This window comes from Leptospira bourretii (assembly GCF_004770145.1).
GTDB classification, from domain to species: domain Bacteria; phylum Spirochaetota; class Leptospiria; order Leptospirales; family Leptospiraceae; genus Leptospira_A; species Leptospira_A bourretii.
This window is the reverse complement of record NZ_RQFW01000026.1, coordinates 1-52742: the sequence shown is the minus strand read 5'-3', so window position 1 is coordinate 52742 and position 52742 is coordinate 1. Positions and strand designations below refer to the sequence as shown.

Sequence of the window (52742 nt, the reverse complement as noted above, 5' to 3'; positions counted from 1 at the left end):
CCGATAGACACCTAACATTACTTAAAATTCGACAGACATTGTCTGGAGTGGGTTCTTTTAGCCATTGGAGTTTGGCTTCTTTTTCACCAGCATTCATTCCTCCATCCACATGTTCGGCTTCACAAAGCAGTGGATGAGGGTCTTCTTCTTTTTCTTGATACGCCGCGATCACATTGGCAAACATTTCGGCAATGAGTTTGGAACTCACTTTGTGGGTTTTGGCACCTTTTTGGATTTCGATCACCTGACAAAAGGCAACGGCTCGTTTCATGGGAGATTCCAAACCAGGGATAGTTTCCCTTGAGCCTTGTTTGCTAAGAGCCTTCCAACATCCGATGATTTTTGCGGCATCATCTACTTTGATTTGGTTGTTCTCATCTGCTAAAAGTTTTTGTAGTCTTGCATTGACATGGTTTTCATCTACGGCAAGAACGATCACCTTGTAGTCTACAAGAAGACCCCGACTCACTGCCGTAGAGAAGTTGATGACATAGAGTTCTTTTCCAAACAGTTTCTCATCATCCATCGAACAAAGTGTCACATTGTCCTTTTCCGCACTGACTTTAGCTGTATCTCCATAAATCCTGGGAGTTGCCGTCATATACAGACGTTTGGTGGCTTTTAAAAAAGAATTGTCATGCACTTTGACAAAATGACTTTCGTCTTCACTTTCAAAGGTGGCTCCTGTCGTACGATGTGCTTCATCACAGATCACCAAATCAAAGGCTTCCATTTTGTGCTTTTTTTGTGCATCACTAATAACTTGTATCGAGTGATAGGTGGAGAAAACGACAGTCATATGACTTTGGTCATGTCTCTTTCCAACTTCCTCCGCTAGGCGCTTTGCATCAGTAGTGGCAGGATATTTCAAATTAGTTTCGATGGTTTCAACTACGTCTTCGTTTTTGTCTCGTTTTTTACCCACCTCACTATCAGAGCACACTGCATACGAATGAAGCTCAATCGCACTTTCCTGTGTCCATTCTGTTAAGGATTGCGAAAGCAGTGATAAACTCGGAACGAGAAATAAAACCCGTTTGCCTTTGCCCGCCATCTCTTCTGCAATTTTTAAGCTGGTAAATGTTTTTCCCGTTCCGCAAGCCATGATGAGTTTTCCTCGGTCGGCTGTTTGGAGTCCTCTAGTCACACCAAGAAGAGCTTCTTTTTGGTGGTCACGTAATTTCTTCTGCTCTCTTAATGGAACAACTTCTTTAGATTTGAATTTGTTCCAATCAATCACACTATTTTCTAAATCAGAGAGATCAATTTTGGTCACGGGAGGAGTTTGGTTGTGAAGTGCACCGTCTGCATGTTCCGACCAAAGGTTGGTTGTAGAAATAATGATCCGCTTTACAAATGGCTTTTGTCCCGAAGCTGTAAAAAAACTATCGATATCTGCTTTCTGAATTTTATAATTGGCATCATAAAATTTAGATTGGATCGCATGAATTTCATTGGTCGTGCGAGTTTTGGCAACAAGGTCAATTCCAACATCTCTTGCATCCTTTCCCTCTAACTTCGCCCAATCGGAATACATCCAAACATCGGAATAATAGTCTTTATAATATGGTTCATTTCTAAAATACAAGAGAACCAATTCTTCAAAATAAGTTCCCTTTTCTCGTTCTGATTTAGCGGCTTCGCGAAACTTATATAAAATAGATAATAGCGGAGTGTGAATGTCTGTTTTTAAAGATTCTTTCATTGAGATAATTTACCTTTCAGGTAGGACAAAACAAAGTCTAACGAGGATTCGATTAGTGAAAAGTAGAAAAAATATTTTGAGTTGCACCATTCATTTTTAATTTCTTTTCAAAATTCAATTTGTATAGTCTCGCCTTCCGATTCGAGATGGGACATTTAATTCTATTAAAACCATCTTCGCATACCTAAAATATTTATATTGCATATTCTTTTTTCGACCACTCTATCATCTCATCAATTGAGAAGATGTCACTATTCAAATCCTCTCCTGTAACTCATGGGGCGAAGCTATACCCTCAGAGCTTTACTACTTCCCCTCTCACTCACCTTCCCACCGCAAAACCTCTCGTCTACTCGCTATTGTCTCTGCTGTCTCTTGAAACAAAGCAAACAAAGTTTTATCCCAATCCCTCGCTTCGTAATATTTTCCTAAAAAGTTTTTGAGTTCAAAGGTGAATTGATTCGGTCTTAATTGAAAAACATATATCCAATGGTCTCGAATGGGAAGTTCACTTTTCATAATCAATTCGGCACTTGGTATCTTCTCACTTTTCCTTCGATTGGATTTTGTATCTGTTGGGAATAAGTTCCATAGGTAGTTATTTTTCCAATATGCATAAGGAATGCCGTGATCAATGTCTAGATTCGATTTGTTTAACGGTTTGCCTGTCCAAATACAAGCTAAGTCAGTTTTTTTTAAGAATAAACTACGGACTTGGTTTTGTTTGCGTTCTAAGTTTTGACCCATCATTAAATAATCAAAGGCAAGTCCTGTTCGAACGGACTTGCGAGAAAGCCTTTCGATTTCTCCGGCCCATCTTAAGATCACCGCATCACGGATCCAAGACTCAAATAGAACAAACTCTCGCCAGATTGCAATCGGCATCGAAATCATTTGTCGTTTAGGATCATAGTGAAACAAATCACCATTGGATGTGTATTGGATAGGTCCTTTGATGATCGTTTGTTCCCACTGCCCTAGAAACAAATTCATATGTTTTTGCAAATCCATATCGATGAGTTTGCCTGAATGGAACAAGGCTTGTTTCTCTAAAAAATCATCTAAGATATTGAGCTTTGATTGTAAGGATGCAAAAGTTTTTCGCAAACTCGAAGGTTTATCTAGTTTATCAGAGGATACCTGCGGTAAATAGATAGGTGCAGAGAAAAGATTCCAAAAGTAGACTACCCACTTTTCTGCAACCAATCGGATGGGAATGAATACATGATCCGATACATATTCGACTAAATTAAGATTTTCTAAAGCAATATCGCAGAGTGCTCTGAGTAATGCAGGTTTGTAAGTGGCAGTTTTTCTTTCGCGATTGAGAAGGGAGTCAATGGTATCCAAAGGAAGAGATTGTTTGTGTTCTAACTTGAGAATGCAGAAAGACCAAGACCAACCACGGTATTCACTGTCTGAGAAGTGTGATTCCATAATGACTTGGAAACCAAGTTGTTCTAAAATCATAGTTATCTCTTTTAAATGATAAAGGCAATGGAGTCTTCTCTCTTTGTCTCGTGAATCGTTATCCAGATCCATTCGATTTTCAGGTAAACTAAAAACAAAATACCCACCGACTTTTAAGTTTTGTTTGATGTTGAATAAGGATAAAAATAAATCTTGCTTTGGAATATGTTGCAGAACTGCGAAAGCAGAGATCAAATGAAATGAATCAGAAAATGTTGGTAAATGAGGAAGACTTCCCATTTGAATTTTCAGAGCGCGATGAGGATGGTTTGCGCTAATACGATCTAATATCTGACTACTGGGTTAGATTCTAATCGCATTCCAACCATTCGAGTTTAACTGTTCTACAAATTTACCAGAACCAGTTCCTATATCCAATACATTTGCATGAGTGACTCCACTCTCTTTTAGGTAAAATTCGATTTCCGAAATATAACTATGATGGAACCGTTCTTGCCTATCGAAATAAGTATCGGTCGGCCGATCATACGCATCTATAGTTTGTTTGTCCATGTGCTCGAACTTAATTTAGAATCATGATTAGTAAGAAAAGTTTTTTATCCTGCCAATTATTTCTGTAAAAGGCAACTTTCGTTTAGAAAAATTTTTTAAAATATTTTCTATAGGTTCCATCAGCACCTTAACGCATGAAATCTTAGAAATTTTGAAAACAATACCAGATCTAGTTCGATTTTGGTAAAAATTACGATATTTTCGCTCGAATGGGCAAGAATCAAAAATCTGAAATTTTTTTTATGAAATATCGATAAATCGCAAAATGGGGTTCTCCGATATCGGAAAACTTTATAAAATCAAGGTAATTCAATTAAGGAGAATCGATTTGCAAAATCAATTAGCTACCAAACAAGAAAGTTACCTGACCACGGATCAAATTCAAAGATCTGTAATGAATATCATGCAGGCATTGCATAAGAGAAATGATATTTTCGGGAACCCCTACCCCGGTCTATCAGCCGAAAAACAAACCGCTTTGGTCTTAATCAAAAGTGGATATAGTTACCGTGAAACGGCAAAAGAACTGAATAAAAATCATACAATCATAACGCAATGGTCAAAGAATGATCCAAAATTCAAACAGGCTCTTGAACAAGTTAAAACGGATATTCAAGAATCCATTCGAATGAAAACGATCCTACCTCAGTTAAGTTATGAAGAGATGACCTCCACTTCCCAAATGAATGAGGAATTAGAGGATCCAAGTCTTTAGATAGGCTCTCTCTTTTTGGATTTCCTGATACTCTTTCAGGTGATCTTATATGGTTGCAGCAATTGCAGCACATAATTCGCGTTTGTGTAAGTGAGGGTTTCTCCGAGTAAATACTCGGAAGAACCCCGGAAATAAAAAAATTCATCCATACAACTTCATCACTTAATGCATCAAATGTAGCAGAGTGCGGATAAATCACGTAAGTATATTATAATAATTACGATTACCGAATTTTTAAGAGCCTGTTTTCTGAACTTCACAATTTGAATTTCATGAATTTTTTTTCGTACAGCGAAAATGAAAATAATTACAAAAATATGCGATATCGGTTCTCCGATATCCGATTATTCGCTAGGATAAAGTCAAGGTTATCACTTGGCGTCCAAACGACCTCCTTTTGAAAACCCCAGAAAGTGCGATGACCCAAAGTCCTTGTGATCTGTTGTCGGGCTTTCGAATTTTTGAAGAAGGAGAAAAAAGTATATGGCCAAGCCATGCCCAGACAGTACAACCAAACAAAGGTTAAGGAATAATAACCTAAATAGAATCTGTGAAGTGAAATGGAAGAAACTTCAACTAGAATACGGCAAAGAATCGATGAACATTAAAGATGTGAAGCGAGTCACGAATCGAACAACGTGGAATTGCCTAAAAGAATACAATAAGAAGAACCATGCGGTATATAGCAAACGTGGATACACTGGATATGTTTTCACATTAAGCAGAGGAGATAAGGAAGCAGATATGAAAGAATTAAAAGAAGCTCTTCACAAAACACTAAAACAGATGAACTACTCTATTTATAAGAATCATATCAAAGGATTAGAACTACCAATCACGACATTTGAAGGCAATGCAATTGATGGACAATACAACCCTCACCTCCATGGATACGTTTTCATACCGAAAGGACAAATCAGAAACTTTAAACGGAAACTAAAGGAAAATCTAGCGAATACATTGTTCAATCCTCCAATGCAAAATGGTCCCAAAAGAAAGGCGAATAAACTATGGTTCGATAAGTTAAAAGGGGATGGAGTAAAATACTTTGGATATTGCGGAAGAGAAGAATCACCAGAGCATGGCAAAGAACTAGATAAATTGAATTGGGATTTATCGTCTTTTGGATTTGTATCAGAACCAAATCACTATTTGAGTAAACGTATCATAAAAAGGATTTATCGAAGATTCCCTGAAACAGAGACCAATTCTGAGTTATTCCATCGAGTCATTTGTATGTTGCATTGGATCCAGAAACGAGGTTATTTGCAAGAATACTTAAGAGCTTTCATTCCTTCCTTGAAAACAATTCCTTATCCAAGGAAAATAAAGTCGAAACAGAAAAGCTCCCATCATTACCAACCGAAGGTACCAAACCTAAATAGGATTCCGATTTCAAACGTGAATTCTCATGATAAAGTCGCTTAGAACCAATGCAGCACTCTCCAAAATTCAAGCATTGTGAAGTGATCCTCTATGCTGTTTTTGGTGTAAAAATTCGACAATTTCGACAAATTCGACAGGAAACGTGGGTGTTTTGTCGAGTTTCGTATTCATAAAGGATTCGTTTTTCATTGCTAGATGGTGTAAACGCTGTACGGTTCATTTAAGACGAATCAGCCGTCCAATCATGTATTGAAATATAAATTTGGAATCGTAAAAAGGAAGCGATAACATCTTAGTAGTTTAATGCGCACTTTAAGCTACTCATTTTTACTGTTTCCTAACCTTTCACACCTTTCATCGAATATGGATTCAAAAACTGTCGTTTCCAAAGAAGATTTCTGTCCACCTGGCTTAACTTGACCTCGTCGCCAACAGACTTCCACTTTTTTCAATGGTATGGATTTGGTGTTTTACAATCTCCATGGCCTTAGCTTTCGAAAGTAGAAATTGATTGCGAGCATTGAGACAAACCTCAATTCGATTCCTTCTGTCTTCACCGGAGATGAGCATGGCTTGGGATGCTTCGTTCCCAGATCGTGCTTACGGACAGATATCGTAGGCCGGTGTAAGCGTAAGAGAATTTCCATCCCAAAAGGCAGCATAATTTCTTACATGGTCGTCGGTGTTGCCACAAAGGATATTGAAGACTAGTCTTCGGAAGAGCTCTTCTAACCAAATCCAAACATAGGCTTCTTTAGAAGTCATCTTTCACCTTCTTTGTTTTGTTACGGATTCGTTTTGGTAACAAAGTCAACTTGTCTGTTGTTTTTCGAATGGATTTGGAAAGGGAAGGATTCTCTTCCAAAAAGATGGGAATGCCAAGGATGACGGCCGCTTCGAAAACCAAACCAATTGCCACGGTCATATCACCTGCTTCTATTTTTTGCTAAGTGGTTCGCGAAATACCAATTCGATCGGCAAGCACTTGTTCCGACCAAGCTCTTTCCTTTCTAGCAACTTGGATTTCTTTGCCGAGTAACACAGATGCTTCCCTTGCCATCTTAGAATAGGTTCTCGTAATTTTCATAAACTCTATATGATCAGTCTATTGACCATTTTACTGGTCATTTAATGGCATGACAATTCGTTTTGGTTTGGATTCTAAAGGCAAACTATGTTTCAATTTTCCTATCGAACAAACACCTTTTCTATTCTAAATTATCTTTTGTAATTTGTATAAAAAACTCTGGTGACCAAAGATCTAATACATTTGCATTCGTTATAAATGGTTGGATGTCTGCTTTTGCTTGCGAAATCGAAATTGTTTTAAAGCGTTCGATCAGCATTTGTTTTAAAATGGGAAGAGTCAATTTTTCACTTGGATCTAAATGGCCAGATTGTACCATCCTCGATTTTAGATGAGTCAAATCAACTGGCGTTCTGTTTCCCAAATACCAAACAAAATCATAAAAATCCCTTCCTTTTACGCGGGATTTCCAATCTCTACATAATACTGCATGTATCTTTCCTGCGAATAAACATGGTTTGGTAAATAGTGTTACGGGAAACGGGATTGGCTTTAAAAGGTATTTAGTTTCATAGGATGCTTTTGAAGGAGGATCGATGTCGATCTCTAATTTAATTTTCAATTGTTCATTGTCTGGAACGTTAAGTCCGAGATTCTGATTAGTATTAATCTTAATAAGATGAACAAGGGTCCCTCCTTTAATGAATGCAGACTGAATTTGACTTTCATTTTTTTTTGTTTTCATCTCGACCGACATTTCAAAACCAAAGGAACCCAATTCATCCTCAAGAGATCTTAAATAGTTGTTGAGTTGAAATTTTTTATTTTTACGAAATAGACTGAAATCTAAATCTTCGGAGAAACGATCTAATTTATAAAAAATTCTTAGGGCAGTTCCTCCATAAAATGCTGCGTGATTAAAAAATCCATTCCGGAAAAGACCTAAAAGAGCAATCTCTTGTATAATTTCTTTTAATGCATTTTTATAATCATCAGCAGTGTTACACTGATATTTTTCCAGCATACTTTCTACAGCGCTATGCATAATATTTCCTTAGCATTTTTGGGAACAATAAACATTGAGGTTGTCTATAAATTAAACATAATTTTGCGACCTCACTCTCATCTAGTCTCGATAACCACTCTTCCTCAATTCTTTTGTCTTCTATTAGAAAATCCTTAAGTTCTTTTACTTCTTTTAATTTCGAATTTTTGTAAATCAAATCCAGGATTGCTTTTTCAGGTGTAGCAATTAAAAAACCTTGTTCTCCTTCTTCTTTGCGAACAATTCCAAATGGATACGCAAACTTTGGAAGATAATAATAATAAAAGTCGCCAATAGGTGTATGGAACTTCTTGTTTTTATTTTTGTTGTACGTTGCGGAAATGATCCCCTTCACCCTCTCTGGAATCATGCCATAGTGTGCAAGTGCCGATTCAAAAGATATATACGATGGGCCATATAACACCGAAGCAATACTAAACATGGAATTCGTTTTATCATTTGGTTCTAGAAAAACTCCTCTCTTTAAATGGAGAATCTCTTTAGATCGAATCATTTTGCTCAATTTAGATTTTGGAGAAGCAAAAGACGAAAGTTCTTCCATTACAACCCTGTGTGTTTTATACATTGTTTTGCTTTCTCCAGCAAGTATACTTTATTATACTTACTGGAGATTGAAAAGAATAATTCTTTCCCAATATACAAAAAAAATCCCACCCTCACCCATCTCCTACAACAACACTTGTTAGTGAATTTACAATTCTTGCCAAATGTTTGGAAGAAGGAGTTTCTCCTTCAAATAAGATTCGTTCAACGGCCTTTCTGGTTGCTTCGGGAAATTTGTTTAACATTCCCTTGTACTGTTCCTTTGTAACAATCAATGAATTCTTCTGTATAGGAGGTGGTAGATTGTCCAAGGCTGGTTGGGAGAAAGTCTCAACTCTGCGATGTGGTTCCCTAGTGGGCAATTCCGTATGATTCGTACTCTCATCCAAGGCAGACCCCAAACAAAGGTAACGTCTACGGCCGTCAAATCCAGTTTGAATGACAAACCCTCGTTTTTTCAGCCTGGAAATCATGCGCGAAACAGTATCGGGTCTTATCCCCAAAAGATTCGCAAAATGTTCGTTTGATGCAAAACACTTTCCATTCGATGTAAAACTTTCAATTTCTGAAAGGATTACCTTCTCAGATATGGAAAGGTCCTTCCTACTCTCGATACGAGCAGGGATCCAAATTCCTTGTCTCATGTTGTCCCTTCGATTTGCCTAGACACGCCTTCGGCCAAACCATTTAACATTCTTTTTATGGCAAGGGATCAAGTTAGGTGAAGTGATCCGAGGTCTTTGCCTACCTCATCCGACAAATGCCTATTACCGGACAGTAAAACCTAAATCCAAAGGAGGAATTTTGTCAATCACAATGAGACATAATTTCTGGAGTTTTTTGGGAAGGGAGAAAGGTCCCCCAAGAGGGCAAACTCGAGGGGGAATCGCGTCTTTTTGGATCTTCACCTAAGACGGTACAAGTGAAACATGGATTGGAAAAAGTACAAGAATTTTTTCAGATATTTTGTAAATAACTAACGACCCATTTTCCAGCGAATTGATTCATATATTTATCGGCGTCTCTCATTTGTTTTGCGAGGCCTACATTAACGGATCAAATCTAACGGCGGTTCCTCTCTTTGCGTCTTCAGCTCACTTTACCTCAACCAAATCTAGCTATTAGAAAATCACTTTATATGTTAGCTTTTACCATTTATTGATCACTTTGTAATTACTGTCGCTACGATAGCAAATCTAATTCAAACTAGATAACCTATAATTAGATCAGTTGTAAAAAAGCATTAAAAATTAGCTGTAAATATCTAAATTTAGACTTGCTTGCGATGATAGAATATGTCAAATTGACACTCATGAAATTCAATAATCAGGTCATTTTAGTTTTGTTATTTATAATGGTTATGTTAGGTGCTTGCAAGAAGTCAGAGGATGATAACGATACCACCTTACTCGCTCTTGTTCTTGCACAAGCAACGGCTTCAGCACCTTGTTCGACGCGATGCCATATTTTTTTATCAGAACCTTCGATAGGTAACATCGGTTCCGGTGGAATCAAGGGACCTGATGCAGTTTGTAATTTTGATATCAATCGACAACGCGGTAAAACTTATAAGGCGATGGTTACCGTTCCTGGAGTCAGAGAAGTTCTTGGAAATCCAACAGGCACCTTAACCTATACTGATTGGGTATTAAAAGCCAATACTTTTTATTCTAACAGCACAGACACCTCTAACACAACTGGTGCTACGACGACTTCCAACAGAATTTTTCTTGATTCCAACAACCCAATGCAAATGAATTTTGCTCTCGGAACTAATGGTACTCGCTTTTGGACGGGTATGACAATCACCGGTGGAAATCTAGTGAATGGAGACAATTGTTCTAGTTGGAGTTCGCCAAATGGTGCCTTAAACGGATTGACTGGTGTTGTCGGAGCCAGCACAACAAGCTTAGTGGATGTAACAACAAGCGCATGTGTCCTAACAAATCGAGTCGTTTGTGTAGAACAGTAGAGTTAAAATTAGTCGTTCAAATACAGACTTATCAAAGAACTAAGACTTTTTTTACCTATGGAAGCATTAAGTCTTGGTTCTTTTTTTTGCTAGGGTATTCTCCACTTAAGTTCCTTAAAACAACAGATATTTTTAAAAATTTCGCGCGTTCTAACTGATAATTCGATATTCAACTCTATCGGAGTCCTTTTCTCCGATCGTTGGCAAATTGATATGAATAGTTCCTCAATTCGTCAACGATCTAGTTAGAACGTATTATTCTTGACCAGGTGGAAGGTTTTCTTCGAAAATTTTGTTTTCCTTTTCATACCGGTCTAATTGTGTTCTTGCGTCTTCAATACTCTTCACATTACCTGATTTGTAACCAATATCAAGGAAGGAATTTTTAGGATCTTTCGATTTGGTATAGAAGTTTATTTCTTGCACTACTCTATCACTTCTTTTATCTTCAGTAAAGTTAAAGTATATGTATTCATTTAACTTTATCCTAAGTTCATCTTCGTCAACCATATCCACTTTATATTTTATTACATTATTATTTTTTACATCAACGACTGAAATCATCGAGTCTGCCTGATCAAAAATCATATATTTAAAATTTAACCCATTCTCGAACCCATGGTTTTTAAATCTCTGTAAAGTACCGTCAAAGTAGTAATAACCATTGAACTTTTCAAACTTGTTACTTACTTTGTGATCACAGTTTCCAAGTGTAATTAAAAATAGAATTAGTAATATTTTTTTCATCAATCTAGTATCCTTATGCTGGTAATTTTATTTTGATTTAATGCACTTTCTAGCTTCCCACCATTTCTCCATTCAATTTCACTTGTATGGTCTTGTAATCTCCAGTCCCCATTATTATCTTGGTATGCCAAGATAAAGTGGTTACCCTTCCCATCAGGCGTTGCGTCAGTATCAATTTCTACAACCGCTACTTTGTTTGGGCCTTTGTTCAACTCTGCAAGAACTGTATTTTTGTCCCTACCAATCACATTGTCTAATGAATGAGATGGATTGATATAATCCTTTCCTGAACCATAGAACACAGCTTGCTTCCCTCCATGAGTTCCAACTGTAATCTCACCTTTTATTACCTGTTCTACATAAAACTTGGCAAAGTCTGGTTCTATCTTTCTCCCCGCCAGCATCGCTGCTTCCCAGCCTGAAATGACGTTACACAAAGCAGAAGCAGTTTTCAAGGCAAAATCACTATCGGATCCCATATTCTTGATCAAATCTAATGAAGCTCGAACCGTTGCTTTTTTAGAATCGGGAACATCTGCTAAAATCTTGTCTATATCCATTTTTTGGAAAACTTCATATGTACTAAGGAGCTGTTTTGCAACTCCACTATTGATTTTCCCGTGTTGGTTCATCTGAAGCATATTGGAAATTTGTTTTGCTCTATTCTCTAGTTGTAGGCTTTCCAACTCCTTTATATGCTCAGCATTCCCTGCTATTTTTTCTTTCAGTTTTTGCTTTTGGATATCTTCTAACTGCTTTAGAGTTGCTCCAGGATTTTCCAATCTGATCGCAAGGAGCTCATTGCCAGAGAGAGTGTTCAATTGGTTAAGTTCCAATCGAACAGCTTCATCAAAGATTTCATTCTGCAGAATCTTTTCCTGTGTTTTGTCAAATTCTTTAAGAGCTTGGGTTAGCTCTTTATCCACTTTTCTTTGCTCATTCTCATATATTGCTTTTTCAGCTAATTTTTTATGTTCAGCGCTAATGTTTGGATCGCGGATATCGACCTTTATTGATTGTATCTTACCTGATTTTGGATCAGTGGTTACTATTGTTACTTCAGAAGCTTCTTTTTCACGTTTTTCTACCGAATTAACAAGTGATGTCACTTCATTTGTAATCGCTTTGGTTTGATTTTTAATAGTAGTGTCCAATGTTTGAGATTCTTTTTTTAGTCCAGAAATTGCTCTCTCTTGCAAAACCACATTCACAATCAGTCGTTCATAAGACTTTCTTAATTCCGAAGCAACATTAGGATCGTCAGATAAACCATATGGAGGAGGATTCAATCCTTGCTCTTTTAATTGTTTTTCTGCAGCTTCTCGTTCCTTTTTAGGTAAATAATCAAATAGCAGCTGAACATCTTTCAGTTCGCTCGTTGCAAACTTTTTCCCTTCCTCTCCTTTCAGCAAACTCTTAGCATTATCGACCTCAAGAGTTTTTGCTAAATCCTTATAAGTCTGAGTATAAAACGTCGAGAGTGCCTTAGTGTCTCTACCAATAAGAATACTAGAATCAGTAGGAGTAAGTATAGAGCCCCCGATTCCTAAATTAAGAATATTCCCCGAAGGATCAGTTTCTAAATCTATTTTTTTACGTCCCTCTGCTAGCTTATTCTTAAGGGCATCTTGCTTGCTTAACGCTAATTGATCCAGTTCCCTTTTTCTTTCCTGGCTTTTAGATAGTTCAGCATTCGTTCTTTCTTCAATGCCTGTTTTGATAATTTCCTGCTTGTTTGAAGCAGAAATAGGAGGTTTAATCCAATTTCCAACAGTTTCTTTATCTTTAGCCAGCTTTGCTTTCGTTTCTTTGATTTTTTCTAATGACTTTCGTTCTGCTTCTTCCGCTACTTTCTGTCTCTTCTCGGGAAGATCTTGTTTATGTTTTTCTGTTACACGATCAATCGTTTCTTTTGATAGGTTTTTTTATTGTTTCAGCTTTTATTTCCTGGTAATCCCTTTCCTTGGTTACTGGGGCATCTGTATTTTTTTCAGATTTTGAGATTTGGGGATCACTTGCCAAAATGAATTTAGCTTCAGCGTTTCGATTATTGTAAGAAAGCACATTCGAAACGCTGATAAGAGAGCCATCTGACAATTTGGCATATTTAATGCCATCATCAAACATGATTTCGCCTACTACTTTTAATTTTCCATCGTAAACATCTTTAATTCTTGAACCGATTTCGTATAAATTTTCAGGGATAAAGGAAGAGTCATCACCCTCGGCTACATCCCCACCTTCTCCCTCTCCCTATCCAAATAATCCAAGTAAGCTGAAGGCAAGCGAGGTGGCCGCTGCTGCTCCGGTTGCCGTATTTTCTGTGTTCGGGAGTTCGAATCTTGGCGCCTCGAATGTGTTAGATGTAGCACGCCAACTACGATTAGCCGATCCCGCTCTCCGCTGCAATCTCTCCCACCACTTTAAATCATTTCGATAAGACAAATATTTTATTGCTATAAATGGAATCCACTCGAAGAGAAAAGTGGTCGGAGGGTTTTCCGCTTCGATCAGTGGCGCGGGAGAAAGGTGAACTTTCGTTAATCCCTTCTCATTCTTCCTCTTCTGCATCTTGCAGCTCTGGAATGGGACAGTGGTTAATAATCCGGGAAATCTCAATATCCGTAGAATTTCTATTGGGGTTAAATCTCATCGCAATTGTAATTGCATGAGTCCTCTCTTTTGAGTCCTCACTAAGTTTTGGATCTAGATTGTGGACGAAGTCAATTCTATAAGTGAGATTATAATATAGAGGTTCCTTTGTCTCCGGATCAAGAAAAGGATCGAAAGCTTGATAGGCTCTAATTTCGATTTTTTTATACTGAGTTTCAAAGAATTTAGAAAGATTACAAATTCCCTGTTTTTTTTCTAAACTTGCTGAGATAAATGCAACATATTTTTTAATTTCGTCTTCACCGTAATTTTCAATTCGCTTTTCTCCGTAGTCATTTTCTACCAGCTTTAGTAAACCAAATTTTATTGCAATTGCCTCACTTAATTTCGTATCCAACTCATAACTTACGTCTTCATAACTTTTATTCTTAAAATAGCCTTCCAATTTTCTAATATAAGGTACAACACCTAACTTTGCAATTGCACGTGGATCAAGATTGAGTCTTTTAAATAGGTATTCGCTGTTTGTATCTACATTATTTCGAATATAATAAATATTTCCTTCAAGTAACTCCTCCTTGGGTCCTTCCATCCATGTATTTCCATAACCCGGCTTTTCTACTTTTTCAAAATACTTACATTGAACGAAAACCATTAAAACTATTATAAAGGCCTTAAGATTAATTGACATTGCCAACTTTAATTTCCATGTATATTTTCTCATACGTCATATCCTGTACTTACTTTGCTAGCCATTTCTTTCATAAAATAAGCAGGATTAATTCTATATAAAGTTCCATTCCCATTTTTGTCTTTTTCCAGTATGTCATAATATTCTCTCGGAACATCTTTTGGCATTTCGGTTGTTGTTATTTCGATATGAAGGTGTGGGCCAGTCGAACGACCAGTTCCACCTAAGGTTCCAATATTTTGACCAGGTGCAAGCACGGTTCCTTTTGCAATAGGAACTATATTCTCATTTGAGCCCGTGAATGGTGCCTCATTTAAGTGTTTGTAAGAAATATCGTATTTCCCTGCGAAAGGCCCAGATTTGATTTCTGAGGAAATCACAAGAGAATTTCCATTGGGGGAAATTTCAGTACCTGGTTTTATATTTAAACTATTCACCTGCTGGTCAGTTAGTATCACACGATCACTATTTGCAGAACTGTTGATCACAAAATAGGTATCTGTTTTTTTATCATACTGCACCCCTTTCACTTTTAGCTCGGGTGAATTTGGATTCACTTTTGGATCAATTTTCAAAACTTCTTCATGCTTAAGTAAGGTTCCTGTTTTGTCATAAAAATTACCTGATGTTTTATCAAAACTTATACCTGCTTTTTGCAATGCTTCCGATTTTAGGACTTCAATGGAAACTCCATAAGTGATCGACTTGACTTTTCCAGGGAGCATAGATAGGACACTGTCTCCTATTTTACCGTCTACATCAATTCCTTTATGATCATTTCCATAAACAAATTCATCGACTCTAGAAAGGGAAGTACCGTAACCATCTGATCCGTAATGAGAATTTAAAGTTACAGTTCCATCCTTAGTTTTAATCGGCGGAGAAAATTCTCCGTCAATCGCAGGAAGAGCAATTTTTACGGATTTACCATTTTCATCCTTATGACTAACGAAATCGGAATCACCCTCGGTGTATGCCTTGACTCTTGCCAGTTGATTCTCTGCTGTAAGCAGTCGGCTTTCGAATTCGATTATCTGTCTATTTAGTTTATCTATCTTAGCTTTCTCTGGAGATGACTTTGATTTTTCAATTGCTATCTGAGCCTCTAAATCTTTTACAATTTTGCCTATTCCTTCAATTTCACCTTTAAATGAATCACTCATCCGCTTTAGGTAATCGCTCTCTGGTTCCCCCAGCTTTCGACCGAGTCTAAAAGATTGCAAGTTTTCATCTAAAGTCTCAATTCTTTTATTAATCTCAGTTAACTTGCCTTCCAATACTTTTTTCTCAGTCCCAGTTGCCGATTTAAGATTTTTCTCGATTTGAGCTCGCTCAGAATTTTTTACTATTCTCTCATTCGCAATATCTAGTCGAGAGGAAACATGCGTATCAATATAGGCCTGGAATTGAGCTGGATTATTCAATGTTTTACTAAGTTCCAAGGATCTTTGTTCCCGACTCAATGGGTCATCATTGTACTTTTGATTGTCCTTTATAATGACTTCATTGAGTTTTTGGTTTGCTGTTGCAATTAATGCATTCGTATCTGCCGTTAGCTGTTTTTGCTTAAGTGCAATCGATTTGATAGCAGATTCTTTAATAGGCTGAAGTTCCTTTAACGCATCTTTAATAGCAGTTTCTCTGCTTCCTTCTGTCAGAAAATTATCCGTTAAATCACTTTGATTCTTTGGAAGAATACCGTTCCTTTCAATTACAAGTTTCAATCCGTTAAAAAAATTGCGCTCTTCTTTCGATATAAACGGATCTTTCAGAATTTTATCTAGCTCTCCTGGATTGTCTATTAAACGAACTATGTCTTTCTCATTAGAAATTCTTTTTCCAAATTCCGATAGATTTTTAGAATAGTTTTCATTTCTCCTAATATCGGTTTCCAGTTTTGATAGCGTATTTTTTGTTGCTGGATCTATTTCACCCAATTTCGCAACTATATCTTGTTTTGCCTGTAACGTATCTTTCGTAGAGCCGAAGTTACTCTTTTTGTTAACAGCTGAGTCTACTCCGGTTCCTCTTGAATTCGTATCGTTAACCAAAATGATTTCAGAATTATCTCTTCCTTCAATATAATCAGCTGTTCTTGCTTTTATATCATTTTCATATCGATAAATTTCATCATCGCTTGCCTTCCGAATAATAAAATCTCCATCACCGACCATTCGGAAAATTTCACCAGTTGATGGATCTCGGAAAAATTCCGAACCACTATTTCGAGCAGCTTCAATCGCCAATTGTTTATCTAGTAAAAAATTTGGGGTCCCAACCTCACCCTCGGCTACATCCCCACCTTCTCCCTCTCTCCTATACCCAAATAATCCAAGTAGGCTGAAGGCAAGCGAGGTGGCCACTGCTGCTCCGGTTGCCGTATTTTCTGTGTATTGTGCTTCTTTTAGTGCATCTAATCTAGATGCGATTTCCTTTGGGTCAAGGCCCTTCAAACTCTCGGTTGATTCTCTTCCGCTCGCGATCAGTTTTTCTTTCGCTCTTTCATTATCGGCAAGGTTTTCAATGTCCTTATCAGAAATCTTTGTTATATCAATGTATGGTTTGTCTCCAACACTTAACTTTTTATTTAAGTCTTCTAAATATAACTTATCTTTGTTAAACTTTTGTCTATCCTGAGCTTCATTGATGTTTAACATAGCCCAGTCGATCTCTTGCATACTGAACCCAGCAGGACCCATCGAAGCCAAGTTAATACCGTCGTATTGGGCAGTACTCGTCATTCCATAACGATCAAAATTCAGGTTAAGTCCCATTTTGTGAAAGGGACTCGATTCATCAGGCATTGTGTATCCAATACTTCCGGATGCCATCCCCTGTTGGATGTCATAGTTCAGACTCAGGTTAAATCCTTTTCGGTCACCGTCTCCGGCATTTACGTTCATACCTACTTGAGTCGAATTTCCAGAATGAGAAAGCGTTAACTGGGAAAATTCACTCACCGATAAACTTGCATCCAAACTAGTAGCTCCATGTTGGTAGAACCCTACACTTGCATTAGTGGTACTATTTCCAATACCAATCATACCACCGTATCCACGATCCTTATCATAACTAATGCCTAACCCCAGTGCGGAATTGGACAGAATACCCATATTAGGGCCAAAATTGAACACCCCGGAAGTACCCATAACACCTAACACAGCATTTCCTAGACCTGCAACTACTCCATTGATCCCGTTTCTTGTTCCATCTACGACCTGCACTACTCCTCTCACAATAGCAGTGAACAACTTACTTGACTGACTATACAATTCTACGATCTTTGCGGCAATTTGTCCGATCTGCCCTGCCATACTTGCAAATTGACCCGCTAGTGCAGCGATCCCTCCAGGAAGCAAAAGGGTAGCGGCGAGTTTGGCCGTATCGCGGATCGCATCAGCTTGGACTTTTTTGTCTGTTTGCCTTTGTTCATACTTCCCATATTCCTTACGAACTATGGAATTCACTATGTCTTTGTCCCAACCTTGGATACGTGCAATTTCAGTCACCAGTGCTTGTTGTCCTAGCTCTCTAACAATACCTTTATTATCGCCAATCTTCAATACATTCGTTTGGTAGGATAGTCCTGGACCTGACATCCCCCAAAATTGGTTCGCGCCGGCAAGTGCTGCCTTTTCAGCGTAGGTTGTATTCAAATTTCCTGCGTATAATAGGCGATTCCCGTCTTTGAGTGCCGCTGCAAAATCTCGATCCTTCATACCATACGCATTGAAGGCTGTTTTAAATATCCCACCTACTACACCTACAGCTTGGTCTATTGCCCCCCATCTGGCATTGTTCGCTTTTCTAACACGCGCAGCATCTCGAGCTCCGAGGAAATCTGTGCTCTGTTGGCTAACTAATTCCAAAGAGAGGCCAGTACCTTGGGCAATCGCTTTATCCACATAACTTTTGGCCATTGCGCGTTCATTAGCTTTGATTTCTACAATACGATCTTTTCTTGCTGTTGCCTGGTTTAGGCTTTCTTCATACTTCTTCTTCCCCAAAGCCTCCTTGGTCAATGCCATCGATACACCCGTAGCAGTGGTAATTATTGGTCCAATCACAGGCATCTCTGCATATACAGATGAAACAGTAGAAGCATACTTTACACCGAATCTTTCTATACTACCTGCAAGATCATTGACAGAGTAATAATTATCTCTTGCCTTGATTTTGTTCTGTTCCACCCTTCCACGAACAAAGCTAAACGCATCCGTCATCCTCTGCAAATCTTCCATCGTTCCGCCTGTTGCTCGAATAAATACTTCTGCTAAACTAGAGTTAATTTTATCCTCTACCTTGCCTTTTATCGCTGCTTGAATACCCGCCATACCTCCAGTCAGATAAGCAAGCGCTAACTCCTTAAGCATAGACTCTTGGTTTTTTATCCCATCCACAGTGTTCTGGAACTTTTTCTCATTGAATGATTCTATTTTGCGTATTGATGCTACTGCATTTTGGGTTGTTCTGCCTACCGCAACTAAACCCACCTCGTAAAATGACGTTAATTTCTCTGTGGACTGTGTGGAAAAATTCTCCCAATCCTCATGACCCCATGTATCGAATAGATCTTTACCCTTGGGGGCCATTACTGTCTTAACTTGTGCGAGGTTGAATGTACGTGTTTCCAGCTGTGTCCCGTTTGTAAAGGTATCCCCATCTCTATGTGCAATCTGTCCATTGTTAATAACGCGCGTTAATGTCGCTACGTTTGTTTGTTTATCAATTGTGTAATTAAAATCTTTGCGAAGCAGACTTTTACCATTTGTGGTTTTGCAAAGAGATGGATCAACATAGCAACTTCCAAAATCTTCCTTTTCAGCTTGGGTCAAACTCTCATAATCTTTGAAAGTGCCTAAGCGGATTTGTTCAGACTTATCAAGTTTTCTAACTACCTTACCTTCTTTGTATTCATAACCCAAAGAACTTAGTTCAGCTAATCTTCCTTTATGAACTACGTCCGAAAAACAATCGGTATTTGCCCGAGCTTCCTTCTGGCAATTCTCCAAAGCAATTTGGTAACGCGCACCGTTATTTAATTCCTTGAGTATGTTATTGATCGCGGCCTCATCCTTAAGTCCAGTTCCTGAATATTGACCATCCACCATAGTTCCGATCTCTATCGATGAATACTCTATATTCCAGCTATTTTGATTTAGTAACTTCTCCTGTTCTCTAAAAGCTAATTCCTTATTGCTATCATTTACAGAGACCAATTGTGCGTATTGATATATACCTATTGTTGTTCCTTGAATAATAGAACTATACTCTTTTCCACCAATATCCAAAGTTGTATTGACTGTCTTTTGGCTAAATGCGCCTAACAAGGTATAACTGCCACTATTCGACTCACCTGCTTGTAAACGAGTTGTTGCATTCAAAAACGAATCCGCTGGTTGATCGGTGAATGTAAACCCTTGATTTGCTATGGTCTCTAATTTCGCATTAAAACTATCTACTAAATTGCTAAGCCCTGCAGGCTTTACCACTGAGTAATTATTGCTTGTTGAGATTGTTCCTATCTCTGACCTAACATCTGCCGCAACTGTTTTGCCGGATTGTGCATTTGCGCTTAACTCTGACCACTGAAGATAACCATCTCTATACTCTTTTTGTGAATTGGCAATCCATGCTTGTTTCTCAGCCTCTAGAGAAGCTAAGGAAGCCTCATAATCTGCCTGTGCCTTTTCTTTCGCTATCTCTGCTTGCACCTTCCATTCTGTATAAAACTTGTCATAATTTGCAACCTGACCTTCCCAGTTTTGTACTGCGGGTAATATCTCGGTATTGTACTTCCCCACCTGACCTTGCATTGACGAATCTATGCCCTTCCAGTAATTGGCTTGCGATTCGATCACTAAATCTTTTACACTATAAGAAATCGCAAAGGTAACGCTATCCATCTGATGATGATCTACAATACAGCCGATAGGAGTACAGCGCAGCGCAGCCCAGTGGCTCCAAATAGTTTGGTCGGGCACTCCCAAAAAAGCAAAGTTGTTTGCTCCGGCCAACATATTCCCCTCATTACCACTTCGAGCCACATAAGCGATGGGGATCCCTAGAAATTTTGCAGTGTTACTCTCTTGCACATCTCTTGCAAAAGCGTTCGCAAGGTGGATTGTAGTCAGTTCTTTATCTGGACCTAAAAATTCTCGTACTATACTGCTCAACCGTGTATAACTTGAATCATTATTAAAATGGTCTAATTGAAGGGCATATACGAGTCGGAGGATATTTGTCGTATCATTTTCTGTCCCAGTCCACGAACTCGCCCTTGATACATTCGCCCAGTAATCAAATCCGCCATACAATACGGATGACAACAAATTGGATTTTGTTGCATCCGAATAGGCATACCCACTATCATATGCATTGTCCGACAAAGCATACTGAGTAAATGGATTCGTTTGGAGCGATGTTATCCATGGATTGTATTTATTAAATTCCGAATCTGCTTCTATTTGTTGGTCGATTAAAAAATCTCGAACCTGCTGAGAAAATAACGTTAACTCCATAGTTGGGTTAAGGGAATTATCGTTAAGTTTGGGCTTTATCTGATCAACTAAACTCTGCAACTTCCGACCTGCTGTATTTAACTCCCCATTAGCTTGCCTATATACACAACCGTAACGCTCATTACAGGTCTTACCCAACTCCTCTTCAAAATTGGTCAACACAGAACGTATGCTATCTTTGACAAAACTTTTATATTCATTAATTGCATTTAAATTTGCTTGGAACGCTTGGTCATTCGCATCAATTGAATTTATCAAATTCTGATAATTATTTTCTATCGCGGCAAACGATGTCGTAAAATCACTTATACCTTGCTGAAAGTTCTGATTAAAATTTTGAGACCAGGAAATAGCTGCCGTTTGAATTTCACTTTGTAGTCGCTGTGCTTCTTGGTAACTTTTTAGCTGATTGTAGTATTGGGTCATGCCCATACGACTGATATAGGACTCATCTAATTGGCTACTCGTGAGCCTTGTCAAAAACTGCTCCCTATTATTTAGCAAATCCAAGTTTGCCGCCTCCTGCCAATTAGTTAAAGCTACAGACTTTTGTGATTCCAATTCCTTTAACACATAGTCTTTGTATGCGTCTACATCGTTGACACTATCACTAGTAGTTACCGAATTTACATATTCAAAAATTGCCTCGTCCACCTGATCTTCCCAGGAAGCGCGCAGCATATCTTGGTAATAAAGAACCTGCTCATTCCAACTACTCAAATTACCAAAAAAATAAGATCGGCCGTATACTTCTCGCATAAAGTTCGATTCGTACCCTGGAGTATCTAGCTCAGGAATAACGACCTGCGATCTAAGCGAAATCCCAAACAAAATTAATAAAATTAGTAATTTCTTATATTTCGCCAATTGCTGCATGTTAGGTTGTTCCCCTTACGTCCGATTCGCTTTATCTCAACCTAACCTGACTGTGACACAACCATTTTTTATCTTAACTCTTCCCATTCACTGTACACTTTGTAATTACCACCGCTACGATAATGATTCTAACCCAATATTGGTATACGATAACTATGTCGCTTTATTTAGGGACTTTTAGCATCCGATGCTTGCAGGAATGATGATGTGTAAAAAGATAATTGGATTTATGAAATTGGGTGAGGTTTAAGGAATAAATATCCTGAATTTTATAACTTCTTGATTTCTTCCTCTAGCTTTTTGGCTTTCGTTTTTAAATTGGAAACCTTCCCTGTTAACCAATTTCTCACAATCTCTTTTTCGCTTTTTGAAAGCCCCTTCCCTGATCTATAGTCCTTATATATCTCCTTAGGCGGCCTATTTACGATTTTCTCATTATTCGTTTGATTTGACTCTTCAGAAAGTAACTTTAATGCATCTCTTAAATGTAAAACACGTTTTACATTTAAGAGATCTCGATTTTCATACATTCTCATATAATTTGCCGCTGTCGCACGCGAAAAAGGGACGTTCTGCTCAACCCAAGGCAAAAAAGCACCATGCGGAAGACTTGCTTTTTTGTTAATTAGAATCTCCCCAATCATAATAGCACTTTGTATGGCGCGACTCATGTTAGATACCATCGACTGGTGAAGTTCGTTAATCTTGACAACTTCATCGTCTAGATCTTTAGAAGAATGTTGTACTAAATCTTTTTCTCCTGGCCTTTTGCCACCCAAAGAAGATATGAGTTTCGATCTTTCCCTGCTCATAAAACTTCCTTTGTAAGAGATCTTAACTCATCCCAAAGGGGTGAGTTGTCTGGTAATAACTTACCGAGAATTGCAGACTTCCCATAGGCGATGTTCTTTGAAATAATTGATTTAGATATTCTTTCTAAACCAGACTCATAAATACGTTCAGAATCTTTTCTAGACACAATGCAAGGAACTCCAATAGGATCCGGAGATTTCATCTTTCTACAAGCATTTTCAATCAAGGAAAAGCCTTGGAATGTCCATCGAGAGAATCCAAGCGGCGATAAAACTACATTCGAGCAATAGAGAGCTAAAAAAAGTTCATAAGTTAAAGAGGGAGGGGTATCCCAAACAATGAAGTCATATTTCAGCGATTTTATTTCAGATTGGAATCGAATCATTGAACCAGGATCATTAGCCAATTCTACATGTGCTTTTGCTAGTTCAGGAGTTGAAGGAATAATGGCAAGGTTAGCCGAAAAAGACCTAATAGCATCTTTAACATCAACCATACCTAGTAAAACTTGGAAAAGATTGGATTTTTCCAAAGTGTCCAGCCCCTCATCACGGAGAAAAAAATCAGTCAGATTATTATTAGGGTCAGCGTCTATCAGGAGAACTTTTTTTTTAGATTTAGCAAGAAATGCTGCTAAATAGACAGCTAAGGTGGTTTTCCCAACGCCACCCTTCATTGACGCAACGGTGATGATTTTCATATAGTTTCATTTAATTTTTTAGAAACATTCATTCAAGCAAAAAAGGATAATTCAAATTGGCCAAAGAAAGAATCAAAAAAAGTAGAAAGTAAAATACTCGAAATAGATTTTTCATGAATACCAGATCCGCAGAGCACTAAAATACAATCATTCTCAAAAAACCCTGAAATAATTGTTGAGTAATCTAGCTTCATAGCGTTACTGCGAAAATATTTCACCAATGACAGCATAGGCAAGATTTCATTCGAAATTTATAGAATTGTCCAAAAGATCGGTTACCAAGTGCCAAAAGGCAGCTTCCATCAATTTCGATACAGAAAAAGGGTAACCTACTTCAAAAGTAGTAGGGGATTTTTTATACAACTTAGATCTAAACTGGAAATTATATTAACAAACTATTTAGAAAAATCTTAGCTAAATTAAAACATTCTAAATTTATAATTAATCTAATTCAGCCATAAGCCAGATCACTTAATACTTAAAAACATTTTCCGATTTCGCCATATTAGCATACCCTATAACCAAAAGAAGAAATTAACGCCGGAAAATGAAGCCTAGAGCCGTTAAAAACCTGATTTGCTAAAAATCTTTTAATAAACAAACAAATAATAGTAAAAGTATGTTAGGTTATACCGATAGAAAGTTTAAGGAATTTATCTGTGAGTAGTGAGTGGTCCTAAGAAGTAGTTTGTTTTTAATTTTTGTATTAACTTTTGCTACATTAAGAAGTAACCCGGGCACAGCCGATCAGAAAATTTTACTAAATTTCGAGGACGCGGAAGCTATTGGGCTAACAAATAATGTTATACTGGCGACGCTAAAAGATAGAAAAGAAGTGTTCCGAATGCTTATAAAAGAGAAATGGCGAAATTATTTGCCAAAAGTTGCCATTAGTTATTTTGGGTTAAAGAATGCAAATATGAATCAACCGGATACCCAATATAATGATATTAGGTTACAATTAAACCAACTACTATATGATGGCGGAGAGAATGCACTCGAAATTGAATCAGCCAAATTGCAGGAACTTTTAAACCAGGAAGACTGGAAAATTGTTAAGGATAAAACTGTCCTCGAGGTTCGGAGATATGCATTAAAATATTTAGCATTTGAGCTTAAGCATAAAATAAATCGAAAATATAGCGAAAAAATGCAACTTAGTATAACTGCAGCTAATGAAGAGAAAAGTAAAGGATTCATTACAGACCTCCAATTTTTGGAACTTCAAACTAAGGTGAGAGAATTTGACTTAAGTCTGGTCAAAAGTAAGTCCCAATCAAACATTGCTCACCTTGATTTACTCAAATCAATGAATATGCCAATCGAGACCCAAATAATATTTAAGAATTCAATCGTACAAGATTTCGAAATAATACCACCTAACGAAAAATTACTATCCGAAGATTTTATTTTCCAAAAGCCTGAAATTAAAAAATCACGTTTGGCGATAGAAAATTTAAGAACAAGGGCGGAGATTGTAGAAAACTATTGGAAACCCAAAGTAGTTTTCGGGAGTTATTATGGTCAAAACACAAATAGCCCCTTACCCGTTGCAAATGAAGTTTATGGATTTAATATTTCGCTCCAGGCCCAACTTGGCAGCAGTACAACCCAATCCGCTGCTAACTATGGCGTACAAACAGATGGAACAGGTATACAAAGAATACCTGGTTATGGACCTCAATTTGTCGGGAAAGGGGAGAATGCTTTTAATAGCTCTACCGTGAACCTATTCGATGACTTAAGCTATTCTCGGAAAATTTACGAAGGAAAAATAGCTTTATCAGATGCAATACGCAATAAACAGTTGTTAGAGGTTACTGTTCGTGCCGACATTCATAAAAGTTACGAAAAACTAGATGAAGCTTGGGAAGTTATTAGAGTAATGAATTCAAAAGTAGCTCTCAATCGGGAAATCACCAAAACAGTGAAAAGCCGATACGCGAAAGGCTTTGCAAAAAAAATAGACATATTAAGCGCTGAGTATGACCTTCTAAAATCTTACGAAGAATTATTAAATTCATTAATGAACTATATAGACCTATCATTTGAAATGGCCTTTATTTTGGGCACTCCTTTTGAAAATCTAGAGTTAGTTAAAATAAGGCAAGGGAAAGGGAATTCGTTCATAAAAGAAAATTTTGATACAGACCTGACGGATTTGGCTGTAGGTATAAATTAAATGATAATGCAGAAATGGGTATTTCGGAAAAAAATTCTAACTTTTTTGATTGTTGGATCTTCAATTCTAATAAATATTTTATGTAATAAATCGAATATAACGCCAGATAAATTTTTGACTTTCCTCGGTGATAACTCACCAAAAGTGGTGGCAGCTTTTCCAGGAATGGGAGATAAAAATTTACCTAAAAATCAATCCATTTCCTTATTTTTTAATCAGCCAATGAATATCACTTCATGTATTCAGAGTTTTTCAGTTTCTCCACAAATTCAAGGTTTCTTCGATTTCACTGATATTAGCCTAAAATTTACTCCTTCAAATCAACTCAATTATGGCTCTTATACTTACAATCTAACAAAAAATTGCGAGTCTGTTTCAGGTACTGACATTAAAGATATTTTTTCTGCTAGTTTCACAGTCGGTGAAGCTGCACAAGCAGGTCAATACCCAGAAGTAATCGCAATCAACGTTAATACAGGGGCAATTGCTGATTGTAATGCAAATGCTGGTCCAAAAAAAAATATAATATCGGATGTGGTAAACGATGCATGCATGGGGTCACCGAATATCAATCCAATAGAAATAGTTTTTTCGAAGCCGATGGATCGCGTTTCTGTTCAGAATGGTATAAATCTATCTCCGTCCGTTCCGTTTAACATTCAGTGGTTGTCTGATAGCAGAATTATACTCAATCCTGATTCCGCTTTTGTTGCAAGATCCAGGATCAGCGTCCAACTTACTAGTACTATCCAAGATTCAAATGGTATACGCCTTATCTCTCCAATAAGTTCAAGCTTCTATGTAGGTACATTGAATCTATTACCGACAATAACATCCATTCAACTTGCCACAGGAACATTGGCAGACTGTATTGCAGGAGCAGGAATACTGTCAGATATTGTCGCAACAACTGTCACGAATGCTTGTTTAGGAAATTCTATTACGACCCCAATAACAATTCAATTTTCCCGTCCGATGAGTCAGGCTCAAACATTAGCCGGCTTTTCTATTTCACCTAACCTGACAGGCACTTTCCTTTGGTCTGGAGGAGACCAAATTTTGACATTCACACCAGATGCAAAATTCACTTTTGGTGTTAGATATACCATTTCCGTTAATACGATAGCTACTTCAAGTGATCGCATTCCTTTCGATCAAAACACATCCTATAGCTTTGTTGCTGGTGGGGCCATTACTGATGCACCCATAGTTCAAGCAATTGGAGTTGCTTCCCAAGGCTGTTCGAATTCTTTCCCAGGAGTAGGGCAAGCTTTAGGTGGCAATTGGTTAGCTGCCAATTGTTTTTGGGATAGTAGCTTGCCAGTACTTGGACCAAATGCTTATCAATTTAGGGGAGGGGATACCGGAAATGGTGGAAGCGGAAGTTCTCTTTCTTGCTTAGATGTGAATACAGATAATTTTAGAATTATTTTCTCAAAGTATATGAATATATCAGCTACAATCAATGCGATTCGCCTCCAAAGAACTTCACCACCTGGAACGGTAATTCAATTAGCAAGCTGGAATTGGGCTGATTGCCAAGCTGTCTATCCATATGGCTGCCGTGTCGTAACTCTTTCTTATTCAGAACTTGAATCTTCATGTAACGACACAATGGCTTTTGGAGATGCCTCAACATCAGGCGATTTTAATTTGTCACGAACGGATAATATGCCTGCAGGATACCCTTTTTATATGATCACAATTGATACTGGAGCCAAAGACACCAACAATATTCCGCTAAGCTCGACTTTTCAATTTGGTATGGAGGGCAAATGAAAGTAATTTTACTTTTAATCAGTTTATTAGTCACGGTTTCTTGTAAGTCTACCCATCTTGAACCAAAAACTGTATTGGTAAAACAAAATTCAGAGACAATTTTAATACTACCAATTGAAACAAGGAATATATATATAATCCCTCAATTAGGTAAGGATGTACAAGACCTAGTATCACTTCATTTGATTGAGAAAGGCTTTCAAGTTAATTTTGTAAGTGATCTTGGACTATTTAAGATTAAACCAGAAAGTTTTGACCAAAAATCCCCAATCAATTCAAGTAACCCAATTTCGGGTGAGTTTAGAACTGTTTCTGACAATATACAGATTTTGTTATCAAAAAGCGAGTTGAGAAATTACATATCATCTAATGATATCCGATACATATTACAAACTTCTGTGTCGATTTATTCGAATGAGTCTATAAGAGAGCCAAGTAGCAGTATAATGATATTTATAAAACTATTTGATGCAAATGGCTCTGTAGTCTCGATGTCCACATTCACTGCATATAACTTAGAATTATCAGAAATTTATAAAGGAACATTTATGCAAAAGAGTGTAAGTTCTCTAGTATACGACATTACCAACAAGTTGGCGAGGTAAAAAATGAATAGAGTTCTATTCGCTCTACTTTCACTAAGTTTCATCGTTTATTTCTCTTGCAATGAAGCACCGAAAAACCCTTTACTGAATGAGGCAGAACAAGCTTTTGTATTTGGTGATTTGAAAAATGCAGAGTTAAAAATAAATAAAATTTTAAACGATGAATCGGATAACCAAAAAGCGATTTTTCTGCGAGCAAAAATCCTTTTTTACACCGGCCGTATTTCTGAGGCACGAAGTAATTTAGCTTCTTTGGATGAAGAAACACTTTCGAAAACTGAAGTAACTTTATTAAAGTCCAGAATCAATTTGGCACTTAATCAGAAACAAACAGAAACTATTGAAGATTTAACTTCAATTATAAAAAATGAACCGTTGAATCTAGATGCTTTGTTATTACGAGGGAAGCTTTACGAAATAACAGGGAAGATACCGGAAGCAATTCGTGATTTTCAAACAGTGATTCAGCAAACAGAAAAAATACGAATAGCACATATATCTATGGCAAATGTATATACAAAAGCAAAATTAATAGAAAAAGCAAACTATCATACACTGCATGCAAAAAATTTAGAGAAAAAAGGTACTCCAAGTGAATAAACAATTCCTATCTAAGTCTTATTTCAAAAATCTCATAGACCTGCTAATTAAAGCCAGAACCACCAACATGAGTGAAATAATCAGCAACCCAAAAAACTTTACCAATCTAGTTGTTTATGCAACAAGCGTTTGGATGATTGCATATTTTTTCGTTTATATGATCTTCTTCTTATTAAGCTTTAATTACTATGCAGATCTCAATCGCGGAATATTGGCAAAACTTCAGTCCCAGAATATAACAGGCATACCCACAATAATTAACACTTACCCATGGAATTTAACATATATTTATGCATTTTTCTTTATTTGGGTAACATTCATTTCTGGCCTAAGTTATGCAATAGCAAGGTTATTGGAAGAAGCATACATTCCTTTCATACGCCACCTAAAAGTAACTTTATTAGCCTCGATTTCCGCTTTCATTCCTATGATTGTCTTGATACCGTATCACTCAATTTTTGCCACTTTCGAAAATTCGAATTTACTCACGCTCTCATTTTCATTAGCTTTTTGGATTTTCATTTTACTTGTTTCTCTTATCACCTCTTCAAGAGTTTTCTCAAGGCTAAATTTACTTTTTGGTCTTGTAGGGAAACGTTCGACGGTCGTTTGGGTTCTTTCTTATATTTTGATTTTTTATTTTTTCGTTGGTTTGGTTAGAAATTGAATTTTGCTACGTTAAAAAAGATATATGCAAGTCTGTCTAAAATTCCTTTTTTCTCAAAAATTGTAATTAGTGGCGTAACATATTTACTTATCATACTGGCTTATACCAATTTAACCTGGGTGGAACTTCGCACTAAAGTTCCATTTGCAACTCGGATCTTCTATGTTAAGTCACTATCAATTAAAAATCGAATCAGCTCTTTCAATGCCGAGGGGAATAGTGATGAAAGTGAGACTTCAATTCCTGTTACGATAGTAAAAATTGAAAAACAAAATTTATCGCCATCATTGTTCTTTGCTGCTATTGTTGATCCAGTAGAAAAAGTTGACCTATTTTCAAAAGTCGGAGGAAGACTCGAAAAGATTCACGTCAAAGAAGGGGAAACAATAAAAATCGGACAAAAAATTGCAAAATTGGATAGCCTATCGTTTGAAATAGATCTACTCAAACTGAATGCAAATTTAGAATCAGCTCGAGCTTCTTATTCATTAAGTAAAACGAAATATCAGAATGCCAGAAGAAATATCGAAATACGTTTTGCGGAAGAAGAAAAACGGCTACAAAATATTGAAAAAGCAGAACTCGAATTCCAAAGAATTGCAACTATACACGAAAAGAAAGAAAGCTTATATAACTCAGGGGTGATAGCTGAAGAGGAGTTTTTAACTACGAAACAAGAGTATAATCTACGAAAACTTGCCAAAGAAACAGCAAAAAAAGAATTAGAAATTGTTCAAATTGGTATCCGTGACCAAGATATAACGGCAGAAGGAATCCCCCTACCGTCAAAAAGAAGTGAAAAAATTGAGCTATGGAAGGATCTCAATACACGTCTTGAAAAGGCAGAAATGGAAGTGGCTGAAAAGAATGTCAATGCAGCAAAAGCTAATATAGAATCTGTTGAAGTTTTAATCCGCGAATCAACTTTGATTTCTCCTATCAACGGAATAGTCTATAGAATTAATAGAAATGTCGGCGAGTTAATAAACGCTGGTGCAAATGCTGGAAATCCAATCGTAAATCTTGTATCAACATCTGAATTAAATGTAATATTTAATGCAAATGAAGTAGAACTTGGCTCGATCATACCAGGCCAAAAAGCAATTATCACGTCTGACTCATTCGTAAATCGAAGTTTTAAAGGGACTGTCTTATTTTCAAGTCCGGTTTTAGATCAAAGAACTCATAGTGCAGAGATTAAAATTAGGTTAGAAAAAACAAAAGATTTAAAGCCTGGTATGTATGTTAAAGCGGAAATATTATCTGGAAAGAAAGAAGATTTTTACCTAATACCAGAAACTGCAGCCATTCCTTATCAAGAAAAGTTTATTGAAATATTTCAATTTAATGAAGGAAGAGCTTTTAAAAAACGTATAGAATCAGCTCAGAAATCGAATGGATTTTATATGGTAAGGGATGGTATATCCGATGATGACTATATCATCTTATCGCCATTAAATCAATTGTACGAAGGAGTAAAAGTTACCCCAGCGTTCAATAAATGAAATTCGTAGTACAACTAATTTTAAAAAGAAAAATGCTAGTAGGGATGTTCTACGCAGCATTTATTCTCTTTGGAATAATCCGAGCCTTTTCAATACCCGTTAGCCTTTTCCCAAAAATCGATTTTCCTCGTTTAACTGTAATTACAGCATACAACAATGCTTCTTCTGCAGAAGTTGATAATTTGGTTACAAAGAGAATCTCTGAATCCTTAGGTACAACACAGAAACTAGAAAGACTTGAAGCAGAATCTAGAGAAGGCTATTCTTTCATCCATCTAACTTTTAAAAATGGAACCGATTTAGCACTCATATCAATGGAAATTAGAGAGAAATTGGACTTCATAAAAGACTCTTTACCATTCGACACCGAAAAGCCAATTATATCAAAATTCGACCCAAACAGTAAACCACTAATGCAAATTGCCTTCTCATCGAAAGGAAGACTCGATCAAGATAATCTTAGGGCTTTTTTATTAGAGAATGCAAAGTTTTATTTTGATCGACTTGATGGCGTAGCTTTAACTCAGATTATAGGAGGAAAACAAAAAAGAATAAGCATAATCATCGACCCTTTAAAGCTTTCCGCATACGGGGTTCAACCAGAAGAATTAGACCACTTAGTAAAGATTAGCAATAAAAATTACCCTGCAGGACAGCTATCCGTTGGCAAAAAAGAATTACTGATTAGGGCCGTAGGCGAATTTCAAAATCTAGAACATTTGTCAAATCTCGTAGTCTCATTCAAGCCAGGCTCAGGAGTTATCAAATTAGGGGATATCTCCCATCTCGCTGAAGAGTTTGATGAAAAAACTGGATTTGCTCGGCTAAATGGAAAAGAATCTGTTTTGTTAAATATATACAAAGAGCCAGGAAAAAATTCTGTATCTATCTCAGAAGAAATCAAAAAAAGTTTAGCTGAATTAGAGAAATCTCTCGGAAGAGATTTAGATTTTGAAATCATCTATAATGAATCGGATTTTATCGAAAACTCAATATCAAGTTTATTACAAAATCTTTTTATTGGAGCATCTTTAGCATTTACTATTTTGCTAATCTTGATGCGCAATGTTTATTCACCTTCTATTCTAATTCTTACTATTCCTGTTACATTATTTTTAAGCTTCTTTGTTTTTTATACTTTTGGAATTGGCTTTAATATTATGAGTTTAGGTGGTCTCGCTCTTGGGATAGGACTGCTTTTCGACTCAAGCAATGTTGTACTATCTGCGATAGAAAGAAGAATCAAAGAAAATGAAGGGTTAGAAAATGCAATATCCGATGGAGTGGCAGAGGTTTTCGAATCAATCTTAACTGCGACAGCTACTTCAGTTATCGTTTTTTTACCAATAGGTTTTCTCAAAAGTTTACTCGGATTGGTTTTCTCTGAAATGGCTCTTGCCATTTCGATTACTCTTATTATAAGTTTTTTTGTATCTTGCACTTTCGTTCCACTCATAGTTTCAGTTCTGTACAAAAAGCGGAACTTAAATAGTATTCAAAGTCCTGGCATCGTCGATGTTATAGCAAACAATTACTCAACGTATTTAAATTCCTTTCTTGATAAGCCTTTAAAAACTGTAACTACGGTTGTAATTTTGCTTATCATAAGCTTTTCTCTTATTCCTCATTTAAAATACGAATTCTTCCCCGAAATACATTCTGGTATTTATAATGTTTCAATATCAGCACCAGCTGGTACGAACCTTTCTTTGCTTGATGAAACTGTATTACAATTTGAAAAAAAACTTAAGATCGAATATCCAACTGAAATCACTGTAACAAAAGGAGGAATTGAAAAAGAATTAATTAAATGGGATTCCGAAGAAAGTTCTAAATCTAATTTCGCAGAAATAAAACTAATCGGCCACCAACCAAATACTTTCAAAAATATAAAAGATGTAGTAACAAAGATTCCTTTGAAAGATGGTTACACAGTTTTGCTTAGCGAGGAATCATCAGGCCTCGAGAAATTACTTTTTAGATCTGGAAATGAAAATAGTATCCTTTTACTATCAGGCATGAAAGATACTCTTGCATATTTTGCGAATTCACTTAAATTTTCTTTTAAAGAAAAAGTTATTACGGATTTCGATCAAATTTCGGAAGAATATTGGATAGATTTTGATCAAGAAAAAATGGCTAAATTTGGTTTCACATCCGAGGCTGTAGCAAGTTTCATTAAAATCGCTCTAAAAGGTATTGAAACTTCAGATATGAATTTTGGAAATCAATCATTAAAATTAATGATTCGAATGGACAAAAGCAAAGCAGATACAATTGAAAAGCTTTCATTTCTTCGCTTAAAAAGCCCAAGTGGGGACTTTATCCCCCTAAAAGAAATCTGTACAATACGCCTTACAAAAGGTGAACACATAATACGAAGATTTTCAAACCTATATGCTACAAAAGTTAGGGTCCCCCTCGGAGAAAATCGAGAACATATAGAAAAAGATGTTAAGAAAAAAATTAGAACCAATAGAGAACTTTTTTTGAAAAAGGACGGTGATTCTGAAGATTTAAATGAATCTTTAGAAGAAGTATTAATAGCTTTTCTTTTCGCAGCCTCGTTAATTTTCATGCTACTCTCAGGTATATTTGAATCTTATAGATCAGCAACAATTGTTATGTTATCAATTCCTCTAATTTTCATCGGAGTTTTTCCATCTCTATTTATAAGTTCGATGTCTTTAAACATTAGTTCATTTATGGGTTTCATATTAGTAATTGGAGTTGTTGTAGATAATTCTGTCTTATACTTTGAGTATTATCATTTTTACCTAGAAACATTCAAAGACAATAAAAAAGCACTCTTGGCGGCTGGCAAAACAATTATCCGGCCCATACTGATGAACAATAGCACAACCATTCTTGGAATGGTACCGGTCCTATTCAGCTTTAGTTCTGGATCCGAATTTCAAGCTCCATTAGCATTGGTCGTAGTTTCAGGACTACTCTCCTCTTTACTCTTGTCATTATTCGTTATACCTGCATCAATTTATTTTTTACCTATCGAACAAAAGAAAAATGCTTAATGCGATAACTAAGTCAATTCCCAGAAGGCCTATTCTATATTTAATGATAGTTTTAGGACTTTCTGTTTTTGGAGTTATGTCCATACCTAGCATTAATTTCAGATCCGTAACCAAATCTAATAATTCTACTATTGCAATTGAAATCTCTGCCTATGGTTATGACCCATATAAAGTAGAAAAGCTCTTAACGAAACCCATAGAAGACGGTTTGTCCACTGTTAATGGTATACGCGAAATACGATCAATATCAGAGCAAGGGAAAGCAATGATATTTGTTAAACTCAGTGAAGCCAATAACATTGAAAGAAAAATATTATCTATCCAGGATTCAATCGAAGTTTCATCTGTAGATTTCCCGGCGAACGTTCATAAACCCATAATACACAAATATGACCCAAACAAACAACCCTACATGGTTATTTCGTTTCAGGCAGAAAACTTAAAATTAAATGAATTAAGAGATATAATTGAAAAGAAAATAAAAAAGAAAATTGAATCCGTGGATGGCGTAAGCCAAGCAATTGTTGCCGGAGGTAGCTTAATAGAAATTGAAGTTGGTTGCGACCCGAGAAAACTAGAGGCATACCATATAAGTATTAGAGACATCGTAAACCGAATTCAAGATATCCACAGAAGTTACACACTTGGGAAAATAACAAGAGGAAATAAAGACCACAACACTTCAGTAAAAGAAAGATTTAAAAACATCGATGAATTGAATAATATTTCGTTTTACTCTTTTCGCTCCGAAAAGGATGTAAAACTCAGCAATATCGCCCTTATCCAATCAAAGGAAAGAGAAGATTCTACAACTGCACGATTCAATGGAATTGAAAGAGTAAGTATTTTCGTTTACTCTGCTTCCGAAATGAATTCTCTTCACATCTCCGAAAAGACTAGAGATATCCTAAAAAGTGAACTACCGAATAATATCCGCTTTGAAGTTACACAAGATGAAGGAGAATATCTGAAAGATATTTATATATCTACAGCAGTAGCGTTCTTTTATTTACTTCTTTTTTCAATCGGAGTGAATTTACGCAAGAAAACCAATTACTACAATTTAATTGTCTTATGGTCAACTTGGGTCTCAACAATACTTATATTCTCGCTAATAATGAAAATACTTCAGATTGATTTAAGTTACTTTATCTCATTAGGAGTATTTAGCGGTATATTAACCACCATTGCTTATCAAAAAAAAATAACAATTAACCAAAGAGCCAATATCTTCTCAATCTCGCTATTATTAGCTATCTATTTATTAGACTTTACTTACAGGAACAATTTACTTGAGTTTATTTCTTTTTTTCATTTGACAGTATTATTTTATCCATATATTTCACAAATTTTAAAATCAAACTTCTCGGGAAATGGCAATGTATCAATCAATACAACATTTCTTTTTAGATTACGGCAAAAGCTTGTTCTCAAATATTTTGATACTTCACTAAAATGGATAACAAAAAAAACGGATTTTGTTGATTTCAATATCTACGTTTATCCGCTTGCACTAATATTTTTAACGATCCTAGGATTATTTCAAGCAGGCAAAAGCGAAATTGCTCTCAGCTCAAATATTGATCGCCAAGAACTAATCGCATTTTTAGAATTCCCATCAGGAACATCCTTCGAACATACGAATTCCATAAGCAAAACAATAGAAGATAAAGTATCTAAAATAGAGGCGATTTCCGATGTAGTCAGTAAAGTTGACCCGGCCCACTCAGTTTTCTTTATTCATTTAAAAGAAGGCTTAGTTGCAGACGCTGAATTTCTCAACAAAATCAGATCCGAAATCGGCTCTGTTGAAGATGGATATTTGTTTTTTGCAACGAATGAAGATTCAAAATATTTTCAAGAGATCGAAGTTGATATCATTGGAAATGACGATCGAGTATTAGAAGAATTAGCAAATAGATTAGCTTCCCGTATTCGATTGAATGATGAAGTAGCGGAAGCAGTATTAAAATTTAAATCTGCTCGAGATGAAATCCGATTATTCCCAAAATATCTTGAGCTAGCTGGTTCAAAAGTTCAATTTTCAGAGGTTGGTGATCAGCTGCAACTAGCAATTCAAGGTGGGGTAGCTGCAAAGATTACTACAGAGGAAAAAGAAATCGACATCCGCGTTAGGTATCTCAAAGATTTCAGGAGTTCTATTGATAGTTTAAAGGAAATTAGAGTTAAAAATAAAGATGGAGATTTCCTTCCATTAGAAAGCCTTTTGAGTGGTATTGAAGCTAAGGTACCACTCAAGCTTTATCACAAAAACAAAAATAGAATAGTAAGTATTTCCATAAAGTTAAACGAACTTGGCTCCTCAGCTCGAAACCGAATATATGAATTCCTTGAAAAATTCCCTCTTCCGGATGATTATCACTGGGAATCTGATCAGTATTTAGAAGATATCCCTGCTAGTAATACACAAAGGTATATGATTTATTTATTCCCTATATTGTTGTATATAGCCTTATTCCCTCTTGGAAACAATATCTCTTCGCATATATCAGAATTAGTATTTCTAATAAGTACGTGGTTTTTTATAATATTCCTATTAGGTTTTTTATTCCCAGGGCCTCTTCCATTGATTGGATTCATTGGCATTATTTTTGGTATAATTCAATTTTTTAACATATCAAAACTATTTGATAAACATCGATTTAGGATTATTTCAATTTTGTTTATTTTCACTTTACTCCTGCTATTTACAGGAGGTGTTTATTCTTATGTGTATTATCTATTCTCACTTTATAGCTTTGCCTCCCTGGGTCTATTTGAAATCGGCAAGCGAATATCAAACAAATGGGAAAACCAAAATGAGGTAAAGCTTTATGATTTTATTATTAAGGAGTTAAAAAGAATAAATTATTATGATACCGTTAAAAGAGTTATTGAATTAATTCCAAAACGAAAGAAAGCCTAAGAATATTATGAAAATTGATATTTGCATTAAAAAAAGACCGCAGAATTTCTATATACGCCCGCTAAGAAATACATTTTGCCTTTCCTAATCCAGACTTTTAATTTTCAAGATAAGTAAAAAAAAGCTTGTACTTGCTGATATACTGAAAACTACTAGAGTATAGCCCATAACGGGTTAAGTCAATCGCCCTGGAAGGTGTGGTAGCCGACCAGGGCACATTTACCTGCTTCTCCAACACGCCTCAATTACCACAAATGTGGACCACCTTGATCCTGTTCAAAATACCTGATTTATGTCTCTTTTACTTATTGACAGTTTATCGACATAGGTACATTTGGGGATCGTTCGGTTAACACTGCCGAGCACGGCTCTACCACAAAGCCGTTATGACTTAACTCGGAATTCATAAAAAAGTTCCGAAGGGACGTTCGAAAGAACTTTCCAATTCTCTGAAATTTTACTTTGACCGAAGGTTTGTTTCGTTTTTAAAAACCGAAGTCCGGTAGAGTAGGGGAGATATACCCAAAAGGTATATTGGCATAGAAACGACCAGATGCTCATAGCCGGAGTCAGTGTTCATTTGGAAGAAGGAACCTAAAATGAAAACTAACCGAACAGGAATTTGGATTCCTAGGGAAATTGAATGCCTTGAGGATTTGAGTGTTTCTGAAAAGTATCTACTTTCGGAAATTCGATCGTTAACATTGGCGAAAGGGTGTTTTGCTTCCAATGCATATTTTGCCAAACTGCTTGGGAAAAAACCAGATACTATCTCTCGTATGATTTCCAAACTAAAGAAACGAAATTATATTTCGCAACTTTCCTTCGATGGAAGGAGGCGAGAATTATCTTACCGCCTAGGAAATATTTCCCAAGCGGTAGTGGAAGAAAAACCGATTGCTCCCATCCAAAAATCCAAGGCAGAATCGGAAGTTGCAGCAGTTCCCTTTGTACTAAGTACAACAAAAGTACATAATATAAGTACAAAGAGTCCTTTGGATGTTTGGAAGGAGTTTTTGCAATGGACGAATGAACTGGCACCGACAACTCGCATTCGGATCCAATCGGCTACCGGACCAGAGAGTTTGGGAAAACAAGATCGTATCTTTTGGGAGAATTTTAAGGTTCGATTAAGGCCTATGTTTGGAAGTTAGGCTTATGAGACACAAACAGGTAATCAAATCGGAGAGGGAGTATGCTAATTTGAATTTATGAGGTTTTTTTCTGAAAAATGACACTTTTTGGAAAATTTTATACTTATATATTCAAATGAAAGATCAAAATGCATTTAAAATCATGAAAGAGATCACTCGAGATGTAATGGCGGCCATTGAATCGGGAAGTTTAGAAAAATGGGTAAAACCTTGGCAATTATTTGGATTTCCTAAAAATGTTTGTACATCGAAGGAATATGGTATATTTAATTCCTTTCACCTAACCAAAAGTTTGGTTGATTGCCGGTTTTCTTACTCAACTTGGGGAACTATTAAACAATGGAATTCCTTAAATTATCAAATCAAAGAAGGTGAAATTTCAAAAGCTGCCGTATTATTTCCAATGAACATACAGATTCCTGTTAAATCAAAAAAGAAAAGAAAACAAGAGGAATCAGATAAAGAGCCTGTGCGTTACAAATCTTACTTAGCATTTAAAGCTTATCCAGTATATAATATTGAACAAGCTAATGTGAAAGAATCTGATTATCCTTTTTTTGTAACGGAAGTTCACTCAAAAGGGCTGGATAGAATTGATGCCTTCGTGAATGCCATTGAACATAATGTTGGTGATTCTTGGTCGAACAAAGCAGCGTATGTTATTGGTTCCGACTCGATCATTATGCCACCCAAAGAACATTTTCGTAGGCAAGATGACTATTGGTCGACTTACTTACACGAGCTAGGTCATTGGACAGGTGCAAAACATAGGTTAAATCGGAATCTTCAAATGGACGAGTCTAGTTATGCTTTTGAAGAGTTAGTCGCTGAGTTGTGTTCGGCAATTTTTGCTGGCGAATTTGGGTTAAGCGGTCAGCTACAACATAAGCAATATATTCAATCTTGGATTGAACTCATAGAAAAAAATCCAAGAATCATTCTGAAAGCAGGGAGACTTGCTATGGAAGCAGTGGATTATTTGAAAGTTGAAGCAAGTAAAGCAGAGTGGACGGAAAAAAGAATAAAGTAAAATATTCGGAATGATTATAACTGCGAGAGAAAATAGCTTTTTAAATACAAAAAGCAGCTCAAATGAAAATTTATTTTTCTGCAGATTTTTCTAGCAAAATGAAATAAATTCCGTCTGAGTAGACATTAATTGTTTAGGCTCTTAGCAGCTTAAGCAGCCCCTTTTTCTCTGGAAAATTTAATATTGTAAATAAGAATATATTACTTTTCTTTTATATAAAAAATGAACTTGATCGATTTTAACTTTAACAAAACAACGGTTTTGTTTTACATTTGGGACTCAGGGGGCGAAGCTATGCTCACTATTCGCTTGAATCAGAATTTTGGCGCGTTCTTTTGTAAAGGATGTACGAGTACACTCAAATCAGGTATCGCTTGTTATGCGACATAATCTATATTATCGCACGTTGTATATTGCTCCATAATAGGTAGTATCCCAAATGCAATTAGCCTTCTTATTTCAAGGAATAAACTAATATCGCACAAGAAGGTTTTATGATAGAGGTTTAAATTGCATAGCGGATATAGTTCGTTATGCGAAATGCAGCAATATATATTTTGATAAATATTATTGGATCTACAAACAGATAAGGAGAAAAATTATGAAAACGAAAATACGCTTACTGTGTTTCTTTATGTTAACCCTCAATCTTGGAAACTGCAAAAGTGATTCAGAATTGAAAATAATTGAAAACTTAACCAATAATGACAAATCGAATAGTCAAAAAAAAATTAACAAAATACTTTATAAACCAATTTACGATGAGTCAGGAAATGAGACATTCATTTCTAAAACTTATTATAATAAAATATTAGATGAGTCAAAATCAAACCCAAGTATAGAAATAATTAATGAGTCAAATATTGACAAGGCCAAGTTGGCTTCTTACAACGATAATAAGCAAATAATAAAAAAATACAATCCTGACATATTAATAGAACCTGATCAGAATAGAATTAAAATCTATGACAATTCCTTAAAACCAATAAAATCAATTGATTTTATCGTAAAAGAAGAGGATTTACAATCAAGCACAGAAAAATTGGTTTATTATGGAACAAATCGCGATATTAAAAACAGATCGGGTATAAATGATTATTTCGGAATTGATCGATCTGAAAAAATAACATATGGATTTTGTAAAATTAATATTCCTGGATATAAATATCGAGAACGCGGCGACCTGAATACTCCGTATGTAATTTTAAACAAAGAAATCTACAAAAGCGAAAAACGTCATTTTTATATAAAAGAAACTCCGACTGTACTAAGTGAAGAAGATTTTATCAAACAACTAAACGTTGATTTATCGAACAATATAAACAAGAAAAAAGTATTAATATTTTTGCATGGATACAATACTAGTTTTAATGATGCTGCTTTAAAGACCGCTCAACTTACTCATGATTTACAATTTGAAGGAACTTCTATATTTTATAGTTGGCCATCTAGGGCAGAAAAGTTGGGCTATCCTGCTGATGAAAATGAGAGTAGAAATTCTCAACATAATTTAATAGAATTTTTATCTAGAATATATTCAAACAATAGGTTTACAGATATTTACATAATAGCCCATAGTCTTGGGACAAGGTTAATTTCAGAAATTATATATTCGGATACTAAAAAAATTCCCAATTTTAAAACTAAAACAAAAATACTGGTTTTAGCGGCACCCGATATTGATCCAGTTTATTTTAGAAACTCGGTTGCCCCTTCCTTTGCTGCATTAAAATCAAGTATTACTATTTATGCAAATAAAAATGATAAAGCATTAAGTTTATCGGAACAATTTCATGATAGCAATCGAGTTGGATCTATCTCGCCTAGTGATAATATATATCCTTATATAGAAACAATTGATGCAACAGGAACTGGAGAAGATTTTTTAGACCATTCCTATTTTAGTGATTCTTACAAATTACTAAATGATATGGTCTATTTACTTAAAGGTATAAAAGCAAAAAATAGAGACTTGTTGCAAATAAATTCAAAAAATGGCTTCTATTGGAGAATTCAATAAAATGCACTTCGCATAACAGCAACTAACCGCTTCACTTCGGGAAGGCTGGTTCGTTAGCCGCAATGAAATAAAAAATATGAAAAACAATAGAACCAATTTCTCGACGCAAACTAAAGAACTTATTGGAAAACTATCAGGCTATCACTGTTCCTTCCCGGAATGTTCTCAATACACAATTGGCATGACTGAGAGCGATGAAAAGAAAAAAGTCTCCAGCATTGGAGTGGCTTGCCACATATATCCGGCAACTTCAAATCCAAAAGTAGCAAGATATGATAGCAAAATTCCTAAAGATTTTTTAAAATCCGAAAACAATGGCATCTGGATGTGTCAAAATCATGCAAAACTAATAGATGATGATGATTCGAGCTATACAGCGGACTTACTATTTTTCTGGAAAAAAATATCAGAAATAAAAATTCAAAATTCTCAAAGAAACACTAAAAATTCAAAAGAAATCGATTTTCCTTTAGTCTCTAGTATCATCACCCCATCCAACCTTTTAAATATAAAAATCGCAGAATTTACGAATACTCTCTTTTTAGCTGAAATTTGGGGTAAAGATGAAAGCTTTGCAATAAAAGAACTATTAATCGAATTAAGTAAAAATGCTTTTGATCATGGAAAAGCCTCTGATGTAACTATACACTGCAACAAACATGCAATAATCTTCAAATATAAAGGATCCAAATTCAATCCCTTAAGAGAATTATTAGAACATAAGAAAAAAAACGGGGGTGCCAAAATGGTCGAAAAATTCTCCGAAGTTTTTAATAATAAAATTATCCTAAAATACGATTATGCAAATGAATTTAACGAATTAAAAATAACTAGCTGGCTAAACACTAAAATTCAAAATATTATGGAGCAGCTCCAGCCTTGCTCAATAAATTTACAAAACCACAGACAAATTTCTCAAGAATTTACGACTATCGATTCATGCGAAGAAGTTCATATTTTAGCTCCACTACACCTAAGTATAAGCGATATCGGTCAAATTAGTATTTCAAACAAATTGTCGAAAAGGAAGAAAAAAGTTTATTTGTATGTATCTGAAGCTTCATCTATATTAAAAAGCGAATTACTTGAAAGATATAGCGGAGCAGTCATTGTTGAATACAAAAATCTAGAATAAAAAATCAAAACCAAATCTTATTTCACTGCGGCTAACAGCGGCGAATCGCTTCGCTTCGGGTCTTCGCCCTTGCTCGGCCTGCGGCAAATTCCCTTCCGTCACGTTTCTTGCTTTGCAAGAAGACGGGCCGACGCCAACGCCTCCGTCAGAGGCTCGGCTACAGGGAACTTCGGGAAGACTAGTTCGTTATACGCCATATTGCAAATGAAATAATAAATATGAACAAATTAGATATAAAAAAGAACTTACTAGATCATTCTGCAGCAAAAGTAACGCTTTTACAAGAATATTTAATCCGTTATATTCGCATTCTTTCAAATGATGAATATACAAGGAAAATAAGAATTTACGATCTCTTTTGTGGACCTGGAATTTTCGAGAATAGTGGCGAGGGTAGTCCTATTATTATTCTCAATGTAATTGAGGAATTTCTCAGAACTCAAACTCAAAAGAAGATAGAAATTTCATGCTATTTTAATGATTTAGATGAAACTAAAATATCAAAATTAAAAACATACATAAATGGAAAATATCCATCGATCTATAATTCTATAAATATAAATTTTAGCTCAAAGGATTATCAGGAAATAGTATCAAATTTACCGAAAAGTCTTTCAAACTTGGATAAAGAAAAAATATTTATTTTTATTGATCCCTACGGGTATAAAGAAATTAAAGCGAGCAATATTCGCTCATTATTAAATTCAAATAATTCTGAAGTATTACTATTCTTACCAACTCAATTCATGTATAGATTTGATGCAAATGGAACACCAGAGGCCCTCGTAGAATTCATTGATGAATTGGTCGATTTTTCAGAATATTCTCCGAAAGATTCAATTTGGAAATTTATTAATCAACTAAAAGCCGCATTTAAAAAATACATCGGTAAACAATATTACGTGGATACATTCACAATACAAAAAAATGCCAATTCTGTCTTCTGCCTTTTCTTTTTCTGTAACCACATTCGAGGATTCGAAAAAATGCTAGAATCAAAGTGGAAAATTGACAATGAATTTGGTAGGGGTTGGAGCTATTCAAGCAACAATAACTTTAATCTTTTTGAAACACCACAGATCGATTCTTTAGAAACAATTTTATTACGTTTTTTCAATGATGCCGACAATAAAGAAAGATCTAATGCGGAAATTTATGAATTTTGTCTCCGAGAAGGTTATCTTCCGACGCACGCATGTGATGTTTTGAGTGATTTGCAGAACTCTAATAAACTAGTTATAACCTCTGAAAATGTTAATCCTATCAAAAAAGGTACATTTTATATTAACTACGATGCTTACAAAACTCAAAGAAAGTTTTTGAAAATAAGGTTAAAATAAATGGCTAAATCAAGCATAGAATGGACGGAAATGACTTGGAACCCTACAACCGGTTGTACAAAAATATCTGCGGGATGCAAGTTTTGTTATGCAGAAATAATGTCAAAAAGACTCCAAGCAATGGGTGTTGAAAAATATTCAGAAGGATTTAAAGTTAAAGTTCATCCTGAAGCTCTCTCTGCTCCCTATTCTTGGAAAAATTCAAAAATTGTATTTGTAAACTCAATGAGTGATCTTTTTCACAAAAGTATCCCTGATTATTTTATTGAAGATGTTTTCAATGTTATGAATAACAATCCTCAACATGTTTTTCAGATTCTAACCAAGAGACCAGAACGAGTTTTAGATCTTAATAAAAAATTGAAATGGACTCATAACATTTGGATGGGAGTTTCTGTTGAAAATAAACTCGTCATCCCAAGAGTAAATTTATTAAAGAAAACAAAAGCTAAAGTAAAATTCCTATCCTGCGAACCTTTAATTGATTCGCTAGGAGAGATTAATTTAAAAGGTATTGATTGGGTAATCGTTGGTGGTGAGAGCGGACACCAACCGAGGCCTATCTCTAAGGATTGGGTGATTGAAATTCAAAAACAATGTAGAAAATACGATGTAGCATTTTTCTTCAAGCAATGGGGAGGAAGAAATAAAAAAGCCAATGGTCGTGAATTAGATGGAAAAACTTATAATGAGATGCCGTTAAAACGCAGCAAGCAATACGGCGTATAACAGCTTGTTACCGCTACGCTTCTGCACTCCGGCTTCGCTTGGGCTGTGCCACATTCTACTCCCTGCATTCGCTTTTAAAAGCAAGCTACATTCCCGTCCCTAACGTCCCGTTGGGACTCAGGGTCGGGGAACTTCGGTAACACTAGTTCGTTTTACGCTATCGAAATTTTGTATGCCTCAGGACATGGGTAACACTAGCAGGTTAATCGCCCCTTTAGATCACCTTTTTAGGAGTACCTTGGAAGGAGTTTAATACCGTGGATTTAAGATTTCAATTTATTCTGGATTCTTTACAGAATGACGTCAATTTTACCCAGCTCAGCGCTCAGGATGGTATCTCTACTAAGTGTGGAACCGATTCATTTGTAGTATATCAGATACAAAATCAAAATTATGTTTGTAAAGACATAGCAGTATTTTTAGAATTTGCTATAAATTTTCATCAAAATAAAGTGAGGGTAGTTAAATGTTTAGATTTTTAGGAATTGAGTTAGGATTTTATGAAGTAATTTTTCTAATGATTTTATATTCTATTGTAAGCTATATTTTTATTAATGGAATTATTTATACTTTCAGAAAGATGAGAAGTAAGTAAAATTAGTCGGATCAAGAAATCTTTTCGAACCACATTTTCGAAAATTGTTGTATTAATACATATACTTGTCTCGAGCTCAACCTGCGAGCAAAACACTCCACAAAATGTAAAGGGCGCTAATAAATACAAGGATATTATCTTCCTATTAAAATAGACGAGAACCATGGATAAGTTTTACCGAAATGGTGGTGAGAGTTTAAGAATTTGCACAGCTTATTGATAAAGAAATAGACACATCTAGTATCTAACACTTTTTTCAGAATTTCAAGATGTTAATAATGGCTATACAAAGAAATTCTGATTATAAATGCATATGCATAGAGACATGGCTCGCGAATTACAAAATGAGATCGTGGGAAATATAACTCTCTTCCAATAATTCTTCAACAAGTGGAAAATCGATTTTAACAGGAAGAGGCCTCACGAGGCTCTCGACATGAAGACCCTTGAGCAAATTTATGTGAAGCCAGAGAAACCCTTCGATCCTAATGCTGATTTACTTATCTCAGATCATTACGAATTCAAGCAAAGGTATATCAAAGACAGGGGTTACATTAATTGGATGGCATTTCAGTATGGTTGGGAATCCATTTAACGGATTTAATGGCGATATCAAAAAGGAAAGCGATTTTTATCTCCATTTGGTTCGATATTAATAAGTTAGGTGTTATCGATCCAAATTTATTCTTGATCCTAACTCATACAAAGTTAAAAAATCAGGTAAGTTAATCAAAAAGTGTTACCTTTCTACTGACGCATAAAAGTTACCCATGTCTTGAAGGCATACCAGCAAAACGATATTAACTAAATATAAATAATTTAATACGGATAAAATGTATGAAAATTGATATCCATATACACACAAGAAAAACCAAAAGAGGAGATGCTCACACGCGCGAGATTACACCTAAGAAATTTTGTGAAATAATATCTAATTCCGATGTCGGTATTTGCGCAATAACAAATCATAATCTTTTTGATATTGATCAGTTTAATGAGATATTAGCGTTAAAAGCAGAACATCTTCAAATTTGGCCAGGTGTCGAACTAGATATTATCCATGAAAATAAACGTGGTCATCTTATTGTTATATCAAATCCAAAACAAGTAGAAGCATTTAACGAAATACTTTTAAAATTAATTAATAGTGAGTCTCCCGATAAATTTGTTATCGATATAAGCAAAATTTCCTATGCATTTAACGATATAGATGTAATTTATATCGCTCACTATTACAATAAAAAACCAAATATAGGAGACGCTGCAATCGATGTTTTAATTTCTGGAATCAAAAATTCGAATCGGGTGATAAAAGAAGCTACCGATTCAATTTCGGCAGGAATATTTGTGAGTCATGGGCATAATTCAATTTATGGATCAGATGTTCAGGATTGGGATTCATACTTAAAAATTTCCAATGGATTACCTGAGCTAAGACTTCCAGTAGAAAGTTTTGAACAATTTTGCCTTCTTTTAGATAAAAACGAAAGTACAATACAAACCTTATTGGCATCAAAAAATAAAAGCCACATCAAATTAACTCCATTCAAAGGAGAGCCACCGATAGAAATTGATATCTGGGATGATGTCAATATATTATTTGGATCAAAGGGAACAGGGAAAACAGAAATACTTAAAAGTATTTGCAAGCATTACAATGACAAAGGAATTAAAGCGAATCTTTTTGAGTCAAATTCTGAAAACCTTATAAAGAAATATGATTTGTCTGCTTCTAAATTAGAATTGGATCTTTTAGATTCTGATATTTCTGATTGTAAAGAAGAGATATCATTTATTCGAAACGCTGAAGAAGCTGAGATAGCAAATTTGACGAGTTACAGAGAACATTATAGTAAGCAAGAATCAAGCAAAATTGCACAAAAGCTTTTGATAAGAGAAATTCTTCCCATTGATGAGAATCGACTGTCGTCAACTTTAACAGATACTACTAACCTAAGAAAAGAGTTCGATAATTTTATAAATGAATTAAATCGAAATGAATTCAATAAAACGATTCTGGGAGAATCGCTCTTTAATGAATTGAACGAGGCTTTAAATAAAGCACAAAACCACCTATCAGATAAAACATATGATGCATTCAAAAACTTCAAATCTGCAAGACTTATTAACTTTACTATAAAATGTTTTTCGTTGGAAGTTTCAAAGAAAACCGGCGTTCCTAAAAAACCACAAAGTACAGGATTTCTTGAGTACGGCAGCAATAGAATCAAGCTTGACTTAGCTCTTCAAAAAGTTGTGACAAATTTAAAAAAACCAATAAAAAAGTGGACAGAATTTGTTTGGGATTTTGAGAACAAGGGCAAATTGTTTTGTGTCACGGATTTTAAATTTCAGAATGGAATTATATCAGATGGTGAATTCAAACATTTATCAAGCAACACAAAATCTCCAGAAAAAGAATTTTCTAAATGTATTAATATTCTTGCAGAAAAAGTATACCAGGCAGATTTTTTTGCAGCATTATCAGAGTTATTAAAAGTAGATGATTCAGCAAAAATTAAATCAATAAAGGATCTTGTTTTATTTAAAAGATTTTTTGAACTAAACCACATTGAGTATAAACCTTCAAATGGTGAATCTTCTATGGTTCTTTTGGCAAAAGAACTTAAAGAAGATAAAGATGTATACTTGGTTGATGAACCAGAAAAAAGTCTCGGAAATGATTTTATTAGTGATTTCATTGTTCCAATACTTAAAGATCTGGCCAAAAGTGGGAAGCGAATTGTGATAGCTACACATGATGCTAATATAGCAGTTCGAACATTACCATATAATTCAATTTATCGAGAACATACGCATGAAGGTTACAAAACTTATCAAGGCAATCCTTTTTCAAATCGGCTAAAAATAATAAACGGAGTCGATTCCCTTGATTGGAAAGAAAAAAGTATGACCACGTTAGAAGGTGGTAGGAATGCATTCGGAGAAAGGAAGGGAATATATGGAAGCAATTAAATCAGTAATTATTAGATCTGAAGAAAAAACATTTTTACAGATCAATTTCCCAGAAAAAGAAATTACAATTGCCCTGACATCCGACGACACCATCTCACTAAAAAATAGTTTTAACGAATTAATTATTCAATTAAAAAAAAGGAAGTTTGAAATTGTTTTGGAAGATACTCGAGAGGATCTTTACTTTCATGTTTGTAAAGAGTATTTAAGGCAACTTAATTCCGAAATATCAAATATTTATGGTCAAATGCGTACATTTGGAATTATAAAATAATGTTAGATGTTATTGTTATTAAATTTCCTAATTTCGAAAGTTAGAATGCTTGGCTCATTCGATAACTACGACTTACATCTTCGGCACAAGGCCATAGCTCGGTCTGCGACGGAAAGACTTCTGGCACTTTCTAGACGTGTCGTTCTACTCTCCAACGCTTACACCAGCGGCTAAGGGCCAGCCTAGACATATTATAAAAAAGGAATTATAATGGAGACAAACATAGATAAATTAATGTCATCTGGTGACGAAGCTCAATCAAACGAAAGACGTAAACAAGAACTAGTAAAAAACGCCTTCAATGCATATATAATTTTTATTGATTTAGCAAACTCAACTGGAATTAAATTTGGAAAACCTTTCCCTGAGTGGGTTGGAGTTATGCAACGTTTCTATGAAATGGCAATTTCAGAATTTAAAAAAAGAAAACTTGAACCGATTAAATTTTTAGGGGATGCAGTGATGTATTTTTATCCTGATTTCAAAGAAGAGAAAACTCTAGCTTATTGGAATAACAGAATTGCAAACGAAAATATGAAAGAGATTCCTCAAGATCTTACAGCAAAAGATTTAATCGAAATTCTTGTAGAAACTAAAAACAAATGGTGGGATTTCTATAAAAGCTACTTGAGTTTCGATATTTCAAGAAAGAACTTCTTATCAATAACTATCGCGATTGATTATGGTCCAGTTATCGATTTCAATTTCTGATCAAATGTTGAAGGGGACGAAAGGAGAAAATCACTTATATTACGTGATTCCAGAAGATGAAGAAATTGAGTGGATTTTAGATGAAAAAAATAAAAACACTCATGGAAGATTCTTCTAAACCTTTTATTCATAAAGTAAAACTAAAGTTGCTTCGTCGAAAACTTGATTATTTAAAAGGTGCACAAGATGGAAACTGAAAAATTAGTTTCAATTACTGCAACTATTCTTACTATTGATCCGCATGATTTATCTAAAACGAAATGGAATAAATATTTATTTCTAATTGATTTTGTATATTTTAACAGTCCTAACGGGAATCTCAAGAAAACGTTAACTGGTTTAGAATTTATAAAAATGCCGTATGGACCAGTGGTTAAAGAATTTAATCAATATATATCTCTTCTCAAATCGAAGCATGGTTTTCAATTAAAATCTTACATTGGTTATGGCTCGGGTAACATGACATTCATTGAATTAGATCAAAACAGTAAATATGATACCGATAAATTATCTGTATTTGAAAAGCAAGTTATCGCGAAAACAGTTAATACATTTAAGAATTATAATGCTTCAGAATTAAGCGATCTCACTCACGAAATGGATGCTTGGAAAAATGAAGAATTATTCAATTCAATTGATTTTTCAAAAACAAATGTAGACCAATATATATTTCAAAAAACGAAGAAAAACAACCTATACCAGCTTTTATTTCCATAAGCAGAGGTCTTATAATAGCAACTCTTCCACTCCCACACAAAACCTTTCCCCCCCTCCCCTTCTCACTCACTCCCACTCCGGCAACTCCTTCACAATCTCCATCGTTGCAAGACTCACTGTAATCACTTTCTGAAATAACTCCAATGGATACTTAGGATTGTTTTCCGTTTCGATCCCCCAAAGATTTGCATCATTCACAATCCCACTGTCTTTATCGGTTTTCACACAATACCGTTCGATGATCCAATCTAAGGCGGATTTGCCGTTCACAACGTACTCATAGGCTTCCAAAGGAATGTCTGTGATGGTGATATACTCATTGTAGATCACAATGGTTTGGTCTTTTTCCTTTCCATTTTTGGCATATTTCATTTGGGTCACATAGTAGTGTTCGGGTTTGAGTTGGGTTTTGGTAGTGACAAGTTTCACAGGATAAGGTTTTACCTTCTCATACCCAATATGGAGGTCGGCAAGGGCACGCCCCGCTTTGCTAAACGCGAAGAAATCTTTGGGATCTTTTACACGAGGGATCCGAGGCAGTTCCTTTGTCAAATTGTCCGCATAACGTTCTCGATACGTGGGCGAATGGAGGAACCCATATACATAGTAAAAGATATCTTCTTTGGTGATTGTTTCCTTGGGATACGCCTCTTTGAAATGTTGGAATCCCGAATCGGTAATTGCGTGTCTTCGACGGGTCTCGCTTCGACTGGGCTCAGCAGCCGCAGCAATCGAAGTGGTATTGTTATTGGCAAAGAGGCTATCATCGTTGGTGTCGTCACTACCAGAGTCTGAGTCATCTGTATCGTAGAGATAGAGTGGAAAACCTTGGCCTCCTGAATGTTGCATATTAAGATCAGGAATAGTATCGACTAATAATACCGAGAATTCCTTTCCACTATTACCTGATCCACTCATATAGATCACTCGATTTTCCGCAGTGGGCGTAGGAAAGATTCGAGGCATTTGCCCTACACGATGATTTAGAAACTGCTCATAATATATTTTCTGCTTAGTAAATGGTCGATAAATGCCAATAGAAATTCTATTTTCTTGAAAATTAGATTTAACATTTCTCTCCAAATTAGAAATGAGACTACTTGACCAACTGATTTTCGTAGAATCATTGTTAACAAATTCGTTTGTTTTATCAAGTTTCTTTGATTTTTCATTCAATGTATACTCTTCTAGACGTTTTCTTTCAAACTCATAGAATTTGAGAAAATTCTTAATATTAGTATTCAGAGACTGATTTGAAAAGTTGTAAACCCAAGCATCTCTAGCTGTTTCCAATCCCCTTGAATAATTCTCAAACAAAGTCACACTCGACTTATCTTTCTTATCCCCTAAAGAAATAAATTCGCTAAAACTTTCATCCCTTTGCCCAATCCAATCATGGTGTTTGTCAGGTGTAAGTTCTTTCCATCCTTTGGCTTTGGCAATTCCTTCGATGCTCCCAAACTCCCGAAGTTTTTCTAACTTTTGTTCGCGGGTCATATAGTTCCCAATGTCATGAAAATAGATTTTTCCCATTTCTTTTGTCTTTGGATTTTTGACAAAGATAGTGATTGCAATAGGTGCTCGGCTCCCTGATCCAAAGAGTTTTCCGCCTTCTTTGCGAGACAATTCTCCTGAAGTCCGTTGGTTTCCTCGTAAGTGAAAGATATAGAGCGAACTAAATTCTTCCTGCAAACATTTCCGAAGCCCATCCATCGCATTTCCTTCGACAAATCCCGCATTCGTGATAAAACCCATCACCCCACTTTCTCCTATCCGATCACTCGCCCAACGAATGGCTCGGATATAGGAATCGTATAACGCATTTTTGTTGGTAGCACTGGATTCTTTGGCATAAGTAACTTCAATCCTACTGTCAAGCCCAGGGTATTTGACATTTTGGTTGTTGTCGTTGGCACTGGTTTGTCCTGCCGAATAGGGAGGATTGCAAACAATCACTTGGACATTTTGGGATTTTTGTTTCATCCTCCGTTCGCTGTTTTCGGGAAGGAAGTTGCTAATCATATCGTCCTTTTCAAACAGTTGGAAGGTATCGGTAAGGAGCATTCCTGTGAACGGAGTGTACGGTTCTCCTGTGATTGAATGGTAGGTTGATTCGATATTGATCGAAGCAATGTAATAGGCAAGTAAGACAATCTCATTGGCATGGAGCCCCGATTTGTATTTTCGAATGACCTCTTCTTTGGTCATCAGGCCCGATTGCAAAAGCCTTGTGAGAAAGGTTCCCGTGCCCGTAAAGGGATCAAGCACCTGCACAGCATCGTCCCCGTATTTCAAACCAAATTCGGAATCCAAAACATCGGCAACCGAATGGAGAATAAAGTCCACAGCCTCTACAGGAGTGTAGACAATCCCCAACCGTTCGGATAACTTGGGGAAGGCGTTACTAAAAAACTTATCATACAGTTCCAAAATAATCTTTTGGCGGCCTTCCGCGTTGGTAATTCCACTAGCTCTCATTTTGACCGATTCATAGAATCGTTGTAAGGTGTCTGTTTCCTTTTCTAGGTGGTGTTCTTGTAAAATACCAAGAATGTTATCCATTGCTCTAGACACCGCATTTTGTTTGGTAAAATCGTTGTTTTGAAACAACGCGTCAAAGACAGGTTTGGTGATGAGGTGTTGGGCAAGCATTTCCACCACTTCCCCATCAGAAATGCTATCATTTAAATCGTCCCTGAGCTCTTCGGCAAACTCATGAAAAGCACCAATTTCTTTTTTGTTTTTGGGATCGTATAAAATCGCTTGGATCCGCGAGATATGAGTGTTTGCAATTTTGGCAATGTCTCCCGCCCACTCTTCCCAATGCAGACGGTTCCCACATTTTTGCACCACCTTGGCATAAATTGCCATCTCAATGGTTCCGATATCAAATTGCATTTCAAACTGATCTTTCTCTTTTGAGTGAGGGTGTTTGGGTTGAGGTGCATTTCCCAAGTGATCGCTTCCACGACCTAAATTCTTTCCTTCGCCTTTCTTCTCTTTCTTTTTGCCAAAAGAATCAGAGATCGCGATCACTTCCATCTTAGCAACATCAGGTCCATTGATTTCTAATTTATTGACCATCGCATCAAAACGGTCGTCATGCGAACGAAGGGCTTGTAAGACCTGCCAAACCACTTTGTAGGTTTTGTTGTCATTCAGAGCCTCGTGTGGTTCCACTCCAGCAGGAATCACAACTGGTAAAATAACATACCCCTTGTCTTTACCCGGTGCATTTCGCATCACTCGGCCAACAGATTGCACCACATCCACCTGCGAATTGCGTGGAGTCAAAAATAAAACAGCATCCAAGGCTGGAACATCCACACCTTCCGATAGACACCTAACATTACTTAAAATTCGACAGACATTGTCTGGAGTGGGTTCTTTTAGCCATTGGAGTTTGG

38 protein-coding genes are annotated in these 52742 nt (G+C 35.9%); 21 read left to right on the top strand and 17 right to left on the bottom strand.

What is annotated here, in order from left to right:
* From EHQ47_RS19625 to EHQ47_RS19615, 3 genes are all read right to left on the bottom strand, one after another.
* On the bottom strand, positions 1 to 1705 hold a 1705-nt coding region (locus EHQ47_RS19625), incomplete at its 3' end, for a restriction endonuclease (protein ID WP_135777997.1).
* 318 nt (positions 1706 to 2023) lie between these two features.
* Complete coding sequence (locus EHQ47_RS19620) at positions 2024 to 3415, bottom strand: HNH endonuclease domain-containing protein (RefSeq protein ID WP_135777995.1); 1392 nt, start codon at positions 3413 to 3415, stop codon at positions 2024 to 2026.
* Between the two features lie 63 nt (positions 3416 to 3478).
* Positions 3479 to 3688 carry a hypothetical protein gene (locus EHQ47_RS19615; protein WP_135777994.1) on the bottom strand — a complete coding sequence of 70 codons (210 nt, stop codon included), beginning with the start codon at positions 3686 to 3688 and terminating at the stop codon, positions 3479 to 3481.
* Between the two features lie 328 nt (positions 3689 to 4016).
* On the opposite strand from EHQ47_RS19615, the gene EHQ47_RS19610 reads away from it, so the two are divergent.
* Positions 4017 to 4403 carry a hypothetical protein gene (locus EHQ47_RS19610; RefSeq protein ID WP_135777993.1) on the top strand — a complete coding sequence of 129 codons (387 nt, stop codon included), beginning with the start codon at positions 4017 to 4019 and terminating at the stop codon, positions 4401 to 4403.
* Between the two features lie 597 nt (positions 4404 to 5000).
* The gene (locus EHQ47_RS19605) at positions 5001 to 5831 is read left to right on the top strand and encodes a hypothetical protein (RefSeq protein WP_244290427.1); all 831 of its coding nucleotides are present in this window, start codon (positions 5001 to 5003) and stop codon (positions 5829 to 5831) included.
* A gap of 558 nt (positions 5832 to 6389) precedes the next feature.
* Here the strand turns inward: EHQ47_RS19605 and EHQ47_RS19895 are convergent.
* The 6 genes from EHQ47_RS19895 to EHQ47_RS19580 form a co-directional block, all read right to left on the bottom strand.
* On the bottom strand, positions 6390 to 6554 hold the full coding sequence (locus EHQ47_RS19895) for a HipA domain-containing protein (protein ID WP_244290426.1): 165 nt from the start codon (positions 6552 to 6554) through the stop codon (positions 6390 to 6392).
* On the bottom strand, positions 6544 to 6714 hold the full coding sequence (locus EHQ47_RS19890; RefSeq protein WP_244290425.1) for a hypothetical protein: 171 nt from the start codon (positions 6712 to 6714) through the stop codon (positions 6544 to 6546). The genes EHQ47_RS19895 and EHQ47_RS19890 overlap by 11 nt, the downstream gene beginning before the upstream one ends.
* 21 nt (positions 6715 to 6735) lie before the next feature.
* On the bottom strand, positions 6736 to 6876 hold the full coding sequence (locus tag EHQ47_RS19885) for a hypothetical protein (protein WP_244290424.1): 141 nt from the start codon (positions 6874 to 6876) through the stop codon (positions 6736 to 6738).
* Between the two features lie 121 nt (positions 6877 to 6997).
* Positions 6998 to 7840 (bottom strand): nucleotidyl transferase AbiEii/AbiGii toxin family protein, encoded by an 843-nt coding sequence (locus EHQ47_RS19590; protein ID WP_244290423.1) that lies wholly within the window; start codon positions 7838 to 7840, stop codon positions 6998 to 7000.
* A gap of 13 nt (positions 7841 to 7853) precedes the next feature.
* Entirely contained in the window at positions 7854 to 8447 is a 594-nt protein-coding gene (locus EHQ47_RS19585) for a type IV toxin-antitoxin system AbiEi family antitoxin domain-containing protein (RefSeq protein WP_135777988.1), read from the bottom strand.
* Between the two features lie 91 nt (positions 8448 to 8538).
* Entirely contained in the window at positions 8539 to 9069 is a 531-nt protein-coding gene (locus tag EHQ47_RS19580; RefSeq protein ID WP_135777986.1) for a helix-turn-helix domain-containing protein, read from the bottom strand.
* A gap of 668 nt (positions 9070 to 9737) precedes the next feature.
* Between EHQ47_RS19580 and len the strand changes: the two genes are divergently transcribed.
* Complete coding sequence (gene len / locus EHQ47_RS19575; RefSeq protein WP_208727475.1) at positions 9738 to 10397, top strand: Len family endostatin-like outer membrane lipoprotein; 660 nt, start codon at positions 9738 to 9740, stop codon at positions 10395 to 10397.
* A gap of 255 nt (positions 10398 to 10652) precedes the next feature.
* Here the strand turns inward: len and EHQ47_RS19570 are convergent, their stop codons facing one another.
* From EHQ47_RS19570 to EHQ47_RS19540, 7 genes are all read right to left on the bottom strand, one after another.
* Complete coding sequence (locus tag EHQ47_RS19570; protein ID WP_135777984.1) at positions 10653 to 11144, bottom strand: hypothetical protein; 492 nt, start codon at positions 11142 to 11144, stop codon at positions 10653 to 10655.
* A complete protein-coding gene (locus EHQ47_RS19565) occupies positions 11144 to 12556 on the bottom strand; it encodes a hypothetical protein (protein ID WP_135777982.1) in 1413 nt (470 codons plus the stop codon). Before EHQ47_RS19565 ends, EHQ47_RS19570 begins: the two co-directional genes overlap by 1 nt.
* A gap of 487 nt (positions 12557 to 13043) precedes the next feature.
* Entirely contained in the window at positions 13044 to 13271 is a 228-nt protein-coding gene (locus tag EHQ47_RS19560; protein WP_135777980.1) for a hypothetical protein, read from the bottom strand.
* A gap of 424 nt (positions 13272 to 13695) precedes the next feature.
* On the bottom strand, positions 13696 to 14481 hold the full coding sequence (locus tag EHQ47_RS19555) for a hypothetical protein (RefSeq protein WP_135777979.1): 786 nt from the start codon (positions 14479 to 14481) through the stop codon (positions 13696 to 13698).
* Positions 14478 to 21845, bottom strand: coding sequence for a TIGR04388 family protein (locus tag EHQ47_RS19550; RefSeq protein WP_135777978.1), 7368 nt, complete (start codon positions 21843 to 21845; stop codon positions 14478 to 14480). The genes EHQ47_RS19555 and EHQ47_RS19550 overlap by 4 nt, the downstream gene beginning before the upstream one ends.
* Positions 21846 to 22114: 269 nt before the next feature.
* On the bottom strand, positions 22115 to 22657 hold the full coding sequence (locus EHQ47_RS19545) for a DUF3102 domain-containing protein (protein WP_135777976.1): 543 nt from the start codon (positions 22655 to 22657) through the stop codon (positions 22115 to 22117).
* A complete protein-coding gene (locus EHQ47_RS19540; RefSeq protein WP_135777974.1) occupies positions 22654 to 23358 on the bottom strand; it encodes a ParA family protein in 705 nt (234 codons plus the stop codon). The genes EHQ47_RS19545 and EHQ47_RS19540 overlap by 4 nt, the downstream gene beginning before the upstream one ends.
* Positions 23359 to 24046: 688 nt before the next feature.
* Here EHQ47_RS19540 and EHQ47_RS19535 point away from each other — a divergent pair.
* The 18 genes from EHQ47_RS19535 (at position 24047) to EHQ47_RS19435 (ending at position 49335) form a co-directional block, all read left to right on the top strand.
* Positions 24047 to 25540 carry a TolC family protein gene (locus EHQ47_RS19535; protein WP_167483322.1) on the top strand — a complete coding sequence of 498 codons (1494 nt, stop codon included), beginning with the start codon at positions 24047 to 24049 and terminating at the stop codon, positions 25538 to 25540.
* Between the two features lie 6 nt (positions 25541 to 25546).
* Positions 25547 to 27319 carry an Ig-like domain-containing domain gene (locus EHQ47_RS19530; RefSeq protein ID WP_167483321.1) on the top strand — a complete coding sequence of 591 codons (1773 nt, stop codon included), beginning with the start codon at positions 25547 to 25549 and terminating at the stop codon, positions 27317 to 27319.
* Positions 27316 to 27924 (top strand): hypothetical protein, encoded by a 609-nt coding sequence (locus EHQ47_RS19525; protein ID WP_135777968.1) that lies wholly within the window; start codon positions 27316 to 27318, stop codon positions 27922 to 27924. Before EHQ47_RS19530 ends, EHQ47_RS19525 begins: the two co-directional genes overlap by 4 nt.
* Positions 27925 to 27927: 3 nt before the next feature.
* Complete coding sequence (locus EHQ47_RS19520) at positions 27928 to 28524, top strand: tetratricopeptide repeat protein (RefSeq protein WP_135777966.1); 597 nt, start codon at positions 27928 to 27930, stop codon at positions 28522 to 28524.
* Between the two features lie 67 nt (positions 28525 to 28591).
* On the top strand, positions 28592 to 29191 hold the full coding sequence (locus EHQ47_RS19515; RefSeq protein ID WP_135777964.1) for a hypothetical protein: 600 nt from the start codon (positions 28592 to 28594) through the stop codon (positions 29189 to 29191).
* Positions 29188 to 30696, top strand: a complete 1509-nt coding sequence (locus tag EHQ47_RS19510; protein ID WP_135777962.1) for an efflux RND transporter periplasmic adaptor subunit — start codon at positions 29188 to 29190, stop codon at positions 30694 to 30696. Before EHQ47_RS19515 ends, EHQ47_RS19510 begins: the two co-directional genes overlap by 4 nt.
* Positions 30693 to 33728, top strand: a complete 3036-nt coding sequence (locus EHQ47_RS19505; protein ID WP_135777960.1) for an efflux RND transporter permease subunit — start codon at positions 30693 to 30695, stop codon at positions 33726 to 33728. The genes EHQ47_RS19510 and EHQ47_RS19505 overlap by 4 nt, the downstream gene beginning before the upstream one ends.
* Positions 33721 to 36654, top strand: a complete 2934-nt coding sequence (locus tag EHQ47_RS19500; protein ID WP_135777958.1) for an efflux RND transporter permease subunit — start codon at positions 33721 to 33723, stop codon at positions 36652 to 36654. The genes EHQ47_RS19505 and EHQ47_RS19500 overlap by 8 nt, the downstream gene beginning before the upstream one ends.
* A gap of 599 nt (positions 36655 to 37253) precedes the next feature.
* Positions 37254 to 37808: a helix-turn-helix domain-containing protein gene (locus EHQ47_RS19490; protein WP_135777956.1), complete on the top strand. Its 555-nt coding sequence runs from the start codon at positions 37254 to 37256 to the stop codon at positions 37806 to 37808.
* A 115-nt stretch (positions 37809 to 37923) separates the two neighbouring features.
* Positions 37924 to 38838, top strand: a complete 915-nt coding sequence (locus EHQ47_RS19485; RefSeq protein ID WP_135777954.1) for an ArdC family protein — start codon at positions 37924 to 37926, stop codon at positions 38836 to 38838.
* 601 nt (positions 38839 to 39439) lie between these two features.
* Positions 39440 to 40858: an alpha/beta hydrolase gene (locus EHQ47_RS19480; protein WP_135777952.1), complete on the top strand. Its 1419-nt coding sequence runs from the start codon at positions 39440 to 39442 to the stop codon at positions 40856 to 40858.
* 76 nt (positions 40859 to 40934) lie between these two features.
* Positions 40935 to 41993, top strand: a complete 1059-nt coding sequence (locus tag EHQ47_RS19475) for a hypothetical protein (RefSeq protein WP_135777950.1) — start codon at positions 40935 to 40937, stop codon at positions 41991 to 41993.
* 218 nt (positions 41994 to 42211) lie between these two features.
* The gene (gene tcmP / locus EHQ47_RS19470) at positions 42212 to 43333 is read left to right on the top strand and encodes a three-Cys-motif partner protein TcmP (RefSeq protein WP_135777948.1); all 1122 of its coding nucleotides are present in this window, start codon (positions 42212 to 42214) and stop codon (positions 43331 to 43333) included.
* Complete coding sequence (locus tag EHQ47_RS19465) at positions 43334 to 44062, top strand: DUF5131 family protein (RefSeq protein WP_135777946.1); 729 nt, start codon at positions 43334 to 43336, stop codon at positions 44060 to 44062.
* 1432 nt (positions 44063 to 45494) lie between these two features.
* Positions 45495 to 47633, top strand: a complete 2139-nt coding sequence (locus EHQ47_RS19450) for an ATP-binding cassette domain-containing protein (RefSeq protein ID WP_135777944.1) — start codon at positions 45495 to 45497, stop codon at positions 47631 to 47633.
* Positions 47620 to 47907, top strand: a complete 288-nt coding sequence (locus tag EHQ47_RS19445; RefSeq protein ID WP_135777942.1) for a hypothetical protein — start codon at positions 47620 to 47622, stop codon at positions 47905 to 47907. The genes EHQ47_RS19450 and EHQ47_RS19445 overlap by 14 nt, the downstream gene beginning before the upstream one ends.
* A 210-nt stretch (positions 47908 to 48117) precedes the next feature.
* On the top strand, positions 48118 to 48618 hold the full coding sequence (locus tag EHQ47_RS19440) for a nucleotidyl cyclase domain-containing protein (RefSeq protein WP_135777940.1): 501 nt from the start codon (positions 48118 to 48120) through the stop codon (positions 48616 to 48618).
* A 186-nt stretch (positions 48619 to 48804) separates the two neighbouring features.
* Positions 48805 to 49335: a Panacea domain-containing protein gene (locus tag EHQ47_RS19435; protein ID WP_135777938.1), complete on the top strand. Its 531-nt coding sequence runs from the start codon at positions 48805 to 48807 to the stop codon at positions 49333 to 49335.
* A gap of 66 nt (positions 49336 to 49401) precedes the next feature.
* Here EHQ47_RS19435 and EHQ47_RS19430 read toward each other — a convergent pair.
* On the bottom strand, positions 49402 to 52742 hold a 3341-nt coding region (locus tag EHQ47_RS19430), incomplete at its 5' end, for a type ISP restriction/modification enzyme (protein WP_135777936.1).

Coding starts and splice junctions, on each gene's coding strand:
- EHQ47_RS19620 (WP_135777995.1), bottom strand. CDS start 3,415: ATGGGAAGTCTTCCTCATTTACCAACATTTTCTGATTCATTTCATTTG.
- EHQ47_RS19615 (WP_135777994.1), bottom strand. CDS start 3,688: ATGGACAAACAAACTATAGATGCGTATGATCGGCCGACCGATACTTAT.
- EHQ47_RS19605 (WP_244290427.1), top strand. CDS start 5,001: ATGAACATTAAAGATGTGAAGCGAGTCACGAATCGAACAACGTGGAAT.
- EHQ47_RS19895 (WP_244290426.1), bottom strand. CDS start 6,554: ATGACTTCTAAAGAAGCCTATGTTTGGATTTGGTTAGAAGAGCTCTTC.
- EHQ47_RS19890 (WP_244290425.1), bottom strand. CDS start 6,714: ATGACCGTGGCAATTGGTTTGGTTTTCGAAGCGGCCGTCATCCTTGGC.
- EHQ47_RS19885 (WP_244290424.1), bottom strand. CDS start 6,876: ATGAAAATTACGAGAACCTATTCTAAGATGGCAAGGGAAGCATCTGTG.
- EHQ47_RS19590 (WP_244290423.1), bottom strand. CDS start 7,840: ATGCTGGAAAAATATCAGTGTAACACTGCTGATGATTATAAAAATGCA.
- EHQ47_RS19585 (WP_135777988.1), bottom strand. CDS start 8,447: ATGTATAAAACACACAGGGTTGTAATGGAAGAACTTTCGTCTTTTGCT.
- EHQ47_RS19580 (WP_135777986.1), bottom strand. CDS start 9,069: ATGAGACAAGGAATTTGGATCCCTGCTCGTATCGAGAGTAGGAAGGAC.
- len (WP_208727475.1), top strand. CDS start 9,738: ATGAAATTCAATAATCAGGTCATTTTAGTTTTGTTATTTATAATGGTT.
- EHQ47_RS19570 (WP_135777984.1), bottom strand. CDS start 11,144: ATGAAAAAAATATTACTAATTCTATTTTTAATTACACTTGGAAACTGT.
- EHQ47_RS19560 (WP_135777980.1), bottom strand. CDS start 13,271: ATGTTTGATGATGGCATTAAATATGCCAAATTGTCAGATGGCTCTCTT.
- EHQ47_RS19555 (WP_135777979.1), bottom strand. CDS start 14,481: ATGAGAAAATATACATGGAAATTAAAGTTGGCAATGTCAATTAATCTT.
- EHQ47_RS19550 (WP_135777978.1), bottom strand. CDS start 21,845: ATGCAGCAATTGGCGAAATATAAGAAATTACTAATTTTATTAATTTTG.
- EHQ47_RS19545 (WP_135777976.1), bottom strand. CDS start 22,657: ATGAGCAGGGAAAGATCGAAACTCATATCTTCTTTGGGTGGCAAAAGG.
- EHQ47_RS19540 (WP_135777974.1), bottom strand. CDS start 23,358: ATGAAAATCATCACCGTTGCGTCAATGAAGGGTGGCGTTGGGAAAACC.
- EHQ47_RS19530 (WP_167483321.1), top strand. CDS start 25,547: ATGCAGAAATGGGTATTTCGGAAAAAAATTCTAACTTTTTTGATTGTT.
- EHQ47_RS19525 (WP_135777968.1), top strand. CDS start 27,316: ATGAAAGTAATTTTACTTTTAATCAGTTTATTAGTCACGGTTTCTTGT.
- EHQ47_RS19520 (WP_135777966.1), top strand. CDS start 27,928: ATGAATAGAGTTCTATTCGCTCTACTTTCACTAAGTTTCATCGTTTAT.
- EHQ47_RS19515 (WP_135777964.1), top strand. CDS start 28,592: ATGAGTGAAATAATCAGCAACCCAAAAAACTTTACCAATCTAGTTGTT.
- EHQ47_RS19505 (WP_135777960.1), top strand. CDS start 30,693: ATGAAATTCGTAGTACAACTAATTTTAAAAAGAAAAATGCTAGTAGGG.
- EHQ47_RS19500 (WP_135777958.1), top strand. CDS start 33,721: ATGCTTAATGCGATAACTAAGTCAATTCCCAGAAGGCCTATTCTATAT.
- EHQ47_RS19490 (WP_135777956.1), top strand. CDS start 37,254: ATGAAAACTAACCGAACAGGAATTTGGATTCCTAGGGAAATTGAATGC.
- EHQ47_RS19485 (WP_135777954.1), top strand. CDS start 37,924: ATGAAAGATCAAAATGCATTTAAAATCATGAAAGAGATCACTCGAGAT.
- EHQ47_RS19480 (WP_135777952.1), top strand. CDS start 39,440: ATGAAAACGAAAATACGCTTACTGTGTTTCTTTATGTTAACCCTCAAT.
- EHQ47_RS19475 (WP_135777950.1), top strand. CDS start 40,935: ATGAAAAACAATAGAACCAATTTCTCGACGCAAACTAAAGAACTTATT.
- tcmP (WP_135777948.1), top strand. CDS start 42,212: ATGAACAAATTAGATATAAAAAAGAACTTACTAGATCATTCTGCAGCA.
- EHQ47_RS19465 (WP_135777946.1), top strand. CDS start 43,334: ATGGCTAAATCAAGCATAGAATGGACGGAAATGACTTGGAACCCTACA.
- EHQ47_RS19450 (WP_135777944.1), top strand. CDS start 45,495: ATGAAAATTGATATCCATATACACACAAGAAAAACCAAAAGAGGAGAT.
- EHQ47_RS19445 (WP_135777942.1), top strand. CDS start 47,620: ATGGAAGCAATTAAATCAGTAATTATTAGATCTGAAGAAAAAACATTT.
- EHQ47_RS19440 (WP_135777940.1), top strand. CDS start 48,118: ATGGAGACAAACATAGATAAATTAATGTCATCTGGTGACGAAGCTCAA.
- EHQ47_RS19435 (WP_135777938.1), top strand. CDS start 48,805: ATGGAAACTGAAAAATTAGTTTCAATTACTGCAACTATTCTTACTATT.